Here is a 57,671-nt window from a genome sequence, read left to right on the forward strand (position 1 = left end):
GCCGGCCGGGGCGCACGTAATGGGACACGTCGGCGATGGCGACGATCAACCGGAAACCGTCGCGGTTGGGTTCGCACCACACCGCGTCATCGAAATCCTTGGCGTCCTCGCCGTCGATGGTGACCAGCGGGAACGCACGCAGGTCCACGCGGTTCGCGGTTTCCTCAGCCTGCACCTCGACCGGGATCGCGCCCGCCTCGTCCAGCACCTCGGGGGCGAATTCGTGCGGGATGTTGTGGCCGTGGATCGCGGCCTGCACCGCCAGCGAGGCGGTCAGCTTCTCGCCCAGCACGGTCAGGATGCGGCCCATCGGCGGGCGGCGCGCATCAGGCGCGCGGGTCAGCTCGCACACCACCAGGTTGCCCGGCTGGGCGTCGCCGCGACCCTCGGGCGGAATCAGGATGTTGCGCTGGACGCGGCGGTCGTCGGGCTCCACGTAGCAGATGCCGTCATCGACGATGAAGCGGCCGATCATCCGGCTCATCCGGCGCTCGAGCACCTCCAGGATCGTGCCTTCCTGGCGGCCGCGGTTGTCCATGCCGGTGAGGCCGGCGAGGACGCGGTCGCCGTGCATGACCTTGCGCATCTCGTAGGGCGGCAGGAACATGTCATCGCCGCCGGCATCCGGGCGCAGGAAGCCGTAGCCGTCCGGGTTGGCGATCACGGTGCCGGGGACGAGGTCGAGCTGCTGGGCGGGGACGAAGCCGCCGCGCCGGTTCTGCAGCACCTGGCCGTCGCGCACCATCGCCCGCAGGCGGGCGGTCATCGCATCGAAGCGGTCGGGCTCGGTGAGGGCGAGCTTGGTCGCCAGCGCCTCGGCGTCCATCGGACCGTCGGCGGCCGCCAGCAGCTGCAGGATCATCTCGCGGCTGGCGATGGGCTGGTCGTAGCGCGCGGCCTCGCGGGCGGCAAACGGATCGGCCAGCTTGCCGTCCTTGCCCGTGTCAGGGTGCAGCGGCGCCAGCGGCGGCTTGGGACCGCCGCGCGGTGCGTCGGGCAGCCAGCCGGGCTTCTTGCCCTTGGGCTTGCCGCCTGCGGCGCCTGCTACGGATTTCGGGGTTCCGGCCTTGCCGGTCGATTTGGACGGCTTGCGGCCGCGCTTGCTGGGGGGCTTGGTCATGGAGGGGATGTTACAGCCCGACCACGTCAACGGCAGGTGGCTGGCGGCGCTTCGCAGCAGCGAGGTCAGGCGTCGCCGGTGTCCGCGCTCAACTTGCCGCGCCGGATCAGGTGCAGGTTGCGCAGGTAGATGAACAGCCCGGTGGACTGGCCGACGATGAACACCGGGTCGGCGCGGTGAATGGCGTACGCCAACAGGACCGTACTGCCGCCCAGGCTGAGGTACCAGAACGCCGTCGGCACCACGCTGCGCTGCGCGCGCTCGGAGGCCAGCCACTGGATGATGAAGCGCGAGGCGAACAGCGCCTGGCCGACGAACCCCACGACCAGCCAGGTGGTGAGGGTGCTCATGCGCTGCTCCTGTCCATCTGGATGGCGCGCTCGCCAGGGGTCTGGTCCGAGTCGAGCGCGTCCGAATCGAGCGCGGACGGAAGCACCTTCGCCACGCGGTTGCGCCGGACCAGCCAGGCCACGCCCCACAGGTCCGACAGGCCGACCAAGGCGCGGCCGAGGTTGGTGTAATGCGACGTGCCGGCGCCGCGCGGGCGGTGGTTCACCGGCACGCTGATCGTGCGCCAGCCGGCCCGCTGCATCAGCGCGGGCAGGTAACGGTGCATGTGGTCGAAGTACGGCAGGTCGAGGAAGGCCTCTCGCTCGAACAGCTTGATGCCGCAGCCGGTGTCGGGGGTCGCGTCGTGCAGCAGCGACTGGCGCACCGCGTTGGCGATCCGCGAAGCGAGGCGCTTGTCCCAGCGATCGCGGCGTTTGGTCCGCCAGCCGGCGACCAGGCGGATGTCGTCACCAGCGGCGTCGCGCGCCGCCAGCAGGCGTGGCAGGTCGGCGGGATCGTTCTGGCCGTCGCCGTCCAAGGTGGCGATCCAGCGGCCGCGCGCGGCTTTTACCCCAACCCGGATCGCGGTGCTCTGGCCGGACTGTTCGGCAAGCGGCAGCACGCGCAGTTCGGGGATCCCGGCAGCCGAGCGGCGCAGTTCCTCAAGGGTATTGTCGGGGCTGGCGTCGTCGACGCACAGCACCTCGAAGCGGACCACGCCGCGCAGTGCGGTGCAGACTTCGCCCAGCAGCGCGCCGATATTGCCCGCCTCGTTATGCAGCGGAATCACCACGGACAGCTCCGGGACGTCCTCGCTTGCGGCCAAGCGAAAAGGTCGTTCGAAACGCACGGGCTGGACGCGATCAACGCGCATTGGTGGAATCTCCGAACCGGGTGAGAATGATAAACACCGACCCGTGGACGCGTTGTTAGATTTACCTCAACAGCAACGCGCTTCGCCGGTCGCCCTGCTGATCGAGACCTGCGAATGCATGTTCCGCGCCTGAGCCCCCCGCACTCCGTCTGGTGGATCTTGCTGTTGGGCGCGCTGGCGCTTGGGGCGGGGCTCGGTCTTCGCGACCCCTCGCCGCCCGACGAGCCGCGCTTCGTCCTCGCCGCGCAGGCCATGGTCGAGAGCGGGCAATGGGCGATCCCGCACCGCGGCGTCGAGCCCTACGCACACAAGCCGGCGCCCTTCATGTGGCTGCAGGCGCTCGCCTACACCGTGGTCGGCAACTGGCGCGTCGCCTTCCTGCTGCCCTCGCTGCTCGCCGCGCTCGGCACGCTGTGGCTGACGACCGACCTGGCGACGCGCCTGTGGGATCGTCGCGCTGGCCTGCTTGCGGGCTGGGCGCTGCTCGCCTGCCTGCAATTCGGGCTGCAGGCGAAACGCGGCCAGATCGACATGGTGCTGGTGTTCTGGACGACGCTGTCGCTGTGGGCGTTGTCGCGCCACCTGCTGCGCGGACCGGATTGGCGCGCGCTGGCGCTGGGCGGAGTGGCTGCCGGCATCGGCACGGTGACCAAAGGCGTCGGCTTCCTGCCGCTGCTGATCCTGCTGCCGTGGTGGCTGGCGCGCCGGCGCGGGATGCAGCTGCCGATGGACGGCTACCGCGACGGGCGCTGGTGGTGGCTTCCGGCCGGGTTCCTGATCGGCGTCGGCGTCTGGCTGTTGCCGATGCTGTGGACGGTGGCCCGCAGCACCGACCCGGCGCTGCACGCCTACGCCGCCGAGATCCTGCTGAAGCAGACCGGCACCCGCTACGCCAATGCCTGGCACCACGTAAAGCCGGCCTGGTACTACCTGCAGGTGATCGCGACCCTGTGGCTGCCGGGCGCCCTGCTGCTGCCCTGGCTGGTGCCGCAATGGTGGCGCCGGATCCGCGCCGGCGACGCGCGCGTGCTCCTGCTGGTCGGCTGGGCGGTGCTGGTGCTGCTGTTCTTCACCGCCAGCCCGGGCAAGCGCGAGGTGTACCTGTTCCCCGCCCTGCCCGCGCTGTGCGTTGCCGCGGCATCGCTGCTGCCCGCGCTGCTGGAACGGACGTGGGTGCGCCGGGTGCTGCTGGGCTACGTGGTCGTGCTGGCGTCCGCGGCGCTGGTGCTGGCGGCCGGCGGACTGTCCGGAACAGGTTGGCTGGATGGCGTGGCCAGCGAACGTGCACTGGATGCCGCCACGGTCCGCTCGCTGCTGCTCTGGGCCGGCGTACTGGGGCTGGGAGGGCTCGTGCTCGCGGCCTGGGGACGCACCGCGCGCGCCGGCGTGGTCTCAGTCGCCTTCAACCTGCTGTTGTGGACGGTGTACGGCCTGGGACTTGCGCCGGCGCTGGACGCCAGCAGTTCGGCCCGGGAAATGATGCAGCAGGTGCGTACGCGAATCGGCCCGGAGGCGACGCTGGGCCTGGTCGGCTGGCGCGAACAGCACCTGCTCCAAGCCGCCGGTCCGGTTACCGAGTTCGGCTTCTCGCGCGACGAACGCCTGCAGTGGCGCGATGGCGTGGCGTGGCTGGCGACCGACCCGGCCCACCACTGGCTGTTCGCGCTGAAGGAGGCGGCGGACAGCTGCGTCGATCCCGCGCAGTTGATCCAGCTGGGGCGTTCCAGCCGCCGCGACTGGGTGCTGGTGCCCGGCAGTGCCTATCTGCCGGGCTGCGTGCCGCCGCTGCCGGCGGACCTGCACGTTTCAGCGGCCGCCGCTCCGGACTGAGAGACGTACCGGGGGCTCGCGGCGTGAGCCGGGGGCCTTACAGGTGGACGGGGGCGCCGGGAGCGGATGCCCTTGGGTGTGAATGTCCCCCGGCACCGGTGAAGCCGGTGCCTCCTCCTTTATTTCACACCCAAGGGCATCCGCACCCGTCCATCAAGCGTGGTGGCCGTTGTTGACGCGCCAACCCGACTGACGGGACCTGCAGGCCTTCGGGGCGAAATAAGGGAGGAGGCATTCGCCGCAGGCGGATGCCGGGGGACATTCGCCCGGAAGGCGTGCAGGTCCCGTCCCCTCCCGCCGCTGACGGGTGCAGGGGACATTCGCCCGGAAGGCCTGCAGGTCCGGTCCCCTCCTGCCGCTGACGGGTGCCGGAGGACATTTCACCCGGAAGGTCTGCAGGTCGCGCTGTGCGCTCCGGACCGAACGAGTGGGCAACAAAAAACCCCGCCGGGGCGGGGTCTTCTGTGGTGTCCGACCTGGTAGTGGTCGAACGATGTTGGTGCCCGGGAGAGGACTCGAACCTCCACGGAGTTGCCCCCGCTAGCACCTGAAGCTAGTGCGTCTACCAATTCCGCCACCCGGGCAAACCGCAGAGCGTTTGTTGCTGTGCGGGCCGCGTATGTTGCGTTGGCGTGAACCGCTTGTCAACGGCAAAAGACGTTCCCGGCAGAAAAGGTGGGACAATACGGCCACTTCCGGGGGTCCTGCCTGACATGGCGCGACCCCCTTTCTACAGCTGTGATTGCTACACCCGTGATCCGGGTCTACTTTGGACCCACTGCAAAGACCCGCGGGCGACGCGCACTTCAGACGCATCGCCCGCTTCGCTATTGGAGATTTGAAGCATGCACGCTACCTCCGTCCCGCCGCTGTTGGTCTCCCGCCTTGATTGCGAGCGACTGGAGTCGCTGCTTGAGCAGCCGCTCGCCAAGGGCCTCAACACCGAGCCGTTGCGCCGCGAGCTCGATCGCGCCGAGTTGCTCGAGCCCAAGGAAATGCCGGACGACGTCATCACGATGAATTCCACCGCGCGCTTCCGCGACGTCAACAGCGGCGCCGAGCGCGAGCTGACCCTCGTCTACCCCAAGGATGCCGACGGCAGCCCGGAGAAGGTGTCGATCCTGGCCCCGGTTGGCAGTGCCCTCCTCGGCCTGCACGTGGGCGCGGTCATCGACTGGCCGGTACCCAGCGGCCGCACCATCACCCTGGAAGTGCTGTCGATCCGCTACCAGCCCGAGTCGTCGGGCGAACTGCACCGCTGAATCCGCACCATCGCCAGCCCGCTGCGCCCCATTGCAGCGGCGAAGTGCCAAACCGGCCGGACGCGCCAGCAGCGCTTCCGGCCTTTTTCTTTGGTCTCCGTCGGAGTCACCAACGCGTCCAGCGTGGCACTTGATCGGCGGTTAGAATCGACTCCCTCCACCGCTCCGCTGCACGAGTCCACGGCACCCCATGACCGATTCCGTACGCGCCGCCTTCCACGGTTACGAACAGCTCCCCCTGCGTGAATATGCCGAACGCGCGTACCTCGACTACTCGATGTACGTGGTGCTCGACCGTGCGCTGCCGTTCCTGGGTGACGGGCTGAAGCCGGTCCAGCGGCGGATCATCTTCTCGATGAGCGAGCTGGGACTGAACGCCGGTTCCAAGCCGAAGAAGTCCGCGCGCACCATCGGTGACGTGATCGGCAAATACCATCCGCACGGCGACAGCGCCTGCTACGAGGCGATGGTGCTGATGGCGCAGCCGTTCTCGTACCGCTATCCGCTGGTGGAAGGCCAGGGCAATTTCGGCTCCAGCGACGACCCCAAGTCGTTCGCGGCAATGCGCTACACCGAGTCCAAGCTGACCCCGCTGGCGGAGGTCCTGCTGGGCGAACTGGCGCACGGCACGGTGGACTGGAACCCCAACTTCGACGGCACGCTGGAAGAGCCGACCTGGATGCCGGCGCGGCTGCCGCACCTGCTGCTCAACGGCACCACTGGCATTGCCGTGGGCATGGCCACCGACGTCCCGCCGCACAACCTGGGCGAAGTGGTCAGCGCCTGCATCCGCCTGCTCGATGATCCCGACGCGACCACCGTCGACCTGTGCGAGCACGTACGCGGCCCTGACTATCCGACCAGCGCCGAGATCATCACCGCGCGCAGCGACCTGCTGCAGATGTACGAGACCGGCCTTGGCAGCGTGCGCGCCCGCGCCGTGTTCGAGCGCGAGGGCAACTCCATCGTCATCACCGGCCTGCCGCACCAGGTCTCGCCGGGTAAAGTGATCGAGCAGATCGCCACCCAGATGCGTGCCAAGAAGCTGCCCTGGCTGGAGGACATCCGCGACGAGTCCGACCACGCCAACCCGACCCGGATCGTGCTGTTTCCGCGCAGCAACCGGGTCGATGTCGAGCAGCTGATGGGGCACCTGTTTGCCACCACCGACCTGGAAAAAAGCTTCCGGGTCAACATGAACGTGATCGGCCTGGACGGCCGCCCGCAGGTCAAGGGCCTGCGTGCCTTCCTCACCGAGTGGCTGACCTTCCGCACCGACACCGTGACCCGGCGCCTCAAGCACCGGCTGGAGAAGGTCGAGCAGCGCCTGCACCTGCTGGAAGGCCTGCTGGTCGCGTTCCTCAACCTGGATGAAGTGATCCGCATCATCCGCAGCGAGGACGAACCGCGCCCGGTGCTGATGGAGCGCTTCGACCTCAGCGAGGCGCAGACCGACTACATCCTGGAAACCCGCCTGCGCCAGCTGGCCCGCCTGGAAGAGATGAAGATCCGCGGCGAGCAGGACGCGCTGGCCAAGGAACGCGACCAGCTGGTGGCTCTGCTGGGCAGCAAGGCCAAGCTGAAGAAGCTGGTCAAGGACGAGCTGCTGGCGGATGCGAAGAAGTTCGGCGACGCCCGCCGCTCGCCGCTGGTGGCACGCGGCGCGGCGCAGGCGCTGTCGGAAACCGACCTGGCGCCCAGCGAGCCGATGACCGTGGTGCTCAGTGAAAAGGGCTGGGTGCGCGCGGCGAAGGGCCACGACGTGGATGCGGCCGCGATGAACTACCGCGAGGGCGACAGCCTGCTGGCCTTCACCCGCACGCGCAGCAACCATCAGGTCGCCTTCCTCGACTCGGCCGGCCGCAGTTACTCCACCGTGGTCCACGGCCTGCCATCAGCGCGCGGCAACGGCGACCCGCTCACGGCCCGCTTCTCGCCGGCCGGGAAGTCCTCGTTCCAGGCCCTGGCCAGCGGCGACAACGACCAGCGTTTCGTTCTCGCCAGCAACCACGGCTACGGCTTCGTGACCCGCTTCGAGAACCTCACCAGCCGCAACAAGGCCGGCAAGGCGATGCTCTCGCTGACCCCGAATGCCAGCGTGCTGCAGCCTGCGGCGGTGGGTAATCCATCGCAGGACCGCGTGGTCGTGGCCACCAGTGCGGGCCACCTGCTCGCGTTCCCGGTCGCGGACTTGCCGGAGCTCGACAAGGGCAAGGGCAACAAGCTGATCGACATTCCGCGCGCGAAACTGGGCACCGAGCGGGTGATCGCCGTCGCCGTGGTCGCCGAAGGCGGCTCGCTGCTGGTCAACTCCGGCGCGCGCACGATGACCCTCACCTGGAAAGATCTTGACGCCTACACCGGCGCCCGCGCCGCCCGTGGCGGCCTGCTGCCGCGTGGTTGGCAGAAGGTCGACGGCCTGCAGGCGGAATAGGAGCCGCACGGATGGAACCCGACTTCTGGCAACAGCGCTGGCAGGAAGGCCGCATCGGCTTCCACCAGGACCGCGAGACGCCGCTGATGCTCAAGCATTGGCCGTCGCTGCAGGTGCCGGCCGGCAGCCGGGTGTTCGTGCCACTGGCGGGCAAGAGCCTGGACATGCTGTGGTTTGCCAGCCAGGGCTATCGGGTGTTCGGCGTGGAGCTGGCCCTGGCCGCTATCGAGCAGTTCCTCGCCGAGCATGCCCTGCACGCTGAAACACGCGCCTCAGCCGCGGGCCAGCATTACCGCGCCGGCGATCTGGAGCTGGTGCATGGAGACGTGTTCGCCCAGGATCCCGCCGAGTTGGCCGCGTGCGACGCCGTCTACGACCGTGCCGCGCTGATCGCGCTGCCGCCCGCCCTGCGCCAGCGCTACGCAAGCGAGGTGTACGGCCGCTTGCCCAGCGGTTGCCGCGGCCTGCTGATCACCCTGGAATACCCGCAGATCGAGAAGGCCGGTCCGCCCTTCAGCGTCGAGGAAGCCGAGGTGCGGGCGTTGTTCAGTCCGCAGTGGGAGGTCGGCGTGCTCGAGCGACGCGAGATCCTGTCGCAGCAGCCGAACTTCATTGCCGATGGCGTCAGCGCACTGCAGACCGTGGTGTACGAGCTGCGCCGACGGTAGCTTCGCGCCCCGCCCGGCCCGGCCCCGGACCGGGCGCCGGGCAGGAAGCCGGTTCACGCATTGGCCGCCTGGTGGACGCCGCGCATCGCACGCCCCGACGGGTCGGCCGCGTTGGCGAAGGACGCATCCCAGGCCAGCGCCGTCTCGGTGGAGCAGGCGATCGACTTGCCGCCCGGCACCGTGCGCGCGCATGCATCGCCGGGAAACTGCTGCTCGAACACCTCGCGATACCAGTAGCCTTCCTTGGTGACCGGGGTGTTGATCGGGAAACGCGCGGCGGCCTCGGCCAGTTGGGCGTCGCTCACCGTGGCCTCGGCGTGGTCCTTGAGGCCGTCGATCCAGCCGTAGCCGACGCCATCGCTGAACTGCTCCTTCTGGCGCCACAGGATCGAGTCGGGCAGATAGCCCTCGAATGCCTCGCGAAGCACCGACTTCTCGATGCGGACCGTGCCGTCCGGGCGCATGCCGACCATCTTGGCGCTGGCGTCCATCTTCATCGCGACCTCCATGAAGGCCACGTCCAGGAACGGCACCCGCGGCTCCACGCCCCAGGCCATCATCGACTTGTTGGCGCGCAGGCAATCGTAGTTGTGCAGGGCGTCGATCTTGCGCACCAGCTCCTCGTGGAATTCGCGCGCGTTGGGCGCCTTGTGGAAGTACAGGTAGCCGCCGAAGATCTCGTCGCTGCCCTCGCCCGACAGGACCATTTTCACGCCCATCGCCTTGATCCGGCGCGCGAGCAGCAACATCGGGGTGGACGCGCGGATGGTGGTGACGTCATAGGTCTCGATGTGCCGGATCACCTCGGGAATGGCGTCCATGCCCTCCTCCTGGGTGTAGGTGAAACCGTGGTGTACCGTCCCCAGCGCCTCGGCGGCGACCTCCGCGGCAGCCAGGTCGGGCGAACCTTCCAGGCCGATGGCGAAGGAATGCAGGCGCGGCCACCATGCCTCTGCCTGGTCGTCCTCCTCGATGCGCTTGCGCGCGAACCGCGCGGCGCAGGCGGCGACCAGCGAGGAATCCAGCCCGCCTGACAACAACACGCCGTACGGCACGTCGCACATCAGTTGCCGGTGGACCGCAGCCTCGAAGGCTTCGCGCAGCTCGGCGGGATCGACACGCACATCGACGGTGGCGGCATGCTCGCGCCACGGCCGCTGGTAGTAAGCGACCAGCTGGCCGTCCGCGCTGTCGTAAAAGTGCCCCGGCGGAAACTGGGCGACGTCATCGCAGAGGTCCGCCAACGCCTTCATCTCGGAGGCCACGCACAGCCGTCCGGCCCCATCGTGGCCCCAATACAGCGGCACCACGCCGATCGGGTCACGCGCGATCAGCACACGCTGCGCCCCGCGATCCCACAGGGCGAAGGCGAAGATGCCATTGACGCGGTTCAGCCAGCCGCCGATGTCGGCGTCCTCGCGGAACAGCGCGCTGATGACCTCGCAGTCCGATTCGGTCTGGAAGTCGTAGGCCTGCCGCAACGACGCCTTCAGCTCGCGGTGGTTGTAGATCTCGCCGTTGACCGCCAGCACCAGGTCGCCGTCGGCCGAGCGCATCGGCTGGGCGCCACCGGCCGGATCGACGATGGCCAGGCGCTCATGGACCAGGATCGCCGCCTCGTCGACGTACACGCCGCTCCAGTCCGGCCCGCGGTGGCGCTGGCGCCGCGACAGTTCGAGCGCGAGCGGCCGCAGTGCTTGCAGGTCGTCACCGGTTTGCTGGCGGAAGATGCCGAGGATCGAGCACATGGGGCGAACTCCTGATGGATGGAACGTGGAAAGAAGGGAAAAAAAAGGCCCGCACTTCGCAGTGCAGGCCTTGGATTCGATTCGTGCGTTTTGTCGTACGCGCTAGTCGTCGGCCTGCGGGAGGCGGACGTTGTTATTCGAGTTGAGCTGCGCAGCAACGCGCGTCGCACACGGCGTGGAGCCGATGACGAAAGACGCGTGGAAAAGCCGGGCGGGAGCGAGATGCATTGGCCGAGCTTCCACCATCGGGATGCGAGGCGCAAGCTCCCTGCTCCGCAAGCAAGCACGACATTGTCCTTTATATGGAACGATGCGAGTGATACTTGCTCACTACCGACACAAACGTCAGCAAGTAAAATGACGCCCATAGGTCTGGACCCCACCGGACCCGCGATCAAGAGAACCCCATGAAGAAAGTCCTCGGCATCTACAGCGCGCCCCGGCCGCATTGGGTCGGCGACGGTTTTCCGGTCCGTTCGCTGTTTTCCTACCAAGGCCTGGGCCAGCACCTGAGCCCGTTCCTGTTGCTGGACTATGCCGGCCCGATGCGGTTCGAGCCGGCCGCCCGGCCGCGCGGCGTGGGACAGCACCCGCACCGCGGCTTCGAAACCGTCACCATCGTCTACGAGGGCGAGGTGGAGCATCGCGACTCCACCGGCGCCGGCGGCACCATCGGCCCGGGCGATGTGCAGTGGATGACCGCCGCCTCGGGCATCCTGCACGAGGAGTTCCACTCGCACGCGTTCACCCGCACTGGCGGCACGCTGGAGATGGTGCAGCTGTGGGTCAACCTGCCGGCGAAGGACAAGATGGCCGCGCCCGGGTACCAGACGCTGGTCGATGCCGACATCTCTTCCGTGCCCCTGCCCGGAAATGCGGGAAAGGTCCGGATAATTGCCGGTGAGTACGCCGGCCACGCCGGTCCGGCGCGCACCTTTACCGCCATGAACGTCTGGGACGTGCGGCTGAGCAAGGACCATTCCAGCCAGTTCGAACTGCCCGAGGGTCACACGGCGGCGCTGGTCGTCCTGCATGGCACCGTGCAGGTCAACGAAACGCAGATCGCCCGCGAAGGGCAGCTGGTGATGCTCGACCGTGCCGGCAGCGACGTGCTGCTGGAAGCCAACACCGACGCCACCGTACTGCTGCTCAGCGGGGAACCGATCGACGAGCCCATCGTCGGCCACGGCCCGTTCGTGATGAACAGCCAGGCCGAGATCCACCAGGCCATCGCGGACTTCGACGGCGGTCGCTTCGGCCGCATGCCGCATTGACTTCCATCCCAAACATCAAAAGGAGCTCCACTTGAAACCCAAACTCCATGTCGTCATCGCCAGCACGCGCCCCGGTCGCGTCGGTCCCGCCGTCGCCCGCTGGTTCAGTGACTTTGCCGCCCGCCACAGCGCCTTCGAGGTTAAACTGGTCGATCTGGCGGACTTCAAGCTGCCGATCTACGACGAGCCCCGTCACCCGGCGATGCAGCAGTACGAGCACGCCCACACCAAGGCCTGGTCGGCGAGCGTCGCGGCGGCCGACGCGTTCGTGTTCGTGACCCCCGAGTACAACTTCAACCCACCGCCGGCGCTGGTGAACGCGTTGAACTACGTCTACCGCGAGTGGAACTACAAGGCCTGCGGCTTCGTCAGCTACGGCGGCGTGTCGGGTGGCATGCGCGCGGTGCAGATGGCCAAGCAGCTGGTGACCACGCTCAAGATGATGCCGATGGTCGAAGGCGTTGCCGTGCCGATGGTCGGTCAATCCCTGGACGGGGAAGGGGCGTTTGTCTCCAACGAGCTGATCGATCATTCCGCGCAGCAGATGCTCGACGAGCTGTCCAAATGGACCGGCGCACTGGCGAGTCTGCGTCCGCAGGAGGCCAAGAGGGCCGAATCCCGAGCGGTCGCGCCGCTCGTCGCAACGCCCGCCTGAGGGTTCATGCTGCCGCTGGGCATTGATCGAATCCACTGAACCGCATCCCATCTCGGCGCCGTTATGATCGGCAGGCCGCCGTCGCGGCTTGGTCGGGGGAAGAAGATGCCGCACAAGAGACGACCCGCTGCTGCGGTTCCGCATGCAGCCGCCATGCAGCCGGGAACCGCGCGCTGGGTCCCACTGGCCATGATCGTGTTGTTCGTGCTTTCCGCTGCGTTGTCGATGCGCGGCGACCAGACACCCGCGGCCATCGGGGTGGATGCGCCGGCCACCGTGTTTTCGGCGACGCGAGCGGGCACGGTGCTGGCACGGGTGCTCGGCGACGAGCAGCCCCACCCCACCGGCAGCGCTGCCAACGCGCAGGTGCGTGATCGCATCGTCGCCGAGTTGGCGCGCATCGGGGTGCAGGCCCAGATCCAGCGGCGGTTTGCCTGCGGCGGCAGCACCTGCGCGACGGTGGAGAATATCGTCGCCCGGATCCCGGGCGAGAGCGCGGAACAGGCCGTCCTGCTCGCCGCCCACTACGACTCGGTCGGTGCGGGGCCAGGAGCGTCCGACGACGGCGCCGGCGTTGCCACCCTGATCGAATCGGCACGCGCCCTGCTTGCTGGCCCGCCGCTGGCCCGCGACGTGTGGCTGCTGGCCAGCGACGGCGAGGAACTCGGCCTGATCGGCGCGGAAGCCTTCGTGCGCGAGCCCGCGTTCGCCCGCATCGCGACGGTGATCAACCTGGAGGCCCGCGGCACGCGCGGGGCGAGCCTGTTGATCGAGACCCAGCCGGGCAACGCGCAGATCATCGCGGCCATGCGTAGGGCGCTGCCTCGCGCCAGCGGCTCATCGCTGGACTACGAGATCTACCGCAGCCTGCCCAACGACACCGACTTCAGCGTGTTCCGCCGTGAGGGGCGCGAAGGCCTGAACTTTGCGTGGGCGAAGGGCGCTGCGCGCTACCACACCCCGCTGGACAACCTCGCCCATCTCGATCTGGGCTCGCTGCAGCACCACGGCGACAACGCATTGGCGATGACGCGTGAACTGGCGGGACGGCCGCCGGCCACTGCGGAGAATGTCGCTGGCGACGCCGCGAAAGACGCGGTGTTTTTCAACGTGTTTGGCGCGACCTTTGCCGCGTGGCCGGTGACGCTTAACCCGATCCTGCTCGCCCTTGGGCTGGTGCTGTGGCTCGCGCTCGGGGCGCGCCTGGTCCGGCGCGGTTCGCGCCCGGCAGCGCTCGCCTCCGCGTCGTTTGCGATGCTGGCGCTCCTGGCAGTGCTGGCCGGGCTGGGCTGGGGAATGTACGCGCTGCTGCAGGCGCTGGGCGCAATGCCGGCGATGTGGACCGCGCAAGGCCCGCTGCTGGTCACCGCCTTTGTCGCGCTGGCGCTTCCGGCGATGCTGCTGGGCGGCTACGGGGTGCAGCGCTGGTGCGGCCTGCCGGCTCTGGCGCTGGCGACCTTGCTGCCGTTTGCGATTGTCGCGGCCGCGGCGGTGGCGGCGATGCCTGGAGCCAGCTACCTCGGCCTGCTGCCGCTGTTGGCGGCGGCCATCTGCGCGCACTTTGTTCCGGGGAGAGCGGTGCTGTGGGCGGGCATCGCCGCGGTCGTGGCGGCCGGCCTCTGGTTTCCCTACGCCGTGGATTCCTACGCGGCCATCGGGCATTCGGGCTTGACTGCCACCACGCTGTTGAGCGGTGTCATCGTGCTGCCCTTGTTGCCCGCGCTGCTGAGCCTGGGCCGCGCGGCGGGCGCACTGGCACTCGCCGGACTGGCGGTGACGTTCGCCTGCGCGATGCTCGCCCTCGCCCGGCCCGCGTTCGATGCGGATGTGCCACGTCCGGCGAACCTGTTGTACGCCGGCGGCAGCGACTCGGCGCGCCTGTACCTGCAACCGCGCGCGACCATGCCGGCGGGCTTCATGCGCCAGGCGGGTTTTGCCGACGTCTCCCGGCCGGTCACCGCGTGGCTGGGGTGGGGTTATCCCGGAGCGGAGGGACCTGCACTTTCGGCGCCCACGTTGCAGGTGGAGTCCGACATCATTCGCGATGGCCGACGCGAGATCGCCATTCGTGTGTCGTCCAGCCGAGCCGCCAGCGAAGGCGGGTTGATGGTGCCGGGCGACATCGAGGTGTCCTCCATCCGGGTACAGGGGCAGCCGTTGGCGCCCTCACGCTGGCACGCCGAGTCGACGCGCTGGCGCCGTATCGCGGTCGTCGGGCTGCCGCCGGAGGGCGCGGTGTTCGGGTTTGAAAGCGCGCCCGGACGGGAGATCGAGCTGTTCGGCTACGACCGTTCGGCGGGGATCCCGGCCGATATGGTCACCGCGCTGCGTGAGCGCGATGCGGTGGCGATGCCGATCCACGGCGGCGATTCGACGGTTTCGTGGCAACGCATCGCCGTGGCCGAGGTGCCGCAGGCGCAAAAATGAAGACTCACGGCACCGTTGGCAGCAGCAATTTCTCGACCAGCGCCTGATACAGGTCGGGCAGCGCTTCCAGATCGGCGACGGCCACGTTCTCGTCCACCTGGTGGATGCTGGCATTGACCGGACCGACCTCAATGCACTGGGTTCCCAGGGTCGCGATGAAGCGTGCATCCGACGTGCCACCGCCGGTGCTCTCCTCCGGCGGTTCACCGTTGATATGGGTCAACACCTCGCGCGCGGCCTGCCGCAGCGGACCCTCGGGGGTGAAGAACGGCTCGCCGCTGCGATGCCAGTAGATCGCGTAATCAAGCCCGTGCTCGCGCAGTACCTGCTCGCATTCCTGCTCGAGCCTGGCAGCGTCCCAGCTGGGGTTGTAGCGCAGATTGAACACCACCTGCAGCGCGCCCGGAATCACGTTGCTGGCGCCGGTACCGGCACTGATATTGCTGATCTGCAGGCTGGTCGGCGGGAAGGTTTCGAAGCCCTCATCCCAGCGTCGCGCCGCCAGCGCCGCCAGCGCCGGCAGCGCCTGGTGGACCGGATTGCGCGCCTTGTCCGGGTAGGCGACATGGCCCTGGATACCGTGCACATCCAGCGTCGCGGTCAGGCTTCCGCGCCGGCCCACGCGCAGCAGATCGCCCAGCCTGGCGGTTGATGACGGCTCGCCGGTGATGCACCAGTCGACGCGCTCACCGCGCTCGCGAAACAGCTCGGTGACCCGGCGCACGCCGTCGATTGCATCGCCCTCCTCATCGGAGGTCAGCAGCAGGGCCAGCCGGCCGCCATGGTCGCGATGCGCGGCGACGAAACGCTCGGCGGCAATCACGAATGCGGCGACGCTGCCCTTCATGTCCGCCGCGCCGCGCCCATACAGCACGCCGTCACGGATCTCCGGGACAAACGGATCGCTGGTCCAGTCCGCGGCCGGTCCGGGGGGCACCACATCGGTATGCCCCAACAGCACCAGCGTTGGCCCGTCGCCCTCACCGTGGGTCGCCCAGAGGTTGTCGACCGCGCCGAAGCGCAGGTGTTCGCAGGCAAAACCGGCGCGTTGCAGGCGCCCGGCCAGCAGCGTCTGGCAACCGGCATCGTCGGGGGTCACGGACGCCCGGCTGATCAACTCTCGCGTAAGCGCCAGTACCTCGCTGCTCATTGGCCGAAGCGCTGCTTGAAACTGTTGTCACTGAAGCGCTGGGAGACCTGGCCGTCTTGGGTTACCACCACCGGGCGCCGGATCAGCTGCGGGTACTCCCTCAGCAGCAATTTCCACTCCGCGTCCGAGCCGGGGCTTTTGCGCGTGTCCGGCAGCTGGCGCCAGGTCGTGGATGACTTGTTGATCATCGCCTCCCACCCGCCCAGTTTTTCCTGCCACTCCATCAGCGTCTCCGGCGTCTGCCGCTGCTCGCGGCAGTCGATGAATTCGTACGGAATCCCGAAGCGGTCCAGCCACTTGCGCGCCTTGCGGCAAGTGTCGCAGTTGGCCAGTCCGTAAACAGTGGTGGTCATGCCTGCCTCCTCAGTCGGCCAGTCCGCGAAGCAGCTCGTTGATGCTGGTCTTGGAGCGGGTCCGCTCGTCGACCTGCTTGACGATCACCGCGCAGTACAGCGAGTGCGAACCGTCCGCCGCCGGCAGCTGGCCGGAGACCACGACGCTGTAGGGCGGCACGCTGCCGTAGCTGACCTCGCCGGTGGCGCGGTTGTAGACGCGGGTGCTCTGGCCCAGGAACACGCCCATGCCGATCACGCTGTGATGGCCGACCACGAAACCCTCGACCACCTCCGAGCGCGCGCCGATGAAGCAGTGGTCCTCGATGATGGTCGGCGTCGCCTGCAGCGGCTCCAGCACGCCGCCGATACCGGCGCCGCCGGACAGGTGGCAGTGCTTTCCGATCTGCGCGCAGGAACCCACCGTCGCCCAGGTGTCCACCATCGTGCCCTCGCCCACATGGGCGCCGATGTTGACGAAGCTGGGCATCAGCACCACGTCGCGGCCGATATGGGCGCCGCGGCGGACGATCGCGCCGGGCACGACGCGCGCACCGACATCACGGAAGGCGGCCTCGTCAAAATCGCCGAAACGTGCCGGGATCTTGTCCCAGAACGGTGCCGGACTGGCATCGATGACGGCCATTTCCTGGGTGCGGAAGTACAGCAGCACCGCCTTCTTGAGCCATGCGTTGACCTTCCAGCCATCGCTGCCGTCGGGCTCCGCCACGCGCAGTTCGCCCGACTCGATGCCGGCAATGGCGCGCTCGACCATCGGCGTGACGGTGCCGGCGAGTTCGTCGGCGGCAAGGGTTTCGCGACGCTCGAAGGCGTCTTCGATCACGGCCCGAAGCTCGTCGGTGCTGGCGGGGTTGCGGGCGGTGTTGCTGGGGGTCACAAGGGTTCTCCTTCAAGACAGGCAAGCAGCGCGGTGCTCAATCCCTGTTGGCGGTCCGCGTCCAATGGCTGGCTGTGGCCGTGGGCATCGGTAGCGGTGATCTGGAAGACGTCCTCGGCGCGCGCGCCGAAGGTGGCAATGCGCGCATCGTGGACGCGCATGTGCTGCTGGCGCAGGATCTGCGCGACATCGGCGAGCAGTCCGGGCCGGTCGGTGCACACCAGGCTCAGCGTGGTTCGCCCGTCGCCGACGTCGTCGAAGCCGATCTTCGGCGCGATGCGGAAGTGTCGCAGGTGCCGCGGCTGGGTGCGCCTGGCCGGGCGGATGTCATCCAGCGGGCCGTCCAGCGCGAGTGCAAGGCGCTCGGCGACATCGGCGGCGACCGGTGCCCGACGCGAGTCGCCGGGGATGACTTCAAAGGTGTCGAAAATGGTGCCATTGGGGCCGTCCAGCACCCGCGCCTGCTGGATTTCCAGCCCGCAGCGGTCGAGCACGGCAACGATCGCGGCAAACAGGCCGTCGCGGTCCATTGAGTGCACGAACACCTCCAGCGCGCCGGTATCGGCGGCCACCGGACGCACCCGCACCTTGGTCCGCCCCGGCTCCAGCCGGTGCAGCGCGCCCGCCTGCCAGGCCAGTTGATACGGACGCCCGCGTTGGAAGCCGGCCTCCGGGATGCGCGCGAACAGCTCGGCAATCGTCGCCTCGTCCATGCCCTGGGCGGCCAGCAGACCTTCCACCGCCTGGCGCGTCTCGGCGATGTGCTCGGTGACTGCCACCGGGTTTTCCAGCCCGCGCCGCAGCGCCAGCCGCGTCGCGGTGTAGAGGTCGGCCATCAGCCGGTTCTTCCACGCATTCCACAGCTTGGGCGAGGTGCCGGCGATGTCCGCGCACGTCAACAGATAGAGATGGTCCAGCCGCTCGCGATCCCCGATCACGGTGGCGAAGCGGTGGATCACGTCCGGATCGGCAATGTCCTGCTTCTGCGCAGTGATCGACATCAGCAGGTGCTTGCGCACCAGCCATTCCACCAGCGCGGTGTCCGCCTCGCCCAGACCCACGGTGCTGCAGAAGACGCGCGCATCGTCGGCGCCCAGCTCGGAATGGTTGCCGCCGCGCCCCTTGGCGATGTCGTGGAAGAGTCCCGCCAACAAGAGCAGCTCGGGCTTGCGCAGGCGCGGCCAGACCTCGTGCGCCAGTGCAAAGCGCTCGCTGGACTCGGGATTGGCGAAGGACGCGATGTTCTTCAGCACCGCCAGCGTGTGCTGATCGACGGTATAGACGTGGAAGAGGTCGAACTGCATCCGCCCGGACACTTTCAGGAACGCGGGAATCCAGCGTCCCAGGACGCCCAGGCGGGCCATGCGGGTCAGCGTGCGGACCGGCTGCTCGCCGCGCAGCAGCCGCAGGAATCGCTGGTGCAACTCCGGACCGGCGCTGGCGAAGTCGGGAAAGCTGGGCAGCGCTTCGGCCAGCACCCGCGCGGTGTGCGAGTGCAATCCGCTCAGCTCGCCGCGCGCCGCCCAGGTCGCGAACAGCGCGAAGACTTCGCCAGGATCACGCGGCCAGTCCGGGTCCCGCGCGGCCAGGTAACCGCGGCGCAGCTCGAACAGCTCGTCCAGCGGTTCCGGCTCGGCCTCGCCTTCGAGCTGTTCTTCAAACCGCTGCAGCAGCCGCTCACCGATGCGCAGCACCAGCGAGGCATTGCGGTAGAAGCCCTGCATCATCTGCTCGACGGCCAGCGTTCCGCCGACGTCCTCGAAGCCCAGCCGGGTGGCGAGCAGCTTCTGATAATCGAAGCGCAGGCGCTCCTCGCGCTTGCCGGCAACCAGGTGCAGGCCGTAGCGCAGCCGGGCCAGCGCGCGGCGCTCACGCTCCAGCGTCGCCACCTCGTCGGCGCCCATCTGGCCGAACGCCACCAGCGACTCCATGTCCGCGGTGCCGATGATGCGCAGCGCCATCCAGTTGAGGGTCTGCACGTCGCGCAAACCACCGGGACCTTCCTTCAGGTTGGGCTCCAGGTTGTCGGCGGTATCGTCAAAGCGCGCGTGGCGCTCGCGCAGTTCCAGCCGCTTGGCCTCGAAAAATTCCTGCGGCGGCCAGACCAGTCGCGGCGACACCGCGCCCTGCAGCTCACGCCGCTCGTGCTCGTTGGCCATCAGCGGCCGCGCTTCCAGCAAGGCGGTCAGTACGGTGATGTCCTCGATGGAGGCCTGGGTGCATTGCTCCAGCGAGCGCACCGCGTGGCCCACCGGCAGCCCGCAATCCCACAGCAGGGCGAACAGGCGCGCCAAGTCTTCGGCGTGGCCCTGCGACTCGGCAGGCTCGGCCAGCACCAGCAGATCGATGTCGGACTGTGGATACAGCTCGCCGCGCCCGTAACCACCGACCGCGAACAGGGCCAGCTCGGCGCCTGGGGGGATGCAGCGCTGCCAGGCGGCCTGGACAACGGCGTCGACCTCCGCGGCACGCTCCGCCAGCAGGCGGTCGATCTCGGCATCGGCGTCGAAGCGGCTGGCAAAGCCGGCGTCGGCGAGCGCCAGGTGCTCGCGCGCCCGCGCCGCCCAGTCCGCATCCTGGCGGACGCCGGCGTGGTCCGGACCCTCAGTCACTCCCGGGAGTGTAGCCCGGTCGTCGCCGGGGCCAGGCGGTTTCATAGGTCGTTATCGTCACCAGGCAGGCGGGTGAGGATCTCCACCCCGTCGTCGGTGACCACCACGGTGTGTTCCCACTGGGCGGACAGCGAGCGATCCTTGGTCACCACCGTCCAGCCATCCGGCAGGACGCGGGTGTGGCGCTTGCCGGCATTGATCATCGGCTCGATGGTGAACGTCATCCCCGGCTTCAGCACCAGTCCTTCGCCGGCATTGCCGTAGTGCAGCACCTGCGGCTCGTCGTGGTAGACCTTGCCGATGCCGTGGCCGCAGTACTCGCGCACCACGCTGAAACGCTCGCCCTCGGCGTACTGCTGGATCGCGTGGCCCACGTCCCCCAGCGTCGCGCCGGGCCGAACCGCTCGGATTCCGCGGAACATGGCCTCACGGGTGACCTCCACCAGCCGCTTGGCCAGCACCGACGGCGTGCCGGCGTAGTACATGCGGCTGGTGTCGCCATGCCAGCCATCCTTGATCACGGTGACGTCGATATTGACGATGTCGCCGTCCTTGAGGACCTTCGATTCGGCCGGGATGCCGTGGCAGATGACGTTGTTGACCGAGGTGCACACGGTCTTGGGAAAGCCCTTGTAGCCAACGTTGGCAGGGATTGCACCCTGCACGTTGACGATGTGCTCGTGGCAGATGCGGTCCAGCTCTTCCGTCGTCACGCCGGGCCTCACATGCGGGGCGACGACCTGGAGCACTTCGGCGGCCAGACGGCCGGCGATGCGCATCTTCTCGATTTCTGCGGGGGTTTTGAGGTTGACAGTCATCCGTCCATTATCGCCGATTTGCCGCTGCCCTGAAGGCCGGGGCCCCTTTTGGCAAGTCGCAGGCTGGCGGCTGCCGCGAGGGGATGCATCGGATTGCGGACCTGAACGCAGTCGCGTACAATTGCCCGGCTGGGTGGGCCAACCACCTGCGTCCACGCCGGACGACACCGGCGAATACACACCCGCTGCCAAAGCCCGTGCCGGGGTGCTTCAAGGCCACAAGCCGCGAAGTTCGGTCACGGAAGCAGTGGGGAAGAACAACCCCGGAATCCCCGCATCGGCCAAGCCGGTGCAGCCGCCCAACCTTATTGGCGGCCGGGTTCCCCTATCGGAGTTTTATCCCATGCCACAGATCACCATGCGCCAGATGCTGGAAGCCGGCGTCCACTTCGGCCACCAGACCCGCTACTGGAACCCCAAGATGGGTCCCTACATCTTCGGTGCGCGCGGCAAGATCCACATCATCAACCTGGAGAAGACCGTCCCGTTGTTCAACGACGCGATGAACTTCATCTCCAGCATTGCGCAGAAGCGCGGCATCGTCCTGTTCCTGGGCACCAAGCGCAGCGCGCGCGAGTCGATCAAGGAAGAAGCCGAGCGTTGCGGCATGCCCTATATGAACCAGCGTTGGCTGGGCGGCACCCTGACCAACTTCGCCACCGTGAAGAAGTCGGTCGGTCGCCTGAAGGAGCTCGAGTCCTTCGAGACCGACGGCACGTTCGAGAAGCTGGTCAAGCACGAAGTGCTGAACCTGCAGCGCGAGCGCGACAAGAAAATGGCCTCCCTGGGCGGCATCAAGGAAATGAACCGCCTGCCCGACGCGATCTTCGTGATCGACATCGGCCATGAGGACATCGCGATCAAGGAAGCCAAGAAGCTCGGCATTCCGGTCATCGCCGTGGTCGACACCAACTACGACCCGACCCTGGTGGACTACGCGATCCCGGGCAACGACGACGCCATCCGCGCCGTGCAGCTGTACGCCCGTGCCGCCGCCGACGCGGTGCTGGAAGGCAAGGCCGCTGCGCCTTCGGCCGCCAGCGTTCGCGAAGAGGACTTCGCCGAGGGCGATACCGGCAAGGCCCCGCGCCGCGCGCCGGCCAAGAAGGCGGCCAAGGCCGATGAGCCCGTCGTCGCCGACCAGTCCAACCCGGTGGTAGCGCCGGTCAAGGGCACCGCTGACGAGACCGTCACCGCCGCCGATGACGTTACCGCAGAGCAGGTAGACCGGGCCGCGGACGCGGCAGCTGCGGCGGTCAAGGCCGAGTAAATCACTGGTGGCGCCGCCGGCTCACATCGGCGGCGCGACTATCTCCTGCACGAACGGCCGGGACGTACCTTCCCGGTCCCGTTGCCGCTTACAGCGACGGCGTTGCCGCTCGTGCACCCGCGAACTTCCGAGGTATTCCCCATGGCAGAAATCACCGCATCCCAGGTCAAGGAGCTGCGCGAGCGCACCGGCGCCGGCATGATGGAGTGCAAGAAAGCACTCGTGGCCAACGACGGCGACGTGCAGACGGCAGCCGAGTGGCTGCGCAAGCAGGGCCTGGCCAAGGCTGACAAGAAGGCCGACCGCGTTGCCGCCGAAGGCCGCGTTGTCGCCGCCCAGGCAGACGGCAAGGCCGTGCTGGTCGAGATCAACTCCGAGACCGACTTTGTCGCCAAAGACGACAACTTCCTCAACTTCACCGACGCCGTCGCCCAGGCTGCCCTCAATGCCGACGATATCGACGCGCTGAAGAGCACCAAGCTGGCCTCCGGCGATACCGTCGAAGAAGCCCGTGCCGCGATCGTCGCCAAGGTCGGCGAGAACCTGCAGGTTCGCCGCATGGCCCGCATCGACAGCGCCAACACCGTGGCCGCGTACGTCCACGGTGGCCGGATCGGCGTCCTGGTCGAGATCAAGGGTGGCGACGCCGACCTCGCCCGCGGGCTGGCGATGCACGTTGCCGCCATGAACCCGCCGCACATCTCGCCGGCGCACGTGCCTGCCGAGTTCATCGCCAAGGAGAAGGAAATCGCCCTGGCCCAGGTCAAGGACACCGGCAAGCCGGCCGAGATCCTGGAGAAGATGATCGCCGGCAAGCTGGCCAAGACCGTCAACGAACTGTGCCTGACGGGCCAGCCGTACGTGCTCGACACCAACCAGAGCGTCGAGCAGGTGCTCAAGGCCGCCGGCGCTGAAGTCGTCAGCTTCGCCCGCCTCGCGGTCGGTGAAGGCATCGAGAAGCAGGCCGATGATTTCGCGTCCGAAGTGATGAAGCAGGCTGGTCTGGCGTAACGCCTGAACTGATACAAAAAAAGCCGCGGAGCGATCCGCGGCTTTTTCTATGGTGGACCAGGACAAAATGGCCGTTTGGGTAAGGCGCCCGCAAGTAGCGAAGGCTATTTCCCAAAAGGAAAGGCCGGCACTTTCGAGCCGACCTCCCTTCAGCCAAATCAGTTCAACAAGCGCTCAATCCAGAGATCAAAAATCCACGGAGGCCGTGAACATCAGGTACCGCGGGGCCTGTTGCGAAAGCGGCATCATGAACGTGTTGTCCACCGTGTACGGGTCCGTTTCGGCCTGCACCTGCACCTGGGTGACCTTGCGCTCGTTGAGCACGTTGAATACCTGCACGCCCAAGGCGACCTTGTGTTCAAACGCCGCGGGACGGTAGCTCACTGAAAGGTCCAGCGGATGGGTCCAGCTGGTGCGCTCCTTCCCCGGCGTTGCGATTTCACCGAAGCAGGTGTGGTAGCTGGAACCGTACCCGATCGGATCACCCGCCGACGAGCTCTCGTCGATGCTGCCATCCGGGCTGTAGTAGCCCAGGCAGCTGATCGGCATCCCCGAGAGCACCCGCAGCTTGCCGCTGACCAACCATTCCGGGGTGATCTCGTAACTGCCCCGGATTTTCAGCTGGTGGCGGCGATCGTTGGCGAGATAGCCATTGGCGAAAGCCATGATTTCCGCGGCATCCCAGTCCTGTGTCTTGGAGATGTTCGATTGGCCGAACTCTGACTTCACCTGACCCTCGTTGTTGCCCTCCAACTTCGAGTAGGTGTAGTCAAGCCGTGCTTCCCAGGTGCCGTTGAAAGGACGCTCCAGGTACAGGTCAAGCGCCTTGTAGGTGCGGGTAGTGCCCTCTGTGAAACCCCAATCAGACCCGGACATCTGGACTTCGGTACGGCCTGAACCATCCGCGTTCTTCAAGCTGAAGGTGTTGGTGCCGCCGGGGTTGAACATGTAGCAGGAGGCAATTTCTACACTGTCGGGATCCAGTCCAAGAGCAGTCATCTTGTCCGCGATCTTGGCGGCATCGCACACGTCGTCGATTGATGACTTCAGGTCGCGATAGGTCAACTTCGCACCATAAGCCCAGTTGTCACCCCAGGTCTTGTCGAAGCCCAGGATGTACTCGTCCTGGTACATGTTCTTCATGTCCTTGGGAGCAAACGCGAGCACATCGATGGGCTCGCCATACTCGCCGTTGGCAGACACCGGACCCGGCGGTGGCGCGCCATTCACGCCCGGAACCTCTGTCAGGCCCGTGGGATTACCGTACTGGTCGATGCCGGTGTAGGTGTAGTACTGGCGGGTGTACGTGGAAGCCGAAGCGCCACGGATCGCCACGTTGTTGGGCATCGCCAGGAAGTAGCGGCCAGCGTTGGCGAAGAGCTTGAGCGAGGAATCACCGAACACATCCCAACTGGCGCCCAGACGCGGTGCCCACTGGTTCTTGGCATCCATGTAGACCTCGCCCACGTTGTTGGCGTTCGTGAACTGGTCGTTGCGGACGCCTATCGAGAGCAGGAAGTTGTCGGTGACCTGCCAGCGGTCCTCGAGGAACCAGGCTTTCTGGTCCAGGGTCATGCTGGTGGAATCGAAGTACACCAGGCTGTTGACGTAATAGCCGTCGGGATTCGTTGCCGACACCGGGCTGCCGACGCCGAGCGCCGGCACGATGTTGCCAGCTGCCTTGCTGTACTGCCACGCCGGATTGATTTGGGCGTTGCCTTCGTTGCTCGCTTCAGTCTTCAGATTGTCCACACCGGCGGTAAGCGTGTGATCGCCGACCAGCCATTCCAGGTCCGCTCGCAGGCCATCGGTGTAGTCGCGTCCGTTACGGCCACGGTACCCCTTGAGATCGTTGCGGATTGGATTACCCCCGGTGATTGCCGGGTTCTGATTGGGAGTGCCAAACAGATATGCCTGTCCCGGGAGGCTGTAGACCAGGTCCTGATTCAGGAAATTCGCGCGGCCGTAGGTGGCGTTCAGGGTCAGGCTGTCGGTCAGATAGCCGGTGTACTTGAAGATCGAGAACTCGCTGCGCCTGCGGATCTCGGTCGGGTACGCGTTGGCGAGCTGGACCCCTTCGGTCCCGGTATCGAAATCGTACTCGTACAGACGGCCTTTCCTGTGATTGTCGGAGTACATGTACGAGTACTCCAACAGGTTGCTGTCATTGATGTTCCAGTTGAGCTTGGCGTAGATTTTTGGCTTGGAACGGATGTTGTGTGTGCTGCTGGTACCGCCCTCCACTGGCGTCAGGTTGGTGCTGACCTCTTCCGCCTCGCCCGACACATAGAAGAACAGGCGGTCCCGAATAAGGGGGCCGCTTGCGTAGCCGGTCATGCTATGGCTCCACTCTTCGTCATGGCTGTCGCGGCTGTACAACGCGCCGGCCGAATCCGGATCACCGTAGACATACTGATAGGGCGTACCGGTGTCGGGATTGATCGGTATGTTGGGATTGGCGTTGGCTTTGGCGAAGTCGAGATTTGGATAGTAGATATCGCGCTGATCTGAACGACCCTTCTTCGGGGTCCAGGTCGCCTGTCCGCCGAAGTGCACTTCGTTGCTGCCGCTTTTGCCGATCTGGTTGATCACGCCGCCGTCGGAGCGACCGTACTGGGCGCTGTACCCGCCAGTGTAGGTTTCCTGCTGGGCGATGGAGTTGTACGGCATGCTGAAGCCGCCGATGTTCGAGAGCGGCTCGCCTGAGAAGTAACCGTTGATGTAGTACGCATTTTCAGACACGCCTGCGCCACCAAAAGAGACGCTGCTGCCGAAAAAGCCGCCCGCGCCGACGTTCGCCCCGGGCGCAAGCAACGCAATCGCTTCGGCCGAACGCTGGATCGGCAGGCGCTCCAGTTGCTCGGCGGTAACGATCGACCGGGTGTCAACCGCGGTCACGTCGATTGCGGGGACGCTGGCCGCAGTGACGCTAACCGTTCCCAGCGTGGTCGCCCCGCCGCCCGTGAATGAGACGTCAGCGGTCCTGCCGACGATGACGGTAACGTCCTTTGCGCCGACCGTTTCGCCGTTGCGCTGCACAGCCACGGTGTAGTCGCCAATCGGGAGAGATCCGACGCTGTAGCGTCCGGAAGCGTCCGAGGACACTGTGCGCCTGAAGCCACTGTTGTTTGAAATCACGATCGTGGTGCCTTCACCACCCGCGACAGTACCGCTGATGCTGCCCGAGGTGCTCTGGGCCTGTACGGATCCGGCAAAGCACAGACCCAGGGCGACGGTCAACGCGCTCCGACGCAAAATTCTATTGATAGACGGTTTCGACACGCAGTTACTCCTTCAATTACGGTCACGGAATGGCCACAACGGGCCGCCCGACTATGACTTTTCCCGATAATGCTTAACAAGAAATTAATTCGCGGATCCTGATTTACGTGATGGCCATCACGAATTCGCGCATCTCCGACCAAGACCTTTATGGCGCAAAAAGCCCTCACTAAAAATCAACGTTTGGAGCCGCTTGGCGGTCGCCCCAATCAGCCGGCGCGGGCTGCCGTACAATTGCCCCGCTTGCCTATTCATACGAGGTCCTCCATGTCCCAGCTCGCCTACCGCCGCATCCTGTTGAAGTTGTCCGGCGAGGCGTTGATGGGCAACGAGGACTACGGCATCGACCCGCTGGTGATCCATCGGCTCGCGCGCGAGGTGATGGAAGCCCAGGAAGCCGGCGCGGAAGTGGCGCTGGTGATCGGTGGCGGCAACATCTTCCGCGGCGCCGGGCTTGCTGCCGGCGGCATGGATCGGGTGACCGGCGATCAGATGGGCATGCTGGCCACGGTGATCAACGCGCTTGCAATGCAGGACGCACTGGAGAAGCTCGGCGCGAAGGCGCGGGTGATGAGCGCGATCAAGATCAACGACGTCTGCGAGGACTACATCCGCCGGCGCGCGATCCGGCACCTGGAAAAGGGCCGGCTGGTGATCTTCGCCGCGGGCGTGGGTGCGCCGTTCTTCACCACCGACTCCGGCGCTGCCCTGCGGGCGATCGAGATCGGCGCGGACCTGCTGCTGAAAGCGACCAAGGTCGACGGTGTGTACGACAGGGACCCCAACAAGCATTCCGACGCGGTGCGCTACGACCGGCTGACCTACGACGACGTGATCAGCCGCAACCTGCAGGTGATGGACACCGCGGCGTTCGCGCTGGCCCGCGACAGCGACCTGCCGCTGCGCATCTTCGACATGACCCAGCCGGGCGAACTGCTGAAAATCCTCCGCGGCGAGGACATCGGCACGCTGGTGCAGGGCCGGAGCGAATAGTGTCCGCTTGGGCGGCGTGGCACGATTGAGCCATGCATTCCGAACCGCACCAGCACGCCCCGCCGCACGCCACTCGCGCCTTCGCGGTGGTCACGCTGGCCAACCTGGCCTACACGATCATCGAGGCCGGGTACGGGTTCCACACCAACTCGCTGGCCCTGCTGTCGGACGCGCTGCACAACCTCGGTGACGTATTCGGGCTGGCGCTCGCGTGGGGCGCGGCCGTACTGGCGCGGCGCCCACCGACGGAGCGCCACACGTTCGGCTGGCGGCGCGCGACCCTGCTCTCGCCGCTGGCCAACGCTGTGCTGCTGGTCGGCTTTTCCGGCGCATTGGCATGGGAGGCGATCCGCCGCTTCGGCGCGCCACCCTCGATTCCCGGCCTGTCGATCATGGCGGTTGCCGCGGTCGGCATCGTGGTGAACCTGGGCGGCGCATGGATGATGCGCGAAGGGCACGACCACGATCTGAACCGGCGCGGCGCCTTCCTCCATCTCCTGGCGGATGCGGCAATCTCGGTCGCTGCGGTGGCCGCCGGCGCAGGCATCTGGTGGCTCGGCTGGAACTGGCTGGACCCGGTGATCTCTCTGCTCGTGAGCGTGGTGGTCGCCCTGACCGCGTTCGGACTCCTGCGCGAAAGTTTCAACGCGGCGATGGATGCGGTGCCACGCACCGTCGACCAGGCGGCGGTGGCGGCGTTCATCACCAGCGAGCCGGGCGTCGTGGAAGTGCACCACCTGCATATCTGGTCGCTGGGGACGGGAGAGATTGCAATGACCGCCCACGTGGTCCGTCCGGTGGACAGCGAGGACCACGACGAGTTCCTCGACCGCCTGCATCGCAAGCTGGACGAGCGCTTCGGCATCAACCATCCGACACTGCAGATCGAGCACGGAATTTCCTGCCAGCACGACGAGCACGACCGCGCGCCGCATTCCCATTGACGTCCGCTCATGCAGACGCCACGGGGCCGGCCGTGTCCGGGGTTCGCTATACTTCGCCGATTACCGCAATGACCGGAACCGGCGATGTTGAATGAGATCACGAAAGACGCGCAGGCCCGCATGGGCAAAAGCATCGAGTCGCTGCGCCAGGCGATGACAAAGGTACGCACGGGCCGTGCCTCGGCATCCCTGGTCGACCACCTGAAGGTGAACTACTACGGCTCCGAGATGCCGCTGTCGCAGGTGGCCAGCATCGCCGTCAACGACGCGCGCTCGCTGACCATCACCCCGTGGGAGAAGCCGATGGTGGCCGCGGTCGAGAAGGCGATCATCAACTCCGACCTCGGCCTGACCCCCAACACCGCGGGCACCGTGATCCGGATCAACCTGCCGGCCCTCACCGAGGAGCGCCGCCGCGACCTGGCCAAGATGGTCAACGCCGAAGGCGAGGACTCCAAGGTGGCGATCCGCAACATCCGTCGCGACGCCAACCAGCAGGTCAAGGAGTTGCTGAAGGAAAAGGAAGCCAGCGAGGACGATGCGCGCCGGGTCGAGGACGAGATCCAGAAGATCACCGATGCCGCGATCAAGGACGTCGATGAGGTGGTGAAGGCCAAGGAGCAGGAGCTGATGTCGGTCTGACGGCCCGCTCCGTCGACACCATGACCTCGCCTGCAGCACCCAACGCCGCCATCCCGCGCCACCTGGCCATCATCATGGATGGCAACGGGCGCTGGGCCGAGCGCCGCCACCGGCCACGCATCATCGGCCATCGTGCCGGCGCGCGCGCGGTCAACCTGTGCATCGATTTCTGCATCCTCAAGGGGATCCAGGCGCTGACCCTGTTCGCGTTCTCCAGCGAAAACTGGGGACGACCGGAGGGTGAGGTCGGCGCGCTGATGAAGCTGTTCATGAACGCGCTGGAACGCGAGGTCGATGAACTCGACCGGCGTGACGTGCGGATCCGCTTCATCGGCGAGCGCGAGCGCTTCAGTCCGGCAATCGTTGCGCGGATGGAATCGGCTGAGCTGCAGACCGCCGGCAATGCCGGCTTGCAGTTGTCGATCGCCGCCAGCTACGGCGGCCGCTGGGACATCACGCAGGCGGCGCGATCGCTGGCCGCCGATGTTGCGGCCGGGCGCCTGCGCATCGAGGACATCGACGAGGCTGCCGTCGGGTCCCGCCTGACCCTGGCCGACGTACCCGCGCCGGATCTGTTCATCCGCACCGGTGGCGAGATGCGCATCAGCAACTTCGTGCTGTGGCAACTGGCCTACACCGAGCTGTGGTTCACCGAAGCGTTGTGGCCGGAGCTGGATGCGGCAACACTGCAGGGTGCGCTCGACCACTATGCTTCCCGTGAGCGTCGCTTCGGGCTTACCGGGGCGCAGGTCGCCCCCCTCCAAGAGAGCACCGAATGACCCGCATCCGCCTGATCGCCGCGTTGGTGATGGCTCCAACCGCCATTGCCGCGATCCTGTTGCTCCCCACTGCGTGGCTGGTGACCCTGGCCGCCGTCGTGTTCCTGATGGGCCTGTGGGAGTGGTATGACCTGTCCGACATCGACGAGACGCTGGCCAAGACCGTCCTGCTGCTGGCCCATCTGGCCCTGATGGTGGCGCTGGTGTGGGCGTCGCGATCCGGCTCGGGCTTCAGCTTTGCGCTGTTCGAACTGGCCACCCTGGTCGGGGTGATCTGGTGGCTGTTGGCACTCGTTTGGCTGGGCCGCTACCAGTTCGCCAGCGACCACACCACGCATGCTCGCGTGTTCAAGCTCGCTGCCGGCGCCCTGGCGATCATTCCCGCCTGGTGCGCCCTGGGCTGGCTGCACGCCAGCGACCCGACTGTCAGCCTGGTGGGATCGATCCCCAAGGGGCACTTCTGGCTGCTGACCGCTTTGATGATGGTCTGGGCGGCCGACAGTGGCGCCTATTTCGTCGGTCGCCAGTTCGGCCGGCACAAGCTGTCGCCGCGCATCAGCCCCAACAAGACCGTCGAAGGCCTGATCGGCGGGTTGGTGGCGGGTGTGGCGATGGCGCTGGCAATCTCGCTGTTGGCCGGCGCCGAGCGCAGCCAGCTGCCCGCGATCGCATTGGTGGCGATGGTGGCGACGCTGTTCTCCGTCGCCGGCGACCTGTTTGAAAGCCTGCTCAAGCGCCACGCCGGGGTGAAAGACTCCGGCACCCTGATCCCGGGCCATGGTGGTGTTCTGGACCGACTCGACGGGGTGCTCGCCGCCCTGCCCGCTTTTGCCCTTGGCAAGGGTCTGATGGGTTTCTGATGAACGCGGTTGCTTCTCCTTCGGACACCATCCGCCACGACATCGCGGTACTGGGCGCCACCGGCTCCATCGGCGGCTCGGCGCTGGACGTCATCGCGCGGCACCCTGAACGCCTGCGCGCGACCGTGCTCGGCGCCGGCCGGAACGTCGCTGCGCTGATCGAGCTGTGTCGCATCCACCGGCCGCTGCACGCCGTGATCGCCGACTCCGACAGTTTCGCCGAGCTGCGCGACGGCCTGGCATCGGCCGGACTCGCAACGCGGGCCCACGCGGGCGCCGATGCGGTCAGCGAACTGGCCGCCGGGGACGACTGCGACACCGTGGTTGCCGCCATCGTCGGCGCGGCGGGCCTGCCTTCGACGCTGGCAGCAGCGCGTGCCGGCAAACGCCTGCTGCTGGCCAACAAGGAGTCGCTGGTGCTTGCCGGCGAGTTGCTGATGGCAGCCGCCCGCGACGGCGGCGCGACGATCGTGCCGATCGACAGCGAGCACAACGCTATTTTTCAATGCCTGCCATCTGCGACCCGACTGGCCGCAGGGGAGCGGGGTGCGGGCCTTGCGCGGATCATCCTCACCGCCTCGGGCGGCCCGTTCCGCGGTCGCTCGCGCGCGTCGCTGGCCGATGTCTCTGTGGAGGAAGCGGTCAAGCATCCCAAATGGTCGATGGGTCCGAAGATTTCGGTCGACTCGGCGACGCTGATGAACAAGGGCCTGGAGGTGATCGAGGCGCGTCACCTCTTCAGCCTGCCCGGCGAGCGGATCGACGTGCTCGTCCATCCGCAGAGTCTGGTTCATTCGATGGTGGAGTTCATCGATGGCTCCACCTTGGCCCAGCTCGGACTGCCGGACATGCGTACGGCGCTGGCGGTCGGACTGGGCTGGCCCGACCGGCTCGAATCGGGCGTATCAGGATTGGACCTTTTGGCGCAGGGCGGACGGCTGGATTTCGAGCAGCCGGACCTGGAAGCGTTTCCCTGCCTGCAACTGGCCTACGACGCGCTGGCGGCCGGCGGCACCGCGCCTGCGGTATTGAACGCGGCCAACGAGGTCGCGGTTGCGGCGTTCCTGGAGCGCCGCATCGGCTTCCTCTCCATCCCTGCGCTGGTGGAGGACACGCTTGCCGCCCTGCCCGCAATCCCGGCCGATTCTTTGAAAGCGCTCCAGGAGATCGATCAACACGCCCGCCGGCACGCCGTTCAGGGGCTGGCCGCCCACCGGATGCCAGCATGAGCGTCCTGATCCTGGTGGCAGATGCAAACGTGGCAGATTCCGTCCATGGCTGAGCTGATCGGTTCCGTCTGGTGGCTGCTGGTCAGCCTTGGCCTGTTGGTGACCTTCCACGAGTTCGGCCATTACTGGGTCGCCCGTCGCTGCGGGGTCAAGGTGTTGCGTTTCTCGGTGGGCTTCGGCAAACCGTTGTTCATGCGCCGCGGCAAGGACGGCACCGAGTACGTGGTCGCAGCCATCCCGCTGGGTGGCTACGTCAAGATGCTCGACGAGCGTGCGCTGATCGAGGACATGCCATCAGCGGACGGCGCTGGCGGAGCCGGCGGCGACCCGGGCGCGACATTGACCGAGGCCGAGCGCGCCGGCGCCTTCAACCGACAATCCGTGTGGAAGCGGATTGCGATCGTCATTGCCGGCCCCGTCGCCAACCTGCTGCTGTGCGTGCTGCTGCTGTGGGCGATGTTCGTCATCGGCCGCCCCGACTACGCACCCGTGCTCGGCCAGGCCACCGGTATTGCCGCAGATGCCGGACTGCAACGGGGCGACACCATCACCGCCGTAGGGGATCGGCAGACGCCCACCTGGAGCGAGGTCCAGATGGCGCTGATTCCATCGGCACTGGATCGCAGCGACGTCCAGCTGCACGTGCTGGATGCGAATGGCAACGCAGGCACCCGGCGCCTGCCGCTGTCGCACCTGCCGGCCGATTTTGACGAGCGCCGTGCGGTGGATGCGATCGGCATGGTGCCGCGCCATCACTCCCTGCCGGCGGTCGTGGGCCAGGTGGCTCCGGATACCGCAGCGTGGGGCGTGCTGGCCGAGGGGGACCGGATCAGCGCCATCGATGGCCGGCCGGTGCAGCAGTGGTCCGATCTCGGGCCGCTGGTGCAGGAGCTGGGCGAGCGCGGCGGACGCGGCATGGTCGAAGTCATCCGCGATGACGAGCGCCTTGCGCTGGAGCTTGAGCCCACCCGCGTCACGCCCGAAGGTGGCGAGACCTATTGGGCCATCGGGATCTCGCCGGCGCGCCCCGAGCTGCCCGGCATGGACGCCGAATTGCGCTACGGCCCGATCGCCGCGGTGCCCGCCGCACTGCAGGAAACCGCGCATCAGGCCGGCCAGCTGTTCTCGATGATCGGCCGCGCTTTCAGTGGCCGGGTCGAGGTGCGCAACACCGTTGCGGGCCCGATCACCATCGCCCGCGCGGCCAATGCCTATGCCGGCCAGGGCGCCGCGTGGTTCCTGTCCTTGCTGGCGCTGCTGTCCCTGAGCCTTGGCATACTGAACCTCCTGCCAATCCCGCTCTTGGACGGGGGACACCTGCTGTATTACCTTATCGAGTTGGTCAAAGGCAGCCCGGTGAGCGAGCGCACGATGGCCTATGGCCAATACATCGGCCTGATGCTCATCGCCGCGCTCATGGGCCTGGCGTTCTACAACGACATCGTGAACAACCTGCTGCACTGATGCCGCCTGTCCTGACTGCCACTGCCGCTACCCGTTCACCCTATTTCGCTGCCTCCCCGGGCACCTGCCCCGGCGAGTGCCGCAAGTTCCCCAACCGGACGTGACAATGACGCGACCCATCCCCCGCCGCCTGCTGGTCCTGGCCCTTGCTTCGGCGCTTTCCACGGTTCCCGCGTTGAGCGCGATTGCGCAGCAGCAGCCGGCAATCGCCGCCCCGGTCGGCCCGTTCACCGTCAGTGACATCCGCGTGGACGGCCTGCAGCGGATTTCCGCCGGCACCGTGTTCACCTACCTGCCGGTCGAGCGTGGCGACACGATGGACCAGGCCGCGGCCGGCGATGCGATCCGCGCGCTGTACAAGACCGGGTTCTTCGAGGACGTCCGCATCGGTCACCAGGGCGACATCCTGGTGGTCACCGTCGTCGAGCGTCCGGCGATCAACAAGCTGACCCTGACCGGCAACAAAGACATCAAGACCGAGGACCTGATGAAGGGCCTCAATGACATCGGCCTGACCGAAGGCAACACCTTCGACCGGCTGAGCCTGGACCGCGTGACCCAGGAACTGACCCGCCAGTACAACAACCGCGGCAAGTACAACGTCAAGGTGACCCCGTCAGTGGCCGCGCTGCCACGCAACCGCGTCGACGTGACCATCGCGGTGGAGGAAGGCAAGGCCGCCCGGATCCAGCACATCAACCTGATCGGCAACGAGCTGTTTGACGACAAGGAAATCACCGGCGGCTGGGAGTCGGGCGTCCACAACTGGCTGAGCTGGTACCGCCGCGACGACCAGTACTCGCGTGAGAAGCTCTCCGGCGACCTGGAAAAGCTCAACAACTTCTACCTGGACCGTGGCTACGTCGACTTCAACATCGACTCCACCCAGGTCGCCATCAGCCCCGACCTGCAGGACATGTTCATCACCGCGGGCGTGACCGAGGGCGAGCAGTACAAGATCTCCAGCGTCGAGATCACCGGCGACACCGTGCTGCCCAAGGAAGACATCGAGAAGATGGTGCTGGTCAAGCCCGACCAGGTGTTCTCGCGCAGCCTGCTGGAAATCAGCTCCGATGCAATCACGGCCACGCTGGGCAACATCGGTTACGCCTTCGCCCAGGTCAACCCGATTCCCGACGTGAACCGCGAGGACAAGACGGTCGCCATCGCGATGCAGGTCGTCCCCGGACCGCGCGTCAACGTCCGCCGGATCAGCTTCAAGGGCAATACGCGTACCGCCGACGAAGTGCTGCGCCGGCAGATGCGCCAGTTCGAAGGTTCCTGGTACTCGCAGGCCGCGATCGACCGCTCCAAGATCCGCATCCAAGGCCTGGGCTATTTCGACAAGGTCGACGTGGAAACCGTGCCGGTCCCGGGCACCAGCGACCAGGTCGATGTCGTCTACAACGTCAACGAGGTCGCGGCAGGCAGCTTCGTGTTCGGCCTGGGCTACTCCCAGCTGACCGGTCTGAGCACGCAGGTGCAGGTGTCGCAGAACAACTTCCTGGGCAGCGGCAACCGGATTGCCGTGCAGGCGCAGCGCAACGACTACCTGCAGCGCTACGACTTCTCCTTCACCGATCCCTACTTCACCGACAACGGCGTGTCGCTGGGCTACAACCTGCGCTGGAGCGAGTTCAACAACTCCAACTTCAACACCGCGCGCTACTCCTCCACCAGCGGCTTGGCGCAGATGGTGCTCGGGGTGCCCATCACCGAGACCGACAGCTTCACCACGCTGCTGGGCGTCGACAGCAACCAGATCTTCGCCTACCGCGGCTCCACGCCAGAATCCATCGTCGACTACATCGACGCCGTCGGCCAGCGCACCTTCCACGCCTGGCGCGGTGAGATCGGCTGGGCCCGCAACACGCTCAACAGCGCGCTGACGCCGACCCGCGGCATGTCGCAGCGCCTGTGGCTGGAGGCGACCCTGCCCGGCTCGACGGTCGAGTACTACAAGCTCAACTACAGCCTGTCGCATTTCTGGCCGCTGTCGCGCCACCTGGTGCTCAACACCCGCGCCGAACTGGGTTATGGCGACAGCTACGGTGATGCGTCGGTACGCAACATCTGCTTCACCGCGCCCACCCAGGACAATCCGGATCCGGTGCAGACCGAGAATTGCGACCCAAGCTCGGCTGACTACGTCAAGACCGTCACCGCCGACGGCCTGCCGTTCTTTGAGAACTTCTACGCCGGTGGTACGCGCTCGGTCCGCGGCTTCAAGGACAACACCCTGGGCCCGCGCGAGGCTGCGCTGTACAGCAGCTACCTGCAGCCGATCGGTGGCGCGGTGAAGACCGTCGGCTCGGTGGAGATGATCTTCCCGACCCTGATCGACAGCACGGCGGCGCGCGTCTCCGCGTTCCTCGACTTCGGTAACGTGTTTGCGAGCACCGACGATTTCGATGCCGGCGAGCTGCGCGCGTCCACGGGTCTGGCGCTGATGTGGCGCTCGCCGATGGGTCCGATCACGATCAGCTACGCGTTCCCGGTCAAGAAGGAAGACGGCGACCAGCTGGAGCGCCTGCAGTTCACCTTCGGCGGCTCGTTCTGACGACGGACCCGGCCGTCATGCCCTCCCCTGCACCAACCGTGGCCGAGCTGGCCGAGCGGTTCTCGCTCGGCGTGCGCGGCGACGCGACCGCGCGCATCCGTGGCGTCGGCACGCTCGCCAATGCCGGCGAGCACCAGCTCGCCTTCCTGGCCAACCCCAGGTACCGCGGCCAGCTGGACGACTCAACAGCGGCCGCCGTGGTGATGCGCGTCGCCGATGCCGAGGGCTACCGTGGCACGGCGCTGGTCGCCGAGGACCCCTACACCGCGTTCGCCAAGATAGCCGCCGTGTTTGAAGTGCTGCCCGTGCGCGAGCCCGGCGTCCACCCGATGGCCGACGTCCACGCCGACGCGGTGGTCGACCCTTCCGCGCACGTCGGCGCCTTCAGCAGCATCGGTGCCGGCAGCCGCGTCGAGGCCGGCGCCTTCGTCGGCCCGGGCTGCATCGTCGGTGAGGACTGCGTGGTCGGCGCCGGCAGCGAGCTGCTGGCGCGCGTCACCCTGGTCACCCGGGTGCGGCTGGGCCGGCGCGTGCGCATTCACCCGGGCGCGGTGATCGGTGCCGACGGCTTCGGCCTGGCGATGGACGCGGGACGCTGGATCAAGGTGCCGCAGCTGGGCGGCGTGGTGATCGGCGATGACTGCGAGATCGGTGCCAATACCTGCATCGATCGCGGCGCGATCGAGGACACGGTGCTGGAGGAGGACGTCCGCCTGGACAACCTGATCCAGGTCGGCCACAACGTCCGCATCGGCGCGCACACCGCCATGGCAGGTTGCGTCGCCATCGCGGGCAGCGCCCGCATCGGTCGTTACTGCATGATCGCCGGCGGTGCCGGCATCGCCGGGCATCTGGAGATCTGCGACCGGGTGGTGGTGACGGCAATGAGCCTGGTGAGCAGTTCGATCCGCGAACCCGGAGAATACTCGTCCGGCACCGGGCTGATGGACAATCGCAGCTGGCGCAGGAACGCCGCGCGATTCCGGCAGCTGGACAGGATGGCGCGCCAGTTGCGCGACCAGGAACTTAAGGACGACACGCAATGACCGATGCACTCAAGCTCCCGATCGATGTTCCAGGTATCCAGGCGATGCTGCCGCACCGCTACCCGTTCCTGCTGGTCGACCGGGTGACGGAGCTGGAGCCGAACAAGCGCATCCTGGCCTACAAGAACGTCACCAACAACGAGCCGTTCTTCAACGGCCACTTTCCCGGCCAGCCGGTGATGCCCGGCGTGCTGGTGATCGAGGCGCTGGCCCAGGCCGGCGGCCTGCTCACCCAGCTCTCGCTGGGCGGGACGTTCGAGAACAAGCTGTTCTACCTGGTCAAGATCGACGGTGCGCGGTTCTCGCGCATGGTCGTCCCCGGCGACCGCCTCGACCTGGAAGTGGTCCTCAAGCGGACCATCCGCAACATGGCGCTGTACCAGGGCATCGCCCGGGTCGACGGCGAGCAGGCCGCGTGCGCCGACATCCTGTGTGCCGAGGTCGTCAACAAGCCATGAGCCCGGCGCTCATCCATCCCAGCGCGATCGTCGAGGCCGGGGCCCGGCTCGCCGACGGGGTGACGGTGGGCGCCTTCAGCTACATCGGTGCGGACGTGGAGATCGGCGCCAATACCGAGATCGGGCCGCACTGCAGCGTCCACGGACCGGCCCGGATCGGCCGCGACAACCGCTTCATCGGCCACGCCGCCATCGGTGGCGAGCCGCAGGACAAGAAGTACGCCGGCGAGCGGGTCGAGCTGGTCATCGGCGAGCGCAATACGGTCCGCGAGTTCGTCACCATCAACCGCGGCACCCGCGGCGGCGGCGGTGCGACCCGGATCGGCGACGACAACTGGCTGCTCGCCTACACCCACATCGCGCACGACTGTGTAATCGGCAACGACTGCGTGTTTTCCAACAACGCGACGCTCGCCGGTCATGTCGTGGTTGGCGACCACGTGATCCTCAGCGGGTTTGCCGGTGTCCACCAGTTCTGCCGGATCGGCGCGCACGCCTTCATCGGCATGGGCGCTTTCGTCAACGGCGACGTGCCGCCGTTCGTGATGGTCGCCCAGGAAGGCTACAGCCGCCCGCGCGGGATCAACAACGAAGGCCTGAAGCGGCGCGGCTTCGACGCGGGACGCATCGCGATGATCAAGCGTGCCTACCGCGCGCTGTACGTGGCCGGCCATTCGCTGGAAGAGGCTCACGCCCGACTCAGCGAGATGGCAGGCGACAGCGACGACGTGCGCGCGCTGCTGGACTTCATCGACAGCGGCGATCGGCCCCTGCTGCGGTGAGCGACAACCGCGCCGTGGCGGAGATCTTCAACGAGCTCCCCCCGACCCGACCCAAACGCATCGCCCTGGTGGCCGGAGAAGCCTCCGGCGACCTGCTGGGTGCCGACCTGATCGAACAGCTCCGCCTGCGCTGGCCCGGCGCGGAGTTCGTTGGCGTGGGCGGCGCGGCGATGCGCGATGCGGGCATGGAGACCTGGTTCGATGCCTCCGAGCTTGCGGTGATGGGGCTGTCGGAAGTGCTGCGCCACCTGCCGCGGCTGTTGCGGCTGCGCCGCGAACTGCGCGCGCGCGTGCTGGGGTGGCAGCCCGACGTGTTCATCGGCATCGACGCGCCGGACTTCAACCTGGGCGTGGAGAAGTGGCTGAAGCAGCGCGGCGTGCGCACGGTGCATTACGTCAGCCCGTCGGTGTGGGCCTGGCGCGAGAAACGCGCGGCGCGGATCGGCCAGAGCGCGGATCTGGTGCTGTGCCTGTTCCCGATGGAGCCGCCGATCTACGCCCGCCACGACGTGGACGCGCGATTCGTCGGCCATCCACTGGCCGACACGATGCCACTGGTACCCGACCGGGATGCAGCGCGTGCGACGCTGGGACTGGATCCGCAGCGACCCGTGCTGGCGCTGCTGCCCGGCTCACGGGTGGGCGAAATCCAGCGCCTGGGTGCCGACTTCATCGGCGCGGCGGCGCGCGTGCTTGCCGCCGAACCCACCCTGCAAGTGGTCGCACCGATGGCCGGGCCTCAGGCGCGCGACGCATTCCAGGACATCCTATCCAGCCATCCTGACGCGACCGCCCTTTCGCGAGCGCTGAACGTGGTGGACGGCCAGTCGCGCACCGCGATGGTCGCCAGCGACGTCATCCTGCTGGCGTCCGGCACGGCCACGCTGGAGGCGATGCTGGCCAAACGGCCGATGGTCGTCGCCTACAGGGTGTCCGCGCTGACCTACCTGCTGGTGAAAACCCTCGGGATGCTCAAGGTCGACCATTACGCGCTGCCCAACGTACTTGCAGGCGAGGAAGTCGTGCCGGAGCTGATGCAGGACGACTGCGGCCCGGAGGCACTGGCCGATGGGTGCCTGAAGTGGATGCGCGGGGGCGACACTCGCGCCCTGCAATCGCGCTTCCTGACGCTGCACGACTCGCTGCGCCGCGGCGCCTCGGCGCAGGCTGCACAGGCGATCGTCGAGCTCGTATCCTGAGCCGATGGGTCGCTGCACCGGTCAACTCACGCTCCCCCTCGAACCCGTCCGCGTCGCCGGGCCGTTCGCGGGTGTCGACGAGGCCGGCCGTGGGCCGCTGGCCGGCCCGGTCGTGGTCGCTGCGGTGGTGTTTGCGCCGGGGCGCACTCCGGTCAACGGACTGGACGACTCCAAGGTTCTGTGCGCGCGGCGACGCGATGAGCTGTACGCGCGGATCGTGGAGCGCGCACTGGCCTGGCATGTGGTCGCGGTCGAGGTCGAGGAGATCGATCGCATCAACATCTACCAGGCCACCATGACCGGCATGCGGCGCGCGGTGGAGGCCGTCAGCCACCTTGCGGTCGCCGCGCGCATTGACGGCAACGTGATCCCGAGGAATTTGCCCTGCCCCGCGGAGGCCTGGATCGGTGGCGACCGCCGCGATCGCGCGATCATGGCCGCCTCGATCCTCGCCAAGGTCACCCGCGATCGCCTGATGTGCGCGCTGGACGAGCAATGGCCGAATTACGGCTTTGCCGCACACAAAGGCTATGGCACCCCGGCGCACCTCGCCGCGCTGGACCGGCACGGCGCCTGTCCGCACCACCGGCGTACTTTTGCCCCGGTGCGGAAGGTCGTCGAGCGGGATTCGTCCGTTCTCAAGCACCCTTTGCCCGTCCACCCAGTCTCGCTTCAAGATTGATCAGGTGATGAACGGGGACGAGCCCGGGAAGCGGGCGCCGGGCGTTCAGCGGCCGTTTCGCAACCGCAGATAAACCATCGCGCCATCCCTTATGCACGGGACCGTCGGCGTGGGATGCGTGCAGCGCAGGAATACTTCCGGCACTCGCCAGCGGACCGGCGTGCGCGCAGGCTGGAGTCGTGGAGCACGCCGGATCGCAGACCCGTCGCACGGCGATTTGGCGGCTCTGGCCTGTCGCGGATGACGGTCGCTGCCGTTGGATCCGCCAGCCACCCCGTCCAGGCATGGACAAGCATTGAGGTCATCCTCATGAACACGTCCCTGTTCGTCGCGTCCCCGCTGCCGGCAAGCCTGTTCAGCGGCGCCCCGCGATTCCACTCAAACCGCCACTCGATCGGCGACTTCGTACCCGACCCGGTCCGTCTGGCGCACTTCAACGCCCTGCTTGTACAGATCAGCACCGAACACCCGCAGGTCGATGCCGACCAACTGGCCACCGCAGCCCGCGAGCTGATACTCCAGGCCCGGGACGGACGTATCCCCCAGTCCATCCGCGAGCGGATCCGACGCGCCGGCGCCATGGACCTGATGCAGTCCGATCCGGAGTGGGAAACCGGGGCTCAAGCGGCGATTGCCGCGGCAACCGCACTGGACTACCTGCATGGCAAGGACACGCTCATACCCCGCAGCCTGCCGGTGGTGGGCTGGCTGGACGGCGCGGTCGTCGTCGAGACCGCTTGGCCGACGCTGGCCGACGAGGTGCGCGACTACCTCGACTTCTGCCGCCTGCGCCGCATCGAGGCGCGGTTGCGCGGTGAGGACCGGCGCTATTTCGGTTTCACCCGTGACCAGCTCGACGATGCGCGACTCGCCGAATTTCTCTGGATCGAGCATTGCCGCAGGACCGGCCGCAGCAGTTACCTGGCCGCGGACGAGGCCGGGCGGTTCCGGGTGAACTGAACGCAGGCGCGTCGCGGACCGACAACCCGCGACGCGCAGACGCGCGCCGCTGCCGGTGCTCGCTTGTCAAGGCCTTGCCGGGCCGACGGTGGCTGATACTCTGGGCGTTGCCCCAGCCGGTCGGTCCACGGCACGAATGCCAGCTCGCTTCACCCACCTGCACCTGCACAGCGAATTCTCGCTTGTCGACTCCACCATCCGGGTCAACGAGCTGGTCAAACGCTGCGTGATGCTTGGCCAGCCCGCGGTCGCACTGACCGACGTCAACAACCTGTTTGCCGCGGTGAAGTTCTACCGCGCCGCCGAACAGGCCGGAGTCAAGCCGATCCTGGGCGCGGACGTCGGGCTGGCCGATGGCAACGAGGCCAGCTCGCGCCTGACCCTGCTGTGCCGCGACCACACCGGTTACCTGACCCTGTCGCGCCTGCTCAGCCGGATGTGGATGGAGGGCCACCGCACCGACAGCGTCGCGCTGCGCCCGGAATGGCTGCGCGAGGACAACGAGGGCCTGTTCGCGCTGGCCGGACGACAGAGCCTCGCCGGGCGCATGGCGACCTCGCAGCGACCGGAATTGGCCGAGGCGTGGCTGGCGGACTGGCAGGGCATCTTCGATGACCGCCTGCATCTGGAGCTGACCCGGACCGGGCGCGCCGACGAGCCGGTGTTCAACGAATTCGCGATTCACGCCTCGGCCAAGCGCGGCCTGCCGCTGATCGCCAGCAACGATGTGCGCTTCCTTGACCGCGACGGCTTCGATGCCCACGAAGCCCGCGTCTGCATCTCCACCGGCCGCGTGCTCGACGACCCCAAGCGGCCGAAGGAGTACAGCGCCGAGCAGTACCTGAAGTCGTCTGAAGAGATGGCCGAGCTGTTCGCCGATGTCCCGGATGCGATCGACAACGCGCTCGCGCTGGCGACCCGCTGCAACGTCGAGATGCAGCTGGGCACCTACTACCTGCCCGCGTTCCCGGTGCCCGACGACCACACCATCGAGTCCTGGCTGCGAAGCCAGGCGCACGACGGGCTGGACGCGCGGCTGCAGAAGGTGCTGCAGGTCGAGGGCCGGCTCGCAAACGACATGACTCGGCAGGACTACGAGGACCGCCTCGACACCGAGCTGGGCGTCATCCTGTCGATGGGCTTTCCGGGCTACTTCCTGATCGTTGCGGACTTCATCAACTGGGGCAAAGAACAGGGCATCCCGGTCGGTCCGGGGCGCGGCTCCGGTGCCGGCTCGCTGGTGGCTTGGGCGCTGGGAATCACCGATCTGGACCCGCTGCCCTACGACCTGCTGTTCGAGCGCTTCCTGAATCCGGAACGCGTGTCGATGCCCGACTTCGACATCGACTTCTGCATGGACCGCCGCGACGAGGTGATCGACTACGTCGCGCGCAAGTACGGTCGCGACCGGGTCAGCCAGATCATCACCTACGGCACCATGGCCGCCAAGGCGGTGGTGCGCGACTGCGGGCGCGTGCTGGGCCATCCCTATGGTTTCGTCGACGGCATCGCCAAGCTGATCCCGATGACCCTGGGCGTGAGCCTGCGCGATGCGCTGGGCGAGTCGGAGGCCGCAAAGAAAAACCCAGAGCTGGCATCGGGTGACCTCATCGCGCGCTACCACGCCGAAGACGACGTGCGCGACCTGCTCGACCTGGCGCTCAGCCTGGAGAACCTGACCCGCAACGCCGGCCGCCATGCCGGCGGTGTGGTGATCGCGCCCTCGCCGCTGAGCGACTTCTGCCCGCTGTTCGCCGAGCACGATGGCGAGGGACGCGGCAAGACGCCGGTGACCCAGTTCGACAAGGACGACGTGGAATCGGTCGGCTTGGTGAAGTTCGACTTCCTCGGCCTGCGCACGCTGACGATCATCGACTGGGCGGTGAAGGCGATCAACGTGCGCCGCGCCAGATCCGGCGAGGAACCGCTGGACATCACCACCCTGCCGCTGGACGACAAGGCCACCTACGAATTGTTCGCCCGCGGCGAAGGCGTGGCGGTGTTCCAGTTCGAGTCGCGCGGCATGCGCGAGCTGCTCAAGCGCGCGCGCCCGGACACCTTCGAGGACATCATCGCGCTGGCAGCACTGTTCCGGCCCGGCCCGCTGGGCTCGGGGATGGACAAGGACTGGGTCGACCGCAAGCACGGCGTGGCCGAGGTCAGCTACCCGCATCCGTCGCTCGAGCCGGTGCTGGGCCCGACCTACGGCGTGATCGTGTACCAGGAACAGGTGATGCAGATCGCCCAGGTGATGGCGGGCTATTCGCTCGGCGGCGCCGACCTGCTGCGCCGCGCGATGGGCAAGAAGAAACCCGAGGAAATGGCCAAGGAGCGGGCCAAGTTCGAGGCCGGCTGCCTGGCCAACGGCATTCCGGCCAAGGTCGCCAGCCCGATCTTCGACCTCATGGAGAAGTTCGCCGAGTACGGCTTCAACAAGTCGCACTCGGCCGCCTATGCCTTGGTCGCCTACCAGACCGCCTGGCTGAAGGTGCACTACCCGGCCGAGTTCATGGCCGCCGTGCTGTCCTCGGACATGGACAACACCGAGAAGGTCACCGGCTTCCTGGACGAGTGCCGGGCGATGAACCTGCAGGTGTTGCCGCCGGACGTGGACGCCTCGGCGTACATGTTCGAGGCGGTGGCGCCGGACACCGATGCTGTACCGGCCGGCGCCGATGCCAAGCCGCCGGTTGGCACGATCCGCTACGGCCTGGGCGCGGTGAAGGGCGTGGGTCACGGCGCGTGCGATGCGATCGTGCAGGCGCGCCGCGCCGGCCCCTTCGCCGACCTGCTGGATTTCTGCAAGCGCGTGGAAGGCGGCAAGCTCAACCGCCGCGCGCTGGAAGCGCTGACCCGCGCCGGCGCCCTGGACAAGCTGGGAAAGAATCGCGCCAGCCTGATGCTGCAACTGCCCGAGGTGGTCCGCGCGACCGACCAGCTGGCCCGCGAGCGCGAGGCCGGACAGGTCAGCCTGTTCGGCGGCGGCGACGCCAGTCCGGCGCTGCACATCGAGCTGCGCGAGACCGACGAATTCCCGCTGGGGCAGCTGCTGGCCGGCGAACGCGAGACACTGGGCCACTACCTCAGCGGGCACCCCTTTGATCCGTACCGCGACGAGCTGCTGGACCTGATCGGCCACGACCTGGGCGCGCTGGAGCGGATCTGGGAATCGCGCCCGGAAAGCGCGCGCAGCGGCTGGCGCCCGGAGCTGGACACGGTCGTCGCCGGCCAGGTGGTCGCGCTGCGCAAGAAGGGCGACAGCCAGATGTTCGTGCAGATCGAGGACGGCAACGGCCGCCTCGAAGTCGCGTTCTTCTCCGAGACCTACACCGACTTCGCGCCGCTGCTGACCCGCGATCGCCTGCTGGTGATCAAGGGCGGCCTGCGCGAGGACGCCTTCAGCGGCGGTTTTGCGCTCAAGGCCGAGCGCTGCTGGGACTACAACCAGGTCTGCGCCGATTACGCCAAACGGCTGTCGCTGCGGCTGGACCTGCAGGTGCCCGGCACCTGGCAGCGGGTGGATGCGCTGCTGACCCGTCATCGTCCCGGCGGCGCCAGGGTCCGGCTCGATCTCCTGCTGCCCGCTGCCGCCGGCATGGTCGACCTGCCGGCCGCCGGATCGGTACGGGTGGACGCGGAACTTGCCGGCCTGCTCCGCGCGGAACCCGGCGTGCGCGCGGTGAAGCTCGCGCTGGACCGGCCCTGGGGCTGAACGGGTAGTGCACACCTCCGCGTGCGCTGTGGCTTGCGGCGTCCGCGCAGAGGGGTCGGTTAGACTGTCGCCTTCACGGCAGTACGGCTGCCCGAGCCCAGGCATCCCATGAACCCGAACTACCTCGATTTCGAACAACCCATCGCCGACCTGGAAGCCAAGATCCAGGAGCTGCGCCAGGCCAGCCGCGGGTCCGCGGTGGATGCCGACAGCGAAGTCCACACCCTGCAGGACAAGCTGCGCAAGCGCACCGCGCAGATCTTCCGCGACCTCACGCCGTGGCAGGTATCGCAGCTGGCCCGGCACCCCGCGCGCCCGCATACCAACGACTACATCCGGGTGATGTGCGACGAGTTCCAGGAGCTCGCCGGCGACCGCGCCTATCGCGACGACCCGGCTATCGTCGGCGGTTTGGGTCGGATCGGCGGGCGACCGGTGGTGATCATCGGCCACGAGAAGGGCCGCGACACCAAGAGCAAGGTGCGGCGTAACTTCGGCATGCCACGGCCCGAGGGCTATCGCAAGGCGCTGCGCCTGATGAAGCTGGCAGAGCGTTTCCAGCTGCCGGTGCTGACCTTCATCGATACGCCGGGCGCTTATCCGGGCATCGGCGCCGAAGAGCGCGGCCAGTCGGAAGCCATCGCCCGCAACCTGCTGGAAATGGCCGAGCTGAAAGTCCCGATCATCTGCACGATCATCGGCGAGGGCGGCTCCGGCGGTGCGCTGGCGATCGGCGTCGGCGACTGTACCGTGATGCTCGAGCACAGCACCTACTCGGTGATTTCACCGGAGGGCTGCGCCTCGATCCTGTGGAAGGACCCGGCCAAGGCCAAGGACGCCGCCGAGCAACTGGGCCTGACCGCCAAGCGCCTGCACGGGCTGGGCCTGATCGACAAGGTGGTGCGCGAGCCCACCGGCGGCGCGCATCGCAATCCGCGCCAGATCGCGACCCGGCTCAAGGCGGTCCTGCTCAACGAGCTGGACACGCTGCAGGCCATGCCGGTCGACGAGTTGCTGCAGCAGCGCTACGAGCGGCTGCGCGATTACGGGGCCTACGAAGCGGCATAACCCGGCCCGACGAGCTCCGAATCGCGGCTCAGCGAGTCGCGGCCGACTCCGGCATGCGCTTCTGCCGCGTCACCAGGCGCGCTGGTATTGCACCGGTACCGGCAGTTTCGCCCCCAGTTCGCGGGCAGCCCGCTGCGGAAAGTACGGGTCGCGCAGCAGCTCGCGGGCCAGCAGGACCATGTCGGCGTCGCCCTTGGCGACCAGCGCTTCGGCCTGCGCCGCATTGGTGATCAGGCCGACCGCGCCGGTCGCAATGCCGGCCTCGCGGCGGATGCGTGCGGCGAAAGGCACCTGATATCCCGGCTCGACCGGGATCGTCACGTCCGGCACCAGCCCGCCGGATGAAACATCGACCAGATCGACGCCGTGGCCGGCCAGCAGCCGGCTCAGCGCGATGCTCTGCTCGATGTCCCAGCCCCCTTCGGCCCAGTCGGTCGCCGAGATGCGCACCCACAGCGGCAGGTCCGCCGGCCATTCATTGCGCACCGCATCGAGCACTTCCAGCAGCAGGCGGATCCGGTTCTCGAAACTGCCGCCGTAGTCGTCCTCGCGCCGGTTCGACAGCGGGGACAGGAACTGGTGGAGGAGATAGCCGTGGGCGGCGTGGACTTCCAGCAGCCGGAAACCCGCCGCCAACGAGCGACGTGCAGCCATCGCGAAGTCCGCGATGAGACGGGCGATGCCGGAACGGTCGAGCGCCTGAGGCTGCGCGTAGTGGACATCGAAGGCCAGCGCCGTGGGCGCCACGGGTGTCCAGCCCCCGTTGGACGGAGCGACGGCTCCACGACCCCGCCACGGCGCGTAGGTGCTGGCCTTGCGCCCGGCGTGGGCCAACTGGATGCCGGCCACTGCGCCCTGCTGCTCTATAAAGCCTGCGATTCGGCTCCAGGCGTCGCCCTGGGCGTCGTTCCAGATGCCGGTGTCCTCCGGCGAAATCCGCCCCTCGGGCGCGATCGCCGTGGCCTCGGCGATCACCGCGCCCGCACCGCCGGCCGCGCGGCTGCCCAGATGCACCAGGTGCCAGTCATCCGGCATGCCATCGCGGGCCGAGTACTGGCACATGGGAGAGACCACCAGACGGTTGCGGAAGTCGACGGATCGTTGCTGCAGGGGTTCAAACAGGTGGCTCAAGGCGTGCTCCCATCGCGATTCAAGCGGTCAACGTTAACAAGCACGACGGTACGCACGCGTCACGGGGCGGCGTGACGGCCCGGCGTCGGGGGCCCGGCCGCAAGTATTGCGCCGTGGCACCATCTGCCCCATGCACACGCCCAGCTCCCGGCCGGCCGGAGATCTCCCGGGCCAGCCCTTCCACGATCGCCCCGACGCGCCGCTGCTGGTCGGCTTCAGCGGTGGGCTCGATTCCACCGTGCTGCTGCATGCACTGGCCAGCGATGCGGCCGTTCGCGCGCGTGGACTGCGCGCCGTGCACATCCACCATGGCCTGCAGGCCGATGCCGACCGTTGGAGCGCGCACTGCGAGGCGGTGTGCCAGTCGCTCGGGATTGCGCTGGACACGATCCGGGTCGCGGTGCGAGCTGATGGAGCGGGCACCGAGGCCGCGGCGCGCGATGCCCGCCATGCGGCATTCGCCGATCTGATGGCGCGCGGGGAGGTGCTGGTGCTGGGCCACCACCGCGACGACCAGGCCGAGACTTTCCTGCTGCGCGCGTTGCGTGGATCGGGCGTGGACGGCCTCGCGTCGATCCGGCGCTGGCGGGCGTTTGGACCGGGACGGCTGTGGCGACCGCTGCTGGATACCTCGCGCGAGATGCTGCTGGCCTATGCGACCGCGCACGGCCTCGACTGGATCGAGGACCCCAGCAACACCGATTGCAGTTTCGATCGCAATTTCCTGCGCCAGCAGGTCCTGCCGCTGCTGCGCTCGCGTTGGCCGCATGCCGAATCGGCGTTCGCGCGTTCCGCCACCCTGTGCGGGGAAGCACAGCAGCTGCTGGAAGAAGAGGACGCGGCTGCGCTGGTCGCGAGCACCGGCGAAAGCCCGCGAGTGCTCTCACGCGCTGCGCTGCGCACCCTCCCCGACGCTCGCCGTGCGCGCGTGCTGCGACGCTGGGTCGCCGGACTCGAACTGCCCCCACTGCCGGCACACGGCGTGGCACGCATCGAGGCGGACCTGCTGCACGCACGCCCCGATGCCTCGGCGCGCCTCCAGTGGAACGACGCGGTGATCCACGCCTGGCGCGATGGGCTGTACGCAAGCAGGGTGCAGGGCGAAGTGCCGCTTGGCTGGACCGCAGCCTGGGACGGCGGCGAGCCGTTGAAGCTCCCACACGGCGAGTTGACCCTGGACGGCGCACCGCTCCTGCCATGGCCCGGCCTGGTCACGGCCCGGCGTGGAGGCGAGCGGATCACCCTGCCGGGCCGCACCCACAGCCACTCGCTGAAGCACCTGCTCCAGGATCTGGATGTTCCGCCGTGGCAACGAGACGGCCTGCCCTTGTTGAAGAACACTGACGGCGCGGTGCTGGCCGTGGCCGACCTGGCCTACGCAGCGGAGTTCGCCGCCTGGCTGGACCTGCACGGTGCGCGCCTGCGGTGGCTGCCGACCGATCATTGACCCTCATGGGCCCGCAGCTCGCCTTGCATTGACCCTCCGCGCGCGCTGGCCGACACTGCACGGATGCCCCGCAAACCCGATACCGAAGCTTCGCCCGTTGCCCATTTCGAAACCTCGCTGGATGCACTCGAACAGCTGGTCGACAAAATGGAAAAGGGCGACCTGAGCCTGGAAGAATCGCTGGCCGCCTACGAACGTGGCGTCGGCTTGTACCGCAGTTGCCAGACCGCGCTGGAGCAGGCCGAGCTGCGCGTGCGCCTGCTCAGCGACCCGCAGGATCCCGACAGCGGCGAGGAATTCCATCCCCTGCCCGATCCTTCCGCGCCCGATGCCTGAGACGCGTCTGGCGCAGTGGCGGGAGCGGATCGACCTCGCCCTCGCCGCGGCACTGCCGAGCGCCGACAGCGGCCCCGGCCGCCTGCACGCGGCCATGCAACACGCCGCGCTGCTGGGTGGCAAGCGCATGCGGCCGCTGCTGGTCTACGCCGCCGGCGACCTGTGCGGCGCGGATCCCGCCGCCCTCGACGCCCCGGCGGTGGCGATCGAACTGATCCACGCCTACTCGCTGGTGCATGACGACCTGCCGGCGATGGATGACGACGACCTGCGCCGCAACCAACCGACGGTGCACATCGCCTTTGACGAGGCCACCGCGATCCTCGCCGGTGATGCCCTGCAGACCCAGGCCTTCAGCGTTCTCGCTGATGCGCCGGTAACGGACGCGATCCGGGTCGCCCTGATGCGCACGCTCGCCCTTGCAGCCGGAAGCAGGGGCATGTGCGGCGGGCAGGCGCTGGACCTGGCCGCCACCGGCAATGGCGGCGCCATCGGGATCGAGGCACTGGAGCATCTGCATGCACTCAAGACCGGGGCCTTGATCCGCGCCGCTGTGCGCATGGGAGCGCTGTGCGGCAACGCAGGTACGGATGATCTCGCGCGGCTGGATGCCTACGCTGATGCCCTCGGCCTGGCGTTCCAGGTCCGCGACGACATCCTCGACGTCGAGGGCGACAGCGACACGCTGGGCAAGACAGCGGGCAAGGACGCCGCCCAGGACAAGGCCGCCTTTCCTGCGCTGCTGGGAATGGAGGCCTCGCAAGCCCGCCTGCAGGCGCTCGCCGCGCGCATGGACGATGCGCTGGAGCCGTTTGGTGAGCGCGCCGGCATGCTCGCCACCCTCGGGCGCCAGGCAGTGCAGCGCAGCTTCTGACCGGTTTCGTCCCCAAGCCTCGTAAGTGGAGGGGACAAGGGTTCCGTCAAGGAAGGTAGCGCGATGGGCAACCGCCCGGGCCATGCGGTACTGGCATGGCTGCATACACGCATGGCAACGCTGGGCGTCCGCGCGATGGACGCCTGGACCGTCGTCCTGCGTGGCTACCGACGCCCGCTGGCCTGGCTGACGCTGCGGCTGCGCTTTGCCTTCTTCCCGCTGCTGGCGGTCGCCGCGATTGGCTGGTTGGCGTGGGACTGGACCCACGAACGTTCGCTGGATGCTGCCGAGGACGCGATCTTCGACCAGGTGCTTCAGTGGCGCCCCGTTGAGCCGACACCGTCGGGCCGGGTGGTGGTGGTCGAGATCGATGACTGCTCCATCGACTACTTCCGCAGCGTCGGTGAAGGCGGCTGGCCATGGAGCCGCGCACGCCACGCCGACCTGATCGACGGGCTCGACCGCGCCGGCGTGCGCGGGGTCGGCTTCGACGTGCTCTTCGCCGATCGCTCCGGGCAGGACCCCCAAGGTGACCTTGTGCTGGAAGAAATGGCGAAAGCCGGTGAAGGCCGGTTCCTGTTCGCCGCCTCGCGCCTGCACCGCGATTTCGACGCGCGGGCACCGCTCACCGCCGACCTCGCCCCCGCGGCGTATCCACGCACGCGCAACGCGGCCACCCCCGGGCCGACGGTCGCGCTGATGTTGCCCTATGGCGAGGCCATGGCGCGCCACAGCGCGCTGGTCAATGTCGCCCGTGCCGAGGACGGCGTGGTGCGCGACGTGCTGCTCTACCTGGAGGCGGGCGACTGGAGCATCCCCGCGCTGCCCTTGCGCCTGGCCGCCTTGGCGGATCACCCAATCGCAGCGGTTCGCCATCCGCGCAAGCCCTTGCTGCGCGTCAACTGGCGGACCCGCTCGCAACTGCCCTACGCCAGTGCGGCCGACATCATCGAACAACGCCCGATCTGCCACTCCGACGCCCACCCCATGCCATCGTTGACCGACACCGTGGCGCTGGTCGGTTACACCGCGGCGGGCATCAACGACGTCAAGCCCACCCCGGTCAACCGCGCGATGCCGGGGGTGGAAGTGCTCGCCGAGGCGACCGAGGCGCTGGTGGCCGGAAGCGCGATCCGCATGCCGCCGGGATGGGTGAAATACGTGCTCGCCGCGTTGGCGACCCTGCTGACCACGGTGGTCTTCTGGCGCGGGCAGCCGCACAAGGACGTGGATTCGGTGTTCGTGGCGATCAACGCGCTGCTGTTGCTGCTTGCCTTTGCCGGGCTGACGTTGTTCGGGTTTTTCCTCGACATCTTCGCCAGCGTGGGCTTCATCAGCCTGTGTTTCGGCGCATGCAGGATGTACTCGGGCGTGCAGCGCGGACGCGCGGACGGCAACAGCGACTACACCGCCGAGCACGATCCGGCCGCCGAGCCATGGACGGCGGTGGTGCGCCTGCGCCTGCTGCCGGATGCCAGCCTGTCGGCGCGCAGCTACAAGGTCCGGCGGCGCGAGTACCGGCGCGTGCTGCGCCGCTACGTGTATGCCGAAGAAGGCATAGTCATGATCGACGGCATCGTGGAGCGCAAGCACGTCATGACGGCCATGCTGGACGACATCGTGATGCTGCTGTGGAACGGCCGCAGCGAGATGGCGTTGCGCGACCGGGTCCGCAAGGACCTGGATGGCCTGCAGTCGGAGCTTCTGCGCTATCCCAACGCTCCGGCCGCCAGTGCGCAGCTCGCGATCAGTCTTGCGATGGCGGAAACCGGGGGCGCCAGCCCCGGGGAGCGCCGACTGAAACTGCACAGCCTGCTTGGCCAGGACTTCAACCAACTCCCCGAGCGGCCGCTGGCAGCCGCCAACACCTTCCTGGATACGGGCCCCGCGCCCGATGGAGAAACCAAATGAAGCTCATCAGCAAACGCATCGGCGTGGCGATCCTGCCCGCGCTGCTCCTCACCGCCGGCGCCATTGCCATGGCCGCCGAGATGCCCGCGGTCGTGCACAAACCCTCGGTGGAGGTGCGCAGCGCACCGGACTTCAAGGCCGGCAAGATCGCCGTCCTGCAGCGCAATGCGGCGGTAAAGATCGTTGACCAGAACGGCCTGTGGTACCGGCTGCAGTTGGCCGATGGCGGCAGTGGTTACGTGCGCATCAACGAGGTGCGGGTGGCGAGCGCCGGCGCGGAGACCCCTGCCGCCAACAGTCAGGCTTTGTTCGGTGGCAATTCCGGCCAGGGCAGGAGCACGGAGACGGCGAGCGTGCGCGGCATCAACGAGACCACGTTGCGAACCGCCCGCAACGACGCTGCCGGACTGTCGAGGTTGCAGGCCTACAGCGTCAGTGCGGAGACCGCTGGCGCACACGCGCGCAGCCAGGGCTGGCAGCCGGTACGCATCGCCTGGGGACCGGATGCGGCGGCAGCGCGTGGCAGCGGCGGCCAGGCGACCCAGGCCGAAAAACGCGCGACGCTGTCCTCGGCGCGCGGACTGCTTTCCCGTCTCGGTGGCGGTGCGATCGCCGACAGCGCGATGCGGGTCGCCGATCGCGCGGTCGGCAAGTCCGAACAGGAACTGGCGGCCGAGGAGCTCGAGCTCGGGCCGGCCATTGCCGGGCGGGTGCTGGGCGCGGCGCCGCTGTGGGCCAACCCCGAAGCGCAGAAGCGCATCAACCTGGTGGGGCGCTGGGTCGCCTCGCAGACCTCGCGACCGCAACTGCCCTGGACCTTCGGGGTCATCGACGACGGCGAGATCAACGCCTACGCCGCTCCGGGCGGCTACATCCTGGTCACCCGCGGCATGTACGACCTGCTTGACGACGACGCCGAACTGGCGGCGGTGATCGCCCACGAACTCGGCCACGTGGTCCAGCGCGACCACTATGAGGTGATCCGCAAGCAGGAGATTGCCAAGGTCGGCAAGGACGTCGCGATGGCCCAGGTCCGGCCACACGGTATTGCAGCGGATTTCGCCCGCGACTACGTCAACACCCACGGCGCGGCGGTGATGATGAGCAGCCTGGACCGCGACGCCGAATACCGCGCCGACGAGGCGGCCGGGGTGTACCTGGCACGCGCGGGGTTCGACCCGCTGTCGTTCTACGCGGTGCTGCAGAAGATGGCCGCCCTGGGCACCCGGCCGGCGCGCATGTCGCAGCTGTACCGCACGCATCCGCCGCTGGAGGCGCGCATGGACCGGCTCGACCAGCGGGTCCGCCGCTGATCACCGGACGCCAAACCGGAACGGGCCCGGGAAATGACTTTTCCGGGCCCGTGGCTGCAGGTCGGCCGTAACGACCGGCCGTTGCAGCAATCAGCTGACCAGACGCAGCGTCATCGGATAGCGGTAGGCCACGCCTTCGTTGCTCTTGATGGTCGCGATGATGGTCATCACGAGCCAGTAGATGCCGACCGCGAACGCCGCGAAGTAGAACAGGAAGCCGATCAGGATCACCAGCAGGACAGTCCCGACCGCCACCAGTGCAAGCGTGACAATGGCGATGGTGATGTTGAAGTTCAGGGCTTCCTTGGCCTGGTCGTCCACGAAGGGCATGGATTCCTTCTGGATCAGCCAGATGATCAGCGGCCCCAGGATGCAGCCCAAGCCGCCGGTGAAGATGCCGGTGAGCGCGGACAGGTGGGCAAACATCGCCCATTGACGCTGCTGGACGGGGATGCCCTCGTCCTGCGGCGGTGTACCAAGTGGATCGTGGTCGTGGACGTTCATGCAAATTCCCCCTGAATAGACTCGTGAAAGCATGTGCCCTGCCCGCAGGCAGGTCAATCGAGCCGGCTCAGCCTTCGCCGGCGACCGTCATCCGCCCGACCAGGATCGAGCCGGTGCGGATGTGCGAACGGTGGTCGACGTCGCTGCCGACGGCCTCGATGGCGGCGAACATGTCCTTCAGGTTGCCGGCGATGGTGATGCCATCGACCGGGTACTGGATCTGGCCGTCCTGGATCCAGAAGCCACCCGCGCCGCGCGAGTAATCGCCGGTGATGGTGTTCACGCCCTGCCCCATCAGCTGGGTCACCAGCAGTCCGGTGCCCATCCCGGCCAGCATTGCCGGCAGGTCGCCGGCATTGCTGGCCACCTGCAGGTTGTGCACGCCGCCGGCGTTGGCGGTGGTCTGCAGGCCCAGGCGTCGCGCTGAGTAGCTGCCCAGCACGTAGCGCTGCAACACCCCGCCTTCCACAAGCGCGGACTCGCGGGTCGCCACGCCCTCGGCATCGAATGAGGAGGACCTTAACCCACGCTGCAGGAACGGCTGCTCATGCAGAGCAAACCACTCGGGGAACACCTGCGTACCCACGCTGTCGAGCAGGAAGCTGGCGCGGCGATACAGGGCGCCGCCGGACACGGCGCCGAGCAAGTGGCCGATGAGCCCGCGCGCGACTTCGGCCGAAAACAGCACCGGATACGCGCCGGTGGGGACCTGCCGCGGTGCCAGGCGCGAAATCGCACGTTCGGCGGCCTTGCGACCGATCGCGCTGGCCGGTTCCAGGTCTTCCGCGGCCAGCGCAATGTCGTACCAGCCGTCGCGTTGCATTTGCTCCCCACGGCCGGCGATCAGTGCACAGCCCAGGCTGTGGTGGGTGCCGCGCTCGCGGCCGACGAAGCCGTGCGAGTTGGCGTACACCGACACGGTACTGCCGCTGGACGCAGAAGCGCCGTCTGAATTTTCCAGGCGTGGGTCGGCATCGCGGCCCGCCTGCTCGCAGGCCAGCGCCAGGTCGATCGCCTCATCGGCCTGGATATCCCACGGATGCCAGCTGTCGAACTCGCGCAGGTCGGTCGCCATCAGCTCGGCGTCGGCCAGCCCGGCGGCCGGGTCGCGCTCGGTGTGGCGCGCGATCGCGCAGGCCTGGTCCACGGTCGTGGCCAGGCTTTCCTCGCGCAGGTCGGCCGTGGACGCGCTGCCCTTGCGGCCGTCGAAGTAGACCGTGACCGCGATCGAGCGGTCGCGGGTCGACTCGACCGTCTCCACCTCGCCCATGCGCACGCTGACGTTCAGCCCGGAATCCTCCGAGCACGACACCTCCGCCTGGTCGGCGCCGTTGGCCAGCGCGGCGTCCAGCAGCCGCCGGGACAGGCCGGCCAGCATGTCCAGTTGCTCCTCGCTGTGGGATGGATGGGATGGATGGGTCGGGCGCAGCTCGTTCAATGTCTTATCCTTGCAGGCTGTGGTTCCGGGCAATCGCCCCGGAGTCTGTTCTTGATGCGGTCGCGACGGGCCAGACCCGTGGCGACCGGAAAATGTAGGATCCAACGATGCGCGGCATAGACGAGGAAACCGGCGAATTCCGTGGCGAAAGCCGCAGCCAGCAGCGGCGCGAGGCGCTGGAAGTGGCCGCCATCGCCGAGCAGCTGGTCGCCCTCAGCGAGGCGCAGCTGGCCCGGATGCCGGTGCCGGAAGAGCTGCTGCCGCACATCCGCGAGGCACGCCGGATCACCTCGCACATCGCCCACAAGCGCCAGCTGGCGTTCCTGGCCAAGCAGATGCGGCGCGAGGATGACGCGGTGATGGAGGCGATCCGCGACGCGCTCGACGAGAAGGGCGATACCGCAAGGCGCGAAACCGCGATCATGCACCGCGTCGAGGCCTGGCGTGACCGCCTGCTGGCCGAGAGCGATGCCGCCCTGACCGAGCTGCTGGACCTGTATCCGGACGCCGACCGCCAGGGCCTGCGCCAGCTGGTCCGCAACAGCTTGGAGGAGCGCAAGCGCAACAAGCCGCCGCGCGCCGCGCGCGAGCTGTTCCGGCAGTTGCGCGAACTGATCCTGCTGCCGGAGATGCCGGTCGCCGGTGCCGCGGGCTTGGACGCCGGCGACGAGGTGCTCGACGACGAAGCGCTGGGCGACGAAACCATCGACGACCGCGCGCTCGACGACGACGCAGCAGACCAGCGCCAGCCGTAGCCGCCCTGCGGCATCACGCCTGGGTGCCACCCACGGTGATGCCATCGATCAGCAGCGACGGCTGGCCGACGCCGACCGGCACGCTCTGGCCGTCCTTGCCGCATACGCCGACACCCTCATCCAGCGCCAGGTCGTGGCCGATCATGCGCACCTTCTGCATGGTCTCCGGGCCGTTGCCGATCAGCGTGGCGCCCTTGACCGGCGCGGTGATCTTCCCGTCTTCGATCATGTAGGCCTCGGTGGCCGAGAACACGTACTTGCCGCTGGTGATGTCGACCTGGCCGCCGCCAAAGTTGACCGCGTACAGCCCGCGCTTCACCGAGCGGATCATCTCCTCGGGATCGTGCTTGCCGGCGAGCATGTAGGTGTTGGTCATGCGCGGCATCGGCAGGTGGGCGAAGGATTCGCGGCGGCCGTTGCCGGTGGGCGCCATGCCCATCAGCCGGGCGTTGAGCGAGTCCTGCATGTAGCCCACCAGCACCCCGTCCTCGATCAGCGTCGTGCACTGGGTCTGCTCGCCCTCATCATCGATGTTGAGCGAGCCGCGGCGCCCCGGCAGCGTGCCGTCATCAACGATCGTGACACCGGGCGCGGCGACGCGCTGGCCCATGCGGCCGGCGTAGGTGCTGGTGCCCTTGCGGTTGAAGTCGCCCTCCAGGCCGTGCCCGACCGCCTCGTGCAGCAGCACGCCGGGCCAGCCGTTGCCGAGCACCACCGGCATCACCCCGGCCGGTGCGTCGACGGCTTCCAGGTTGACCAGCGCCTGGCGCAGGGCCTCGCGCGCCCAAGCTTCCGGCTTGCCGTCGGCAAACAGTTCGGCATAACCGTAACGCCCGCCACCGCCGGTGTAGCCCGACTCGCGGCGCCCGTTCTGCTCGACAATCACCTGCACGTTGAAGCGCACCAGCGGACGCACGTCGGCACCCATGATGCCGTCGCTGCGGGCCACCAGGATCGTATCCACGCCGCCGCCCAGGCTGACGATCACCTGCTTGACCCGCGGATCGGCCGCGCGCAGCAGCCTGTCGATGCGGCGCAGCGCCTCGACCTTGTCCTCGTTGCCCATCGAATCCACCGGGTCCACCGGCGCGTACAGGGCCTGCGCGTTGGCGCGCACCAGCGGCCGGGTGGTCAGGCTGCCGCCGTCGCGTGCGATCGCCCGCGCCGAGGTGGACGCGGCGATCAGCGCCTGCGCGTTGATCTCATCGGAATAGGCGAAACCGGTCTTCTCGCCGCTGATCGCGCGCACGCCCACGCCCTGCTCGATGGAGTGCGCGCCGTCCTTGACGATGCCGTCCTCCACGCTCCAGCTCTCGCGACGGGCATGCTGGAAATACAGGTCGCCAAAGTCGATACCCGGCCCGAGCAGCGTGCCGAAGGTTCGCTCAAGTCCCCCGGCATCAAGCCCTGAGGGCAGCAGGAGGCGGGATTCGGCAAGTTGCAGGGTTTGGGTCATGGGATCTTCTGGGGAGGTGATGACGGATTGGGCGGCCTACCGGGCGGGAAGGCGGCGCACGGGAGAAATCGGCGGGGGTGCAGCGGCGCGCAGGTGCAAAGCCACCCGGACGATATGCGGGCGACTGCGGGCGCTTCAACCGGCGGGCGGCCGCGCCGGTGGCGTGGGCGGCGGCTCCACGGCGGGTTGCGCCGGCGCCTGGCCGTTGCGCTCCGGTTCCCGGCTGACCACGTCCACGTGCGGATCCTTCCAGGGACCGCTGACGCGATAGGTTTTCGCGCCGATCTGGCCCAGCGGTTTGCGCAGCACCGCGTTGGCCGCGGCGCCGATCGCCGCGCCCACCGGCCCACCGGCCAGCGCCCCGGCCACGGTCAGCAGGTTGCCGGACCGCGGCAGCACCTCGATCGTCTGGTTGAAGGTTTCCGCGCGCAGGTCGGCTTCGCCACGGATGTTGATCCGCGCCGCCGGGCCTTCGATGCGCAGGTCATCGCTGCTCGCCATACCGCCGGCAAAGCGGATGTCGCCCTTGGCCTCGTTGAAGGCGAAGCCCTTGGAGAAGAAATCGCGGAAGTCGAGCATCAGCCGGCGCGGCAGCTCGGCGACGCTGAGCAGGCCCAACACCCGTCCCGCACCCGGTTCCACGTCCAGCAGTCTGCCGTCGCGCACCTCGCCCTTCAGGTTGCCGGAGACCTTCACCAGGTCGAACTGCATCGGACCTCCCGCCCATTCGGCGGCCAGCGAGATGCGGCCCTCGCCGCCGTCAAGGCGTCCGACATGACCCAGCCCGGCAAGCAGGCGACCGAAGTCGGTGCTGGCAAGGTCGACTTCAAAGCGTGTGCGCGCGGCTTTTCCGCGCCCGACCCAACTGCCGCGGACGTCCATTCGTTGGCCCGGGGTCTCGGCGCTGAAGTGCTCGATCTGGAGGCCCGTGCCGGTCGAGCGCGTGCGCAGCGATGCCCGGCCCAGCACCGCGTCGTCCAGGCGCAGGTCGTCGATCTCCAGCGCCAGGGGCGGGATGCGCGCCGGATCGATGTCGTCGTCCTCCGCGGCGACGGCAACCTGCGCCGCCGGTTTGGCTGCGTCTGCCGCCTTTGTGGGGAGACGCCAGTGGACGCGCTCAAACCGGCCCGAGA

45 protein-coding genes, 1 tRNA gene and 1 pseudogene (2 of these 47 cut by a window edge) are annotated in these 57,671 nt (G+C 67.7%); 31 read left to right on the forward strand and 16 right to left on the reverse strand.

Annotated elements, in window-relative coordinates; translation table 11 throughout:
* The 3 genes and pseudogenes from rnr to INQ43_RS08780 all read right to left on the reverse strand — a co-directional run.
* Positions 1-1,120: the start of a ribonuclease R gene (gene rnr / locus INQ43_RS08770; RefSeq protein ID WP_194036197.1), read on the reverse strand. 1,349 nt of this gene lie to the left of the window's left edge; 1,120 of the gene's 2,469 nt are visible here — the first part of the coding sequence; the start codon lies at positions 1,118-1,120; its stop codon lies beyond the left edge, outside the window.
* A 65-nt stretch (positions 1,121-1,185) separates the two neighbouring features.
* Positions 1,186-1,470: a lipid-A-disaccharide synthase N-terminal domain-containing protein gene (locus tag INQ43_RS08775; RefSeq protein ID WP_194036198.1), complete on the reverse strand. Its 285-nt coding sequence runs from the start codon at positions 1,468-1,470 to the stop codon at positions 1,186-1,188.
* A 95-nt stretch (positions 1,471-1,565) separates the two neighbouring features.
* Positions 1,566-2,276, reverse strand: a pseudogene (locus INQ43_RS08780) (glycosyltransferase family 2 protein); the annotation flags it as partial.
* Positions 2,277-2,438: 162 nt separating this feature from the next.
* On the opposite strand from INQ43_RS08780, the gene INQ43_RS08785 reads away from it, so the two are divergent.
* Entirely contained in the window at positions 2,439-4,154 is a 1,716-nt protein-coding gene (locus tag INQ43_RS08785) for a glycosyltransferase family 39 protein (protein ID WP_194036200.1), read from the forward strand.
* Between the two features lie 497 nt (positions 4,155-4,651).
* Here the strand turns inward: INQ43_RS08785 and INQ43_RS08790 are convergent.
* Positions 4,652-4,738, reverse strand: a tRNA-Leu gene (locus INQ43_RS08790).
* Between the two features lie 261 nt (positions 4,739-4,999).
* Between INQ43_RS08790 and rnk the strand changes: the two genes are divergently transcribed.
* The 3 genes from rnk (at position 5,000) to INQ43_RS08805 (ending at position 8,518) form a co-directional block, all read left to right on the forward strand.
* A complete protein-coding gene (gene rnk / locus INQ43_RS08795) occupies positions 5,000-5,416 on the forward strand; it encodes a nucleoside diphosphate kinase regulator (RefSeq protein ID WP_043957764.1) in 417 nt (138 codons plus the stop codon).
* Between the two features lie 190 nt (positions 5,417-5,606).
* A complete protein-coding gene (gene parC / locus INQ43_RS08800) occupies positions 5,607-7,850 on the forward strand; it encodes a DNA topoisomerase IV subunit A (RefSeq protein ID WP_194036201.1) in 2,244 nt (747 codons plus the stop codon).
* An 11-nt stretch (positions 7,851-7,861) separates the two neighbouring features.
* Complete coding sequence (locus INQ43_RS08805; RefSeq protein ID WP_194036202.1) at positions 7,862-8,518, forward strand: thiopurine S-methyltransferase; 657 nt, start codon at positions 7,862-7,864, stop codon at positions 8,516-8,518.
* 53 nt (positions 8,519-8,571) lie between these two features.
* Here INQ43_RS08805 and asnB read toward each other — a convergent pair whose 3' ends face one another.
* Positions 8,572-10,266, reverse strand: a complete 1,695-nt coding sequence (gene asnB / locus INQ43_RS08810; RefSeq protein ID WP_194036203.1) for an asparagine synthase B — start codon at positions 10,264-10,266, stop codon at positions 8,572-8,574.
* 407 nt (positions 10,267-10,673) lie between these two features.
* Between asnB and INQ43_RS08815 the strand changes: the two genes are divergently transcribed.
* The 3 genes from INQ43_RS08815 (at position 10,674) to INQ43_RS08825 (ending at position 14,622) form a co-directional block, all read left to right on the forward strand.
* A complete protein-coding gene (locus INQ43_RS08815) occupies positions 10,674-11,540 on the forward strand; it encodes a pirin family protein (RefSeq protein ID WP_194036204.1) in 867 nt (288 codons plus the stop codon).
* Positions 11,541-11,571: 31 nt separating this feature from the next.
* Complete coding sequence (locus INQ43_RS08820; RefSeq protein ID WP_194036205.1) at positions 11,572-12,195, forward strand: NAD(P)H-dependent oxidoreductase; 624 nt, start codon at positions 11,572-11,574, stop codon at positions 12,193-12,195.
* Between the two features lie 153 nt (positions 12,196-12,348).
* Entirely contained in the window at positions 12,349-14,622 is a 2,274-nt protein-coding gene (locus INQ43_RS08825; RefSeq protein ID WP_194036206.1) for a M28 family peptidase, read from the forward strand.
* A 4-nt stretch (positions 14,623-14,626) separates the two neighbouring features.
* Here INQ43_RS08825 and dapE read toward each other — a convergent pair whose 3' ends face one another.
* From dapE to map, 5 genes are read right to left on the reverse strand one after another with little or no spacing between them, the layout of a single operon-like run.
* On the reverse strand, positions 14,627-15,772 hold the full coding sequence (gene dapE, locus INQ43_RS08830) for a succinyl-diaminopimelate desuccinylase (RefSeq protein WP_194036207.1): 1,146 nt from the start codon (positions 15,770-15,772) through the stop codon (positions 14,627-14,629).
* Complete coding sequence (locus INQ43_RS08835) at positions 15,769-16,125, reverse strand: Spx/MgsR family RNA polymerase-binding regulatory protein (RefSeq protein ID WP_194036208.1); 357 nt, start codon at positions 16,123-16,125, stop codon at positions 15,769-15,771. Before INQ43_RS08835 ends, dapE begins: the two co-directional genes overlap by 4 nt.
* Before the next feature lie 10 nt (positions 16,126-16,135).
* A complete protein-coding gene (dapD, locus tag INQ43_RS08840; protein ID WP_194033940.1) occupies positions 16,136-17,002 on the reverse strand; it encodes a 2,3,4,5-tetrahydropyridine-2,6-dicarboxylate N-succinyltransferase in 867 nt (288 codons plus the stop codon).
* The gene (gene glnD / locus INQ43_RS08845; RefSeq protein ID WP_194036209.1) at positions 16,999-19,659 is read right to left on the reverse strand and encodes a [protein-PII] uridylyltransferase; all 2,661 of its coding nucleotides are present in this window, start codon (positions 19,657-19,659) and stop codon (positions 16,999-17,001) included. Before glnD ends, dapD begins: the two co-directional genes overlap by 4 nt.
* Positions 19,656-20,432, reverse strand: coding sequence for a type I methionyl aminopeptidase (gene map, locus INQ43_RS08850; RefSeq protein WP_194033942.1), 777 nt, complete (start codon positions 20,430-20,432; stop codon positions 19,656-19,658). Before map ends, glnD begins: the two co-directional genes overlap by 4 nt.
* 343 nt (positions 20,433-20,775) lie before the next feature.
* Here map and rpsB point away from each other — a divergent pair, with 343 nt between their 5' ends.
* Together rpsB and tsf are read left to right on the forward strand one after the other, a co-directional pair.
* Positions 20,776-21,702, forward strand: coding sequence for a 30S ribosomal protein S2 (gene rpsB, locus INQ43_RS08855; protein ID WP_194036210.1), 927 nt, complete (start codon positions 20,776-20,778; stop codon positions 21,700-21,702).
* Between the two features lie 141 nt (positions 21,703-21,843).
* The gene (gene tsf / locus INQ43_RS08860; RefSeq protein ID WP_194036211.1) at positions 21,844-22,713 is read left to right on the forward strand and encodes a translation elongation factor Ts; all 870 of its coding nucleotides are present in this window, start codon (positions 21,844-21,846) and stop codon (positions 22,711-22,713) included.
* A gap of 186 nt (positions 22,714-22,899) precedes the next feature.
* Here tsf and INQ43_RS08865 read toward each other — a convergent pair whose 3' ends face one another.
* A complete protein-coding gene (locus INQ43_RS08865; RefSeq protein WP_194036212.1) occupies positions 22,900-25,995 on the reverse strand; it encodes a TonB-dependent receptor in 3,096 nt (1,031 codons plus the stop codon).
* A 267-nt stretch (positions 25,996-26,262) separates the two neighbouring features.
* Between INQ43_RS08865 and pyrH the strand changes: the two genes are divergently transcribed.
* The 16 genes from pyrH (at position 26,263) to INQ43_RS08945 (ending at position 45,373) form a co-directional block, all read left to right on the forward strand.
* Entirely contained in the window at positions 26,263-26,988 is a 726-nt protein-coding gene (gene pyrH / locus INQ43_RS08870; RefSeq protein ID WP_194033945.1) for a UMP kinase, read from the forward strand.
* A 32-nt stretch (positions 26,989-27,020) separates the two neighbouring features.
* On the forward strand, positions 27,021-27,932 hold the full coding sequence (locus INQ43_RS08875) for a cation diffusion facilitator family transporter (protein WP_194033946.1): 912 nt from the start codon (positions 27,021-27,023) through the stop codon (positions 27,930-27,932).
* Between the two features lie 84 nt (positions 27,933-28,016).
* A complete protein-coding gene (gene frr / locus INQ43_RS08880; protein WP_194033947.1) occupies positions 28,017-28,574 on the forward strand; it encodes a ribosome recycling factor in 558 nt (185 codons plus the stop codon).
* 20 nt (positions 28,575-28,594) lie between these two features.
* Positions 28,595-29,353 (forward strand): polyprenyl diphosphate synthase, encoded by a 759-nt coding sequence (uppS, locus tag INQ43_RS08885; protein ID WP_194033948.1) that lies wholly within the window; start codon positions 28,595-28,597, stop codon positions 29,351-29,353.
* Positions 29,350-30,213 (forward strand): phosphatidate cytidylyltransferase, encoded by an 864-nt coding sequence (locus tag INQ43_RS08890; RefSeq protein ID WP_194033949.1) that lies wholly within the window; start codon positions 29,350-29,352, stop codon positions 30,211-30,213. The genes uppS and INQ43_RS08890 overlap by 4 nt, the downstream gene beginning before the upstream one ends.
* Positions 30,213-31,442: a 1-deoxy-D-xylulose-5-phosphate reductoisomerase gene (locus INQ43_RS08895; RefSeq protein ID WP_194036213.1), complete on the forward strand. Its 1,230-nt coding sequence runs from the start codon at positions 30,213-30,215 to the stop codon at positions 31,440-31,442. Before INQ43_RS08890 ends, INQ43_RS08895 begins: the two co-directional genes overlap by 1 nt.
* 45 nt (positions 31,443-31,487) lie before the next feature.
* Complete coding sequence (rseP, locus tag INQ43_RS08900) at positions 31,488-32,906, forward strand: RIP metalloprotease RseP (RefSeq protein WP_194036214.1); 1,419 nt, start codon at positions 31,488-31,490, stop codon at positions 32,904-32,906.
* A gap of 106 nt (positions 32,907-33,012) precedes the next feature.
* On the forward strand, positions 33,013-35,466 hold the full coding sequence (gene bamA, locus INQ43_RS08905) for an outer membrane protein assembly factor BamA (RefSeq protein WP_194036215.1): 2,454 nt from the start codon (positions 33,013-33,015) through the stop codon (positions 35,464-35,466).
* 17 nt (positions 35,467-35,483) lie between these two features.
* Entirely contained in the window at positions 35,484-36,512 is a 1,029-nt protein-coding gene (gene lpxD, locus INQ43_RS08910) for a UDP-3-O-(3-hydroxymyristoyl)glucosamine N-acyltransferase (protein WP_194036216.1), read from the forward strand.
* On the forward strand, positions 36,509-36,970 hold the full coding sequence (gene fabZ, locus INQ43_RS08915; protein ID WP_194033954.1) for a 3-hydroxyacyl-ACP dehydratase FabZ: 462 nt from the start codon (positions 36,509-36,511) through the stop codon (positions 36,968-36,970). The genes lpxD and fabZ overlap by 4 nt, the downstream gene beginning before the upstream one ends.
* On the forward strand, positions 36,967-37,752 hold the full coding sequence (gene lpxA, locus INQ43_RS08920; protein ID WP_194036217.1) for an acyl-ACP--UDP-N-acetylglucosamine O-acyltransferase: 786 nt from the start codon (positions 36,967-36,969) through the stop codon (positions 37,750-37,752). Before fabZ ends, lpxA begins: the two co-directional genes overlap by 4 nt.
* Positions 37,749-38,951: a lipid-A-disaccharide synthase gene (gene lpxB / locus INQ43_RS08925; RefSeq protein WP_194036218.1), complete on the forward strand. Its 1,203-nt coding sequence runs from the start codon at positions 37,749-37,751 to the stop codon at positions 38,949-38,951. Before lpxA ends, lpxB begins: the two co-directional genes overlap by 4 nt.
* A 4-nt stretch (positions 38,952-38,955) precedes the next feature.
* Complete coding sequence (locus INQ43_RS08930; protein ID WP_194036219.1) at positions 38,956-39,633, forward strand: ribonuclease HII; 678 nt, start codon at positions 38,956-38,958, stop codon at positions 39,631-39,633.
* 309 nt (positions 39,634-39,942) lie between these two features.
* On the forward strand, positions 39,943-40,593 hold the full coding sequence (locus INQ43_RS08935) for a hypothetical protein (RefSeq protein WP_194036220.1): 651 nt from the start codon (positions 39,943-39,945) through the stop codon (positions 40,591-40,593).
* Between the two features lie 136 nt (positions 40,594-40,729).
* On the forward strand, positions 40,730-44,305 hold the full coding sequence (dnaE, locus tag INQ43_RS08940) for a DNA polymerase III subunit alpha (RefSeq protein ID WP_194036221.1): 3,576 nt from the start codon (positions 40,730-40,732) through the stop codon (positions 44,303-44,305).
* 108 nt (positions 44,306-44,413) lie between these two features.
* Positions 44,414-45,373, forward strand: a complete 960-nt coding sequence (locus tag INQ43_RS08945; protein ID WP_194033960.1) for an acetyl-CoA carboxylase carboxyltransferase subunit alpha — start codon at positions 44,414-44,416, stop codon at positions 45,371-45,373.
* A 69-nt stretch (positions 45,374-45,442) separates the two neighbouring features.
* Here the strand turns inward: INQ43_RS08945 and INQ43_RS08950 are convergent, their stop codons facing one another.
* Positions 45,443-46,504, reverse strand: coding sequence for an NADH:flavin oxidoreductase/NADH oxidase (locus INQ43_RS08950; protein WP_194036222.1), 1,062 nt, complete (start codon positions 46,502-46,504; stop codon positions 45,443-45,445).
* Positions 46,505-46,634: 130 nt separating this feature from the next.
* Here INQ43_RS08950 and tilS point away from each other — a divergent pair, with 130 nt between their 5' ends.
* The 5 genes from tilS to INQ43_RS08975 all read left to right on the forward strand — a co-directional run bounded on the left by tilS (position 46,635) and on the right by INQ43_RS08975 (position 52,385).
* Complete coding sequence (tilS, locus tag INQ43_RS08955) at positions 46,635-47,951, forward strand: tRNA lysidine(34) synthetase TilS (RefSeq protein ID WP_194036223.1); 1,317 nt, start codon at positions 46,635-46,637, stop codon at positions 47,949-47,951.
* Positions 47,952-48,014: 63 nt separating this feature from the next.
* Entirely contained in the window at positions 48,015-48,287 is a 273-nt protein-coding gene (locus INQ43_RS08960; RefSeq protein WP_194033963.1) for an exodeoxyribonuclease VII small subunit, read from the forward strand.
* Entirely contained in the window at positions 48,280-49,161 is an 882-nt protein-coding gene (locus tag INQ43_RS08965) for a farnesyl diphosphate synthase (protein WP_194036224.1), read from the forward strand. The genes INQ43_RS08960 and INQ43_RS08965 overlap by 8 nt, the downstream gene beginning before the upstream one ends.
* A 63-nt stretch (positions 49,162-49,224) precedes the next feature.
* On the forward strand, positions 49,225-51,072 hold the full coding sequence (locus INQ43_RS08970) for a CHASE2 domain-containing protein (protein ID WP_194033965.1): 1,848 nt from the start codon (positions 49,225-49,227) through the stop codon (positions 51,070-51,072).
* Positions 51,069-52,385: a M48 family metalloprotease gene (locus INQ43_RS08975; RefSeq protein ID WP_194036225.1), complete on the forward strand. Its 1,317-nt coding sequence runs from the start codon at positions 51,069-51,071 to the stop codon at positions 52,383-52,385. Before INQ43_RS08970 ends, INQ43_RS08975 begins: the two co-directional genes overlap by 4 nt.
* Before the next feature lie 90 nt (positions 52,386-52,475).
* On the opposite strand, the gene INQ43_RS08980 is transcribed toward INQ43_RS08975, so the two are convergent.
* Together INQ43_RS08980 and pmbA are read right to left on the reverse strand one after the other, a co-directional pair.
* Positions 52,476-52,811 (reverse strand): DUF4870 domain-containing protein, encoded by a 336-nt coding sequence (locus INQ43_RS08980; RefSeq protein ID WP_194035828.1) that lies wholly within the window; start codon positions 52,809-52,811, stop codon positions 52,476-52,478.
* Between the two features lie 145 nt (positions 52,812-52,956).
* Positions 52,957-54,267, reverse strand: a complete 1,311-nt coding sequence (pmbA, locus tag INQ43_RS08985; RefSeq protein ID WP_194037632.1) for a metalloprotease PmbA — start codon at positions 54,265-54,267, stop codon at positions 52,957-52,959.
* Between the two features lie 167 nt (positions 54,268-54,434).
* Here pmbA and yjgA point away from each other — a divergent pair, with 167 nt between their 5' ends.
* Positions 54,435-55,082, forward strand: a complete 648-nt coding sequence (gene yjgA, locus INQ43_RS08990) for a ribosome biogenesis factor YjgA (RefSeq protein ID WP_194036226.1) — start codon at positions 54,435-54,437, stop codon at positions 55,080-55,082.
* A gap of 13 nt (positions 55,083-55,095) precedes the next feature.
* Here yjgA and tldD read toward each other — a convergent pair whose 3' ends face one another.
* Together tldD and INQ43_RS09000 are read right to left on the reverse strand one after the other, a co-directional pair.
* On the reverse strand, positions 55,096-56,538 hold the full coding sequence (tldD, locus tag INQ43_RS08995) for a metalloprotease TldD (protein WP_194036227.1): 1,443 nt from the start codon (positions 56,536-56,538) through the stop codon (positions 55,096-55,098).
* A gap of 135 nt (positions 56,539-56,673) precedes the next feature.
* Positions 56,674-57,671, reverse strand: the end of a protein-coding gene (locus INQ43_RS09000) for a YhdP family protein (protein ID WP_228062462.1). Its footprint extends 2,899 nt past the window's final position; 998 of the gene's 3,897 nt are visible here — the last part of the coding sequence; its start codon lies beyond the right edge, outside the window; its stop codon occupies positions 56,674-56,676.

It is taken from the genome of Lysobacter sp. H23M47, assembly GCF_015209765.1.
In the GTDB taxonomy this organism is placed as follows: Bacteria; Pseudomonadota; Gammaproteobacteria; order Xanthomonadales; family Xanthomonadaceae; genus Novilysobacter; species Novilysobacter avium.

Excerpts from the sequence above, each read along its gene's own strand:
- INQ43_RS08775 (WP_194036198.1), bottom strand. The coding sequence starts at position 1,470 with ATGAGCACCCTCACCACCTGGCTGGTCGTGGGGTTCGTCGGCCAGGCG.
- INQ43_RS08785 (WP_194036200.1), top strand. The coding sequence starts at position 2,439 with ATGCATGTTCCGCGCCTGAGCCCCCCGCACTCCGTCTGGTGGATCTTG.
- rnk (WP_043957764.1), top strand. The coding sequence starts at position 5,000 with ATGCACGCTACCTCCGTCCCGCCGCTGTTGGTCTCCCGCCTTGATTGC.
- parC (WP_194036201.1), top strand. The coding sequence starts at position 5,607 with ATGACCGATTCCGTACGCGCCGCCTTCCACGGTTACGAACAGCTCCCC.
- INQ43_RS08805 (WP_194036202.1), top strand. The coding sequence starts at position 7,862 with ATGGAACCCGACTTCTGGCAACAGCGCTGGCAGGAAGGCCGCATCGGC.
- asnB (WP_194036203.1), bottom strand. The coding sequence starts at position 10,266 with ATGTGCTCGATCCTCGGCATCTTCCGCCAGCAAACCGGTGACGACCTG.
- INQ43_RS08815 (WP_194036204.1), top strand. The coding sequence starts at position 10,674 with ATGAAGAAAGTCCTCGGCATCTACAGCGCGCCCCGGCCGCATTGGGTC.
- INQ43_RS08825 (WP_194036206.1), top strand. The coding sequence starts at position 12,349 with ATGCAGCCGGGAACCGCGCGCTGGGTCCCACTGGCCATGATCGTGTTG.
- dapE (WP_194036207.1), bottom strand. The coding sequence starts at position 15,772 with ATGAGCAGCGAGGTACTGGCGCTTACGCGAGAGTTGATCAGCCGGGCG.
- INQ43_RS08835 (WP_194036208.1), bottom strand. The coding sequence starts at position 16,125 with ATGACCACCACTGTTTACGGACTGGCCAACTGCGACACTTGCCGCAAG.
- glnD (WP_194036209.1), bottom strand. The coding sequence starts at position 19,659 with ATGAAACCGCCTGGCCCCGGCGACGACCGGGCTACACTCCCGGGAGTG.
- map (WP_194033942.1), bottom strand. The coding sequence starts at position 20,432 with ATGACTGTCAACCTCAAAACCCCCGCAGAAATCGAGAAGATGCGCATC.
- rpsB (WP_194036210.1), top strand. The coding sequence starts at position 20,776 with ATGCCACAGATCACCATGCGCCAGATGCTGGAAGCCGGCGTCCACTTC.
- tsf (WP_194036211.1), top strand. The coding sequence starts at position 21,844 with ATGGCAGAAATCACCGCATCCCAGGTCAAGGAGCTGCGCGAGCGCACC.
- pyrH (WP_194033945.1), top strand. The coding sequence starts at position 26,263 with ATGTCCCAGCTCGCCTACCGCCGCATCCTGTTGAAGTTGTCCGGCGAG.
- INQ43_RS08875 (WP_194033946.1), top strand. The coding sequence starts at position 27,021 with ATGCATTCCGAACCGCACCAGCACGCCCCGCCGCACGCCACTCGCGCC.
- frr (WP_194033947.1), top strand. The coding sequence starts at position 28,017 with ATGTTGAATGAGATCACGAAAGACGCGCAGGCCCGCATGGGCAAAAGC.
- uppS (WP_194033948.1), top strand. The coding sequence starts at position 28,595 with ATGACCTCGCCTGCAGCACCCAACGCCGCCATCCCGCGCCACCTGGCC.
- INQ43_RS08890 (WP_194033949.1), top strand. The coding sequence starts at position 29,350 with ATGACCCGCATCCGCCTGATCGCCGCGTTGGTGATGGCTCCAACCGCC.
- INQ43_RS08895 (WP_194036213.1), top strand. The coding sequence starts at position 30,213 with ATGAACGCGGTTGCTTCTCCTTCGGACACCATCCGCCACGACATCGCG.
- rseP (WP_194036214.1), top strand. The coding sequence starts at position 31,488 with ATGGCTGAGCTGATCGGTTCCGTCTGGTGGCTGCTGGTCAGCCTTGGC.
- bamA (WP_194036215.1), top strand. The coding sequence starts at position 33,013 with ATGACGCGACCCATCCCCCGCCGCCTGCTGGTCCTGGCCCTTGCTTCG.
- lpxD (WP_194036216.1), top strand. The coding sequence starts at position 35,484 with ATGCCCTCCCCTGCACCAACCGTGGCCGAGCTGGCCGAGCGGTTCTCG.
- fabZ (WP_194033954.1), top strand. The coding sequence starts at position 36,509 with ATGACCGATGCACTCAAGCTCCCGATCGATGTTCCAGGTATCCAGGCG.
- lpxA (WP_194036217.1), top strand. The coding sequence starts at position 36,967 with ATGAGCCCGGCGCTCATCCATCCCAGCGCGATCGTCGAGGCCGGGGCC.
- INQ43_RS08930 (WP_194036219.1), top strand. The coding sequence starts at position 38,956 with ATGGGTCGCTGCACCGGTCAACTCACGCTCCCCCTCGAACCCGTCCGC.
- INQ43_RS08935 (WP_194036220.1), top strand. The coding sequence starts at position 39,943 with ATGAACACGTCCCTGTTCGTCGCGTCCCCGCTGCCGGCAAGCCTGTTC.
- dnaE (WP_194036221.1), top strand. The coding sequence starts at position 40,730 with ATGCCAGCTCGCTTCACCCACCTGCACCTGCACAGCGAATTCTCGCTT.
- INQ43_RS08945 (WP_194033960.1), top strand. The coding sequence starts at position 44,414 with ATGAACCCGAACTACCTCGATTTCGAACAACCCATCGCCGACCTGGAA.
- tilS (WP_194036223.1), top strand. The coding sequence starts at position 46,635 with ATGCACACGCCCAGCTCCCGGCCGGCCGGAGATCTCCCGGGCCAGCCC.
- INQ43_RS08960 (WP_194033963.1), top strand. The coding sequence starts at position 48,015 with ATGCCCCGCAAACCCGATACCGAAGCTTCGCCCGTTGCCCATTTCGAA.
- INQ43_RS08965 (WP_194036224.1), top strand. The coding sequence starts at position 48,280 with ATGCCTGAGACGCGTCTGGCGCAGTGGCGGGAGCGGATCGACCTCGCC.
- INQ43_RS08970 (WP_194033965.1), top strand. The coding sequence starts at position 49,225 with ATGGGCAACCGCCCGGGCCATGCGGTACTGGCATGGCTGCATACACGC.
- INQ43_RS08975 (WP_194036225.1), top strand. The coding sequence starts at position 51,069 with ATGAAGCTCATCAGCAAACGCATCGGCGTGGCGATCCTGCCCGCGCTG.
- INQ43_RS08980 (WP_194035828.1), bottom strand. The coding sequence starts at position 52,811 with ATGTTTGCCCACCTGTCCGCGCTCACCGGCATCTTCACCGGCGGCTTG.
- pmbA (WP_194037632.1), bottom strand. The coding sequence starts at position 54,267 with ATGCTGGCCGGCCTGTCCCGGCGGCTGCTGGACGCCGCGCTGGCCAAC.
- yjgA (WP_194036226.1), top strand. The coding sequence starts at position 54,435 with ATGCGCGGCATAGACGAGGAAACCGGCGAATTCCGTGGCGAAAGCCGC.
- tldD (WP_194036227.1), bottom strand. The coding sequence starts at position 56,538 with ATGACCCAAACCCTGCAACTTGCCGAATCCCGCCTCCTGCTGCCCTCA.